Source organism: Streptomyces sp. NPDC048171, from assembly GCF_043202655.1.
Classification (GTDB): Bacteria; Actinomycetota; Actinomycetes; order Streptomycetales; family Streptomycetaceae; genus Streptomyces.
The window spans coordinates 1-54429 of the sequence record NZ_JBIDAU010000004.1; the positions used below are offsets into that span (position 1 = coordinate 1).

General features: G+C 71.9%; 57 protein-coding genes, 1 rRNA gene and 1 pseudogene (1 of these 59 only partly in view). 31 read left to right on the forward strand and 28 right to left on the reverse strand.

Features of this window, described 5'->3' with window-relative positions; translation table 11 throughout:
* Window positions 1–87: ribosomal RNA gene (gene rrf, locus ACGF3J_RS11725) — 5S ribosomal RNA — on the forward strand; the annotation flags it as partial.
* A 49-nt stretch (window positions 88–136) separates the two neighbouring features.
* On the opposite strand, the gene ACGF3J_RS11730 is transcribed toward rrf, so the two are convergent.
* Complete coding sequence (locus tag ACGF3J_RS11730; protein WP_161329931.1) at window positions 137–805, reverse strand: response regulator transcription factor; 669 nt, start codon at window positions 803–805, stop codon at window positions 137–139.
* On the reverse strand, window positions 802–2058 hold the full coding sequence (locus ACGF3J_RS11735; protein ID WP_393854041.1) for a sensor histidine kinase: 1257 nt from the start codon (window positions 2056–2058) through the stop codon (window positions 802–804). The genes ACGF3J_RS11730 and ACGF3J_RS11735 overlap by 4 nt, the downstream gene beginning before the upstream one ends.
* A 94-nt stretch (window positions 2059–2152) precedes the next feature.
* On the opposite strand from ACGF3J_RS11735, the gene ACGF3J_RS11740 reads away from it, so the two are divergent.
* Window positions 2153–2713: a GNAT family N-acetyltransferase gene (locus tag ACGF3J_RS11740; protein ID WP_202558416.1), complete on the forward strand. Its 561-nt coding sequence runs from the start codon at window positions 2153–2155 to the stop codon at window positions 2711–2713.
* A gap of 10 nt (window positions 2714–2723) precedes the next feature.
* Here the strand turns inward: ACGF3J_RS11740 and ACGF3J_RS11745 are convergent, their stop codons facing one another.
* The 6 genes from ACGF3J_RS11745 to ACGF3J_RS11770 all read right to left on the reverse strand — a co-directional run bounded on the left by ACGF3J_RS11745 (window position 2724) and on the right by ACGF3J_RS11770 (window position 9822).
* Window positions 2724–4208, reverse strand: a complete 1485-nt coding sequence (locus ACGF3J_RS11745) for a type IV secretory system conjugative DNA transfer family protein (protein WP_393854042.1) — start codon at window positions 4206–4208, stop codon at window positions 2724–2726.
* Between the two features lie 23 nt (window positions 4209–4231).
* Window positions 4232–5644, reverse strand: a complete 1413-nt coding sequence (locus tag ACGF3J_RS11750) for an ATP-binding protein (protein WP_161329928.1) — start codon at window positions 5642–5644, stop codon at window positions 4232–4234.
* Window positions 5645–5656: 12 nt separating this feature from the next.
* Complete coding sequence (locus ACGF3J_RS11755) at window positions 5657–7216, reverse strand: SCO6880 family protein (RefSeq protein WP_161329927.1); 1560 nt, start codon at window positions 7214–7216, stop codon at window positions 5657–5659.
* Entirely contained in the window at window positions 7213–8550 is a 1338-nt protein-coding gene (locus ACGF3J_RS11760; protein ID WP_393854043.1) for a hypothetical protein, read from the reverse strand. The genes ACGF3J_RS11755 and ACGF3J_RS11760 overlap by 4 nt, the downstream gene beginning before the upstream one ends.
* Window positions 8540–9346 carry a hypothetical protein gene (locus ACGF3J_RS11765; protein WP_393854044.1) on the reverse strand — a complete coding sequence of 269 codons (807 nt, stop codon included), beginning with the start codon at window positions 9344–9346 and terminating at the stop codon, window positions 8540–8542. The genes ACGF3J_RS11760 and ACGF3J_RS11765 overlap by 11 nt, the downstream gene beginning before the upstream one ends.
* A gap of 167 nt (window positions 9347–9513) precedes the next feature.
* A complete protein-coding gene (locus tag ACGF3J_RS11770) occupies window positions 9514–9822 on the reverse strand; it encodes a hypothetical protein (RefSeq protein ID WP_055417641.1) in 309 nt (102 codons plus the stop codon).
* 417 nt (window positions 9823–10239) lie between these two features.
* Here ACGF3J_RS11770 and ACGF3J_RS11775 point away from each other — a divergent pair, with 417 nt between their 5' ends.
* Entirely contained in the window at window positions 10240–11247 is a 1008-nt protein-coding gene (locus ACGF3J_RS11775; protein WP_393854045.1) for an NlpC/P60 family protein, read from the forward strand.
* 206 nt (window positions 11248–11453) lie between these two features.
* Window positions 11454–12164, forward strand: a complete 711-nt coding sequence (locus ACGF3J_RS11780; RefSeq protein WP_161329924.1) for a phosphatase PAP2 family protein — start codon at window positions 11454–11456, stop codon at window positions 12162–12164.
* Between the two features lie 21 nt (window positions 12165–12185).
* Here ACGF3J_RS11780 and ACGF3J_RS11785 read toward each other — a convergent pair whose 3' ends face one another.
* Both ACGF3J_RS11785 and ACGF3J_RS11790 read right to left on the reverse strand, forming a co-directional pair.
* Entirely contained in the window at window positions 12186–13787 is a 1602-nt protein-coding gene (locus tag ACGF3J_RS11785) for an FAD-binding oxidoreductase (protein WP_393854046.1), read from the reverse strand.
* 261 nt (window positions 13788–14048) lie between these two features.
* Window positions 14049–14219 (reverse strand): hypothetical protein, encoded by a 171-nt coding sequence (locus ACGF3J_RS11790; RefSeq protein WP_202558742.1) that lies wholly within the window; start codon window positions 14217–14219, stop codon window positions 14049–14051.
* Between the two features lie 88 nt (window positions 14220–14307).
* Between ACGF3J_RS11790 and ACGF3J_RS11795 the strand changes: the two genes are divergently transcribed.
* Together ACGF3J_RS11795 and ACGF3J_RS11800 are read left to right on the forward strand one after the other, a co-directional pair.
* Complete coding sequence (locus ACGF3J_RS11795) at window positions 14308–15213, forward strand: hypothetical protein (RefSeq protein WP_161331176.1); 906 nt, start codon at window positions 14308–14310, stop codon at window positions 15211–15213.
* Between the two features lie 77 nt (window positions 15214–15290).
* A complete protein-coding gene (locus tag ACGF3J_RS11800) occupies window positions 15291–15455 on the forward strand; it encodes a hypothetical protein (protein ID WP_007451049.1) in 165 nt (54 codons plus the stop codon).
* Here ACGF3J_RS11800 and ACGF3J_RS11805 read toward each other — a convergent pair.
* Window positions 15441–15818, reverse strand: coding sequence for a metal-sensitive transcriptional regulator (locus ACGF3J_RS11805; protein WP_161331177.1), 378 nt, complete (start codon window positions 15816–15818; stop codon window positions 15441–15443). The two genes, ACGF3J_RS11800 and ACGF3J_RS11805, sit on opposite strands and share 15 nt — an antisense overlap.
* 239 nt (window positions 15819–16057) lie before the next feature.
* On the opposite strand from ACGF3J_RS11805, the gene ACGF3J_RS11810 reads away from it, so the two are divergent.
* Both ACGF3J_RS11810 and pitH read left to right on the forward strand, forming a co-directional pair.
* Window positions 16058–16678 (forward strand): DUF47 domain-containing protein, encoded by a 621-nt coding sequence (locus ACGF3J_RS11810; RefSeq protein ID WP_122621147.1) that lies wholly within the window; start codon window positions 16058–16060, stop codon window positions 16676–16678.
* Window positions 16679–16685: 7 nt separating this feature from the next.
* Window positions 16686–17684 (forward strand): low-affinity phosphate transporter PitH, encoded by a 999-nt coding sequence (gene pitH, locus ACGF3J_RS11815; RefSeq protein WP_161331178.1) that lies wholly within the window; start codon window positions 16686–16688, stop codon window positions 17682–17684.
* 103 nt (window positions 17685–17787) lie between these two features.
* On the opposite strand, the gene pstB is transcribed toward pitH, so the two are convergent.
* The 7 genes from pstB to ACGF3J_RS11850 form a co-directional block, all read right to left on the reverse strand.
* Window positions 17788–18564: a phosphate ABC transporter ATP-binding protein PstB gene (gene pstB / locus ACGF3J_RS11820; protein WP_122621145.1), complete on the reverse strand. Its 777-nt coding sequence runs from the start codon at window positions 18562–18564 to the stop codon at window positions 17788–17790.
* A gap of 49 nt (window positions 18565–18613) precedes the next feature.
* The gene (gene pstA, locus ACGF3J_RS11825; RefSeq protein ID WP_161331179.1) at window positions 18614–19672 is read right to left on the reverse strand and encodes a phosphate ABC transporter permease PstA; all 1059 of its coding nucleotides are present in this window, start codon (window positions 19670–19672) and stop codon (window positions 18614–18616) included.
* Window positions 19669–20679 carry a phosphate ABC transporter permease subunit PstC gene (pstC, locus tag ACGF3J_RS11830; protein ID WP_393854047.1) on the reverse strand — a complete coding sequence of 337 codons (1011 nt, stop codon included), beginning with the start codon at window positions 20677–20679 and terminating at the stop codon, window positions 19669–19671. Before pstC ends, pstA begins: the two co-directional genes overlap by 4 nt.
* 124 nt (window positions 20680–20803) lie before the next feature.
* Window positions 20804–21934, reverse strand: a complete 1131-nt coding sequence (pstS, locus tag ACGF3J_RS11835) for a phosphate ABC transporter substrate-binding protein PstS (RefSeq protein ID WP_346346252.1) — start codon at window positions 21932–21934, stop codon at window positions 20804–20806.
* Window positions 21935–22137: 203 nt separating this feature from the next.
* Entirely contained in the window at window positions 22138–22572 is a 435-nt protein-coding gene (locus tag ACGF3J_RS11840) for an NUDIX hydrolase (RefSeq protein WP_161331181.1), read from the reverse strand.
* A 51-nt stretch (window positions 22573–22623) separates the two neighbouring features.
* Window positions 22624–23823, reverse strand: coding sequence for a CHAD domain-containing protein (locus ACGF3J_RS11845; protein WP_393854048.1), 1200 nt, complete (start codon window positions 23821–23823; stop codon window positions 22624–22626).
* Window positions 23804–26044 carry an RNA degradosome polyphosphate kinase gene (locus ACGF3J_RS11850; protein ID WP_202558734.1) on the reverse strand — a complete coding sequence of 747 codons (2241 nt, stop codon included), beginning with the start codon at window positions 26042–26044 and terminating at the stop codon, window positions 23804–23806. The genes ACGF3J_RS11845 and ACGF3J_RS11850 overlap by 20 nt, the downstream gene beginning before the upstream one ends.
* Window positions 26045–26530: 486 nt before the next feature.
* Between ACGF3J_RS11850 and ACGF3J_RS11855 the strand changes: the two genes are divergently transcribed.
* Genes ACGF3J_RS11855 through ACGF3J_RS11875 form a run of 5 tightly spaced genes read left to right on the forward strand, consistent with a single transcriptional unit; the run spans window position 26531 to window position 30989 of the window.
* The gene (locus ACGF3J_RS11855) at window positions 26531–27073 is read left to right on the forward strand and encodes an RNA polymerase sigma factor (RefSeq protein ID WP_161331184.1); all 543 of its coding nucleotides are present in this window, start codon (window positions 26531–26533) and stop codon (window positions 27071–27073) included.
* The gene (locus ACGF3J_RS11860; RefSeq protein WP_393854049.1) at window positions 27070–27927 is read left to right on the forward strand and encodes a zf-HC2 domain-containing protein; all 858 of its coding nucleotides are present in this window, start codon (window positions 27070–27072) and stop codon (window positions 27925–27927) included. Before ACGF3J_RS11855 ends, ACGF3J_RS11860 begins: the two co-directional genes overlap by 4 nt.
* 46 nt (window positions 27928–27973) lie before the next feature.
* The gene (locus ACGF3J_RS11865) at window positions 27974–28840 is read left to right on the forward strand and encodes an ABC transporter ATP-binding protein (RefSeq protein ID WP_393854050.1); all 867 of its coding nucleotides are present in this window, start codon (window positions 27974–27976) and stop codon (window positions 28838–28840) included.
* Window positions 28837–30357 (forward strand): ABC transporter permease, encoded by a 1521-nt coding sequence (locus ACGF3J_RS11870; RefSeq protein WP_393854051.1) that lies wholly within the window; start codon window positions 28837–28839, stop codon window positions 30355–30357. The genes ACGF3J_RS11865 and ACGF3J_RS11870 overlap by 4 nt, the downstream gene beginning before the upstream one ends.
* Window positions 30345–30989, forward strand: coding sequence for an ABC transporter (locus ACGF3J_RS11875; protein WP_393854052.1), 645 nt, complete (start codon window positions 30345–30347; stop codon window positions 30987–30989). The genes ACGF3J_RS11870 and ACGF3J_RS11875 overlap by 13 nt, the downstream gene beginning before the upstream one ends.
* Before the next feature lie 7 nt (window positions 30990–30996).
* Here the strand turns inward: ACGF3J_RS11875 and mshD are convergent, their stop codons facing one another.
* Window positions 30997–31923 carry a mycothiol synthase gene (mshD, locus tag ACGF3J_RS11880; RefSeq protein WP_393854053.1) on the reverse strand — a complete coding sequence of 309 codons (927 nt, stop codon included), beginning with the start codon at window positions 31921–31923 and terminating at the stop codon, window positions 30997–30999.
* Between the two features lie 296 nt (window positions 31924–32219).
* Here mshD and ACGF3J_RS11885 point away from each other — a divergent pair, with 296 nt between their 5' ends.
* Window positions 32220–34046, forward strand: a complete 1827-nt coding sequence (locus ACGF3J_RS11885) for a bifunctional metallophosphatase/5'-nucleotidase (protein WP_393854054.1) — start codon at window positions 32220–32222, stop codon at window positions 34044–34046.
* Between the two features lie 20 nt (window positions 34047–34066).
* On the opposite strand, the pseudogene ACGF3J_RS11890 reads toward ACGF3J_RS11885, so the two are convergent.
* Both ACGF3J_RS11890 and ACGF3J_RS11895 read right to left on the reverse strand, forming a co-directional pair.
* A pseudogene (locus tag ACGF3J_RS11890) lies at window positions 34067–34726 on the reverse strand (NUDIX domain-containing protein); the annotation flags it as partial.
* Complete coding sequence (locus tag ACGF3J_RS11895; RefSeq protein WP_161331191.1) at window positions 34723–35106, reverse strand: DUF4406 domain-containing protein; 384 nt, start codon at window positions 35104–35106, stop codon at window positions 34723–34725. The pseudogene ACGF3J_RS11890 and the gene ACGF3J_RS11895, both read right to left, overlap by 4 nt.
* A 49-nt stretch (window positions 35107–35155) precedes the next feature.
* On the opposite strand from ACGF3J_RS11895, the gene ACGF3J_RS11900 reads away from it, so the two are divergent.
* A complete protein-coding gene (locus ACGF3J_RS11900) occupies window positions 35156–35914 on the forward strand; it encodes a DeoR/GlpR family DNA-binding transcription regulator (protein WP_161331192.1) in 759 nt (252 codons plus the stop codon).
* A 19-nt stretch (window positions 35915–35933) separates the two neighbouring features.
* On the opposite strand, the gene ACGF3J_RS11905 is transcribed toward ACGF3J_RS11900, so the two are convergent.
* The 5 genes from ACGF3J_RS11905 to ACGF3J_RS11925 all read right to left on the reverse strand — a co-directional run bounded on the left by ACGF3J_RS11905 (window position 35934) and on the right by ACGF3J_RS11925 (window position 41171).
* Complete coding sequence (locus ACGF3J_RS11905) at window positions 35934–37355, reverse strand: HAMP domain-containing sensor histidine kinase (RefSeq protein WP_161331193.1); 1422 nt, start codon at window positions 37353–37355, stop codon at window positions 35934–35936.
* Window positions 37352–38092 carry a response regulator transcription factor gene (locus ACGF3J_RS11910; protein WP_161331194.1) on the reverse strand — a complete coding sequence of 247 codons (741 nt, stop codon included), beginning with the start codon at window positions 38090–38092 and terminating at the stop codon, window positions 37352–37354. The genes ACGF3J_RS11905 and ACGF3J_RS11910 overlap by 4 nt, the downstream gene beginning before the upstream one ends.
* A 41-nt stretch (window positions 38093–38133) precedes the next feature.
* Window positions 38134–39204 (reverse strand): S1C family serine protease, encoded by a 1071-nt coding sequence (locus ACGF3J_RS11915; RefSeq protein WP_393854055.1) that lies wholly within the window; start codon window positions 39202–39204, stop codon window positions 38134–38136.
* Between the two features lie 101 nt (window positions 39205–39305).
* On the reverse strand, window positions 39306–40328 hold the full coding sequence (locus ACGF3J_RS11920; protein ID WP_346346091.1) for a LacI family DNA-binding transcriptional regulator: 1023 nt from the start codon (window positions 40326–40328) through the stop codon (window positions 39306–39308).
* Between the two features lie 42 nt (window positions 40329–40370).
* Window positions 40371–41171, reverse strand: coding sequence for a response regulator transcription factor (locus tag ACGF3J_RS11925; RefSeq protein WP_161328500.1), 801 nt, complete (start codon window positions 41169–41171; stop codon window positions 40371–40373).
* A gap of 234 nt (window positions 41172–41405) precedes the next feature.
* On the opposite strand from ACGF3J_RS11925, the gene ACGF3J_RS11930 reads away from it, so the two are divergent.
* From ACGF3J_RS11930 to ACGF3J_RS11965, 8 genes are all read left to right on the forward strand, one after another.
* On the forward strand, window positions 41406–42266 hold the full coding sequence (locus ACGF3J_RS11930) for an alpha/beta hydrolase (RefSeq protein ID WP_393854056.1): 861 nt from the start codon (window positions 41406–41408) through the stop codon (window positions 42264–42266).
* Window positions 42267–42303: 37 nt separating this feature from the next.
* Complete coding sequence (locus ACGF3J_RS11935; RefSeq protein WP_161328499.1) at window positions 42304–42558, forward strand: MoaD/ThiS family protein; 255 nt, start codon at window positions 42304–42306, stop codon at window positions 42556–42558.
* 3 nt (window positions 42559–42561) lie between these two features.
* A complete protein-coding gene (locus ACGF3J_RS11940) occupies window positions 42562–43794 on the forward strand; it encodes a hypothetical protein (RefSeq protein ID WP_393854057.1) in 1233 nt (410 codons plus the stop codon).
* A 142-nt stretch (window positions 43795–43936) separates the two neighbouring features.
* Window positions 43937–44674: a DUF2993 domain-containing protein gene (locus tag ACGF3J_RS11945; RefSeq protein ID WP_161328497.1), complete on the forward strand. Its 738-nt coding sequence runs from the start codon at window positions 43937–43939 to the stop codon at window positions 44672–44674.
* A 403-nt stretch (window positions 44675–45077) separates the two neighbouring features.
* Window positions 45078–45923, forward strand: a complete 846-nt coding sequence (locus ACGF3J_RS11950; RefSeq protein WP_393854058.1) for a sulfurtransferase — start codon at window positions 45078–45080, stop codon at window positions 45921–45923.
* 29 nt (window positions 45924–45952) lie between these two features.
* Window positions 45953–46240: a DUF1416 domain-containing protein gene (locus ACGF3J_RS11955; protein ID WP_031047895.1), complete on the forward strand. Its 288-nt coding sequence runs from the start codon at window positions 45953–45955 to the stop codon at window positions 46238–46240.
* Between the two features lie 96 nt (window positions 46241–46336).
* Window positions 46337–46597: a DUF3099 domain-containing protein gene (locus tag ACGF3J_RS11960; protein ID WP_393854059.1), complete on the forward strand. Its 261-nt coding sequence runs from the start codon at window positions 46337–46339 to the stop codon at window positions 46595–46597.
* Between the two features lie 100 nt (window positions 46598–46697).
* Complete coding sequence (locus tag ACGF3J_RS11965; protein WP_393854060.1) at window positions 46698–47084, forward strand: VOC family protein; 387 nt, start codon at window positions 46698–46700, stop codon at window positions 47082–47084.
* On the opposite strand, the gene ACGF3J_RS11970 is transcribed toward ACGF3J_RS11965, so the two are convergent.
* Window positions 47078–47440: a DsrE family protein gene (locus ACGF3J_RS11970; protein WP_003974797.1), complete on the reverse strand. Its 363-nt coding sequence runs from the start codon at window positions 47438–47440 to the stop codon at window positions 47078–47080. The genes ACGF3J_RS11965 and ACGF3J_RS11970 overlap by 7 nt on opposite strands.
* Before the next feature lie 102 nt (window positions 47441–47542).
* Between ACGF3J_RS11970 and ACGF3J_RS11975 the strand changes: the two genes are divergently transcribed.
* From ACGF3J_RS11975 to ACGF3J_RS12000, 6 genes are all read left to right on the forward strand, one after another.
* Window positions 47543–48328, forward strand: coding sequence for a hypothetical protein (locus tag ACGF3J_RS11975; protein WP_393854061.1), 786 nt, complete (start codon window positions 47543–47545; stop codon window positions 48326–48328).
* Window positions 48325–49227, forward strand: coding sequence for a hypothetical protein (locus ACGF3J_RS11980; protein ID WP_393854062.1), 903 nt, complete (start codon window positions 48325–48327; stop codon window positions 49225–49227). The genes ACGF3J_RS11975 and ACGF3J_RS11980 overlap by 4 nt, the downstream gene beginning before the upstream one ends.
* Entirely contained in the window at window positions 49224–50081 is an 858-nt protein-coding gene (locus ACGF3J_RS11985; protein WP_393854063.1) for a hypothetical protein, read from the forward strand. The genes ACGF3J_RS11980 and ACGF3J_RS11985 overlap by 4 nt, the downstream gene beginning before the upstream one ends.
* Window positions 50082–50299: 218 nt before the next feature.
* A complete protein-coding gene (locus ACGF3J_RS11990) occupies window positions 50300–50875 on the forward strand; it encodes an FABP family protein (RefSeq protein ID WP_161328493.1) in 576 nt (191 codons plus the stop codon).
* A gap of 16 nt (window positions 50876–50891) precedes the next feature.
* A complete protein-coding gene (locus ACGF3J_RS11995; RefSeq protein ID WP_161328492.1) occupies window positions 50892–51329 on the forward strand; it encodes a transcriptional repressor in 438 nt (145 codons plus the stop codon).
* 9 nt (window positions 51330–51338) lie between these two features.
* On the forward strand, window positions 51339–52304 hold the full coding sequence (locus tag ACGF3J_RS12000; RefSeq protein ID WP_161328491.1) for a folate-binding protein YgfZ: 966 nt from the start codon (window positions 51339–51341) through the stop codon (window positions 52302–52304).
* Window positions 52305–52313: 9 nt separating this feature from the next.
* Here ACGF3J_RS12000 and dtd read toward each other — a convergent pair whose 3' ends face one another.
* Window positions 52314–52739 carry a D-aminoacyl-tRNA deacylase gene (gene dtd / locus ACGF3J_RS12005; protein ID WP_161328490.1) on the reverse strand — a complete coding sequence of 142 codons (426 nt, stop codon included), beginning with the start codon at window positions 52737–52739 and terminating at the stop codon, window positions 52314–52316.
* A gap of 168 nt (window positions 52740–52907) precedes the next feature.
* Here dtd and ACGF3J_RS12010 point away from each other — a divergent pair, with 168 nt between their 5' ends.
* Complete coding sequence (locus tag ACGF3J_RS12010) at window positions 52908–53528, forward strand: aerial mycelium formation protein (protein WP_161328489.1); 621 nt, start codon at window positions 52908–52910, stop codon at window positions 53526–53528.
* A gap of 90 nt (window positions 53529–53618) precedes the next feature.
* A protein-coding gene (locus tag ACGF3J_RS12015) for an asparaginase (protein ID WP_202558020.1) crosses the window boundary here: on the forward strand, window positions 53619–54429 show its 5' portion. The gene runs 209 nt beyond the window's last position; 811 of the gene's 1020 nt are visible here — the first part of the coding sequence; it begins with the start codon at window positions 53619–53621; the stop codon falls past the right edge of the window.

The window sequence follows — 54429 nt, forward strand, 5'->3', positions numbered from 1 at the left end:
GGTTACATTCCGAACCCGGAAGCTAAGCCTTACAGCGCCGATGGTACTGCAGGGGGGACCCTGTGGGAGAGTAGGACGCCGCCGAACAATCATTGTGGAAAGCCCCGCACCGGGAACGGTGCGGGGCTTTCTGCGTTTATGAGGGTCTCACCAGTTTCGTGTCATAGGCCAGGATCACCGCCTGGACGCGGTCGCGGGAACCAGTCTTGGACAGGATGCGGCCCACGTGGGTCTTCACCGTCGACTCGGCCAGGTGCAGGCGCTCCGCTATCTCCGTGTTGGTCCAGCCCTGGCCCATGACCCGCAGGATCTCGGTCTCGCGGTCGGTGAGGGAGGCCAGGCGGGAATCGAGGGTGTCGTCGGGCTCGGCGGAGGCGTCCGGCAGGTGCTGGACGTAGGCGTCGAGCAGGCGGCGGGTCAGGCTGGGGGCGACCACCGCGTCGCCCGTGGCCACCGACCGGATGCCGGCGAGGAGTTCCTCGGGCTGGGCGTCCTTGACCAGGAAGCCGGACGCGCCGGCGCGCAGGCCGGAGTAGGCGTACTCGTCGAGGTCGAAGGTCGTGAGGATGAGGACCCGGGTGCGGCCGCCGGTCGCGACGATGCGGCGGGTCGCCTCGATGCCGTCCAGGCCGGGCATGCGGACGTCCATGAGGACGACATCGGGGTGGAGTTCGGCCGTCAGGCGGACGGCCTCGGCGCCGCCCGGCGCCTCGCCCACGACGGTCATGTCGTCCTGGCTCTCCAGGAGCATGCGGAAGCCGAACCGCTGCAGGGGCTGGTCGTCGGCGATGAGGACGGTGGTCACTGCGGGATTTCCTCCGGTAGATGCAGGTGGACGCGCCAGCCGCGTTCGGGGTGCGGGCGTGGGCCCGCGTCAAGTGTGCCGCCGTACAGGGACGTTCGCTCGCGCATGCCGGGCAGGCCGCGGCCGCCGCGGCGGGCGGGAGACGGGGCGGTCCGGGCGGTGTCGGTGACCGTGAGGGTGACGGCGCCGCCGGCCTCGTAGGAGAGGGCGATGTGTGCGGTGGCGTCGGGGCCGGCGTGCTTGAGGGTGTTGGTGAGGGCTTCCTGGATGACGCGGTAGAGGGTGAGCTGGCGGCCCTCGGGGAGCGTGGCGCGGCCGTCGATGCTCGCACCGACGGGGAGGCCCGCGCGGCGGACGCCGTCCAGGAGTCGGTCGAGGTCGGTGAGGGCGGGCTGCGGGGCGAGCTCGGCGGGGCCGTCCTGATCGTCGTCGCGCAGGACGTCCAGCAGGCGGCGGAGTTCGGCGAGGGCCTGGCGGCTGGTGGTGCCGATGGCGTCCAGGGCCTGAGTGGCGCGCTCGGGGGACTTGGCGGCTGCGTACCGTCCGCCGTCGGCGAGGCCGGTGATCACGGAGAGGTTGTGGCCGATGATGTCGTGCATCTCCCGGGCTATGCGGGTGCGTTCGGCGGCCGCGGCGAGCCGGAGCTGCTGATCGCGTTCGGTCTCGAGACGGTGTGCGCGGTCCTCCAGGACCTCGGTGTGGTCGCGCCGGGCCCGGGTGGTGATCGCGATGAGGGCGACCACGCCGATGGACAGGAGCATCGCCCCGATCTGCTGGTGCCAGGAGCCGTCGTCGCCGTACCGGGCGGCGGTGACGAAGGCCGGGGCGGTCACCACGGGGGTCATCCACCACAGGGAGCGCAGGGGGCGGCGCAGGGTGATGTGGAAGACGAGGACGAGCTGGAGCAGGGCGGCCTGGAGGGCGGTGCCGGTCCAGGCGTTGACGAGGTCGACCGGGACCATGAGGAGGAGCACGGCCACGGGGTGGGTACGGCGCCAGAGGAGGGGGACCGAGAAGGCGAGGCTCATGGCGATGACGAGGCCGCCGGGCACGTCGAGGCTGTGGGCGTTGTGGCGCCAGCCGCCACCCGCGTAGTCGGTCAGCGCGGCGATGACCCAGAAGGCGGTGAAGTGCAGGTCCCACACGAGCGGACGGCGTCGGTCGAAGGCGCGCAGGCGCCGGGTGACGCGCTGGACGTACTCGGTGAGGGGTTCGGCCGCTCGGTCTTCCGGGACGGGCTTCACGGGCTCCATTCGACCATGGTCGGCGGCGAGGCGGGCGGGGGCGTCCGTCCGGGGGCCGTATATGAGGTGAGGGGTGTAGTACCCGGGTATTACGGTGGCCCGCATGAGTGCCTCGGTCCCCGGTGACTACGTGATCCGCTCCATACGCGCCGACGAGTGGCCCGCCGTGAAGGAGCTGCGTCTGCGCGCGCTGCGGGATCCGCTGGCGCACCTCGCCTATCTGGAGACGTACGACGACGCGGCGGCGCGGCCGGACTCCTACTGGCAGGAGCGGGCGGCCAAGGCCGCGGAGGGGCAGACCGAGGCGCAGCAGATCGTCGCGGTGGGGCCCGGAGGGCTGTGGCTCGGCACGCTGACCGTGCTGGTGGAGGAGGCGGGGACCTCGGACTGGGCCGGGTTCCCCGTGGAGCGGCGGCAGGGGCATGTCGTCGGTGTGTTCGTGCGGCCCGAGTGGCGGGGGAGCGGGCTGACCAAGGCGCTGTTCGACGTCGGCGTGGAGTGGGCGTGGGCGAACGGCGCGGAGCGGGCGCGGCTCATCGTGCATCCGGACAACGGGCGGGCGCAGGGCGCCTACCGGAACGCGGGGTTCGAGGCGAGCGGTCGGACGGTGCCGCTGGCGGGCGGGCCGGGGGACCACGAGCTGGAGTTCGTGCTGGAGCGCTGACGCGGGACCGCTACACGGGGAGTTCGTCGTGGGGCCAGCGGGCTCGGCCCTGTTCCCGGGAACGGAGCAGGGCCAGGGTCGGCATGCCGTGGTCCGCGCCGGTGGTCAGCAGTTCCGGGAGCTGGGGAAGCGGCGCCACGGCGGCGACGTCGTCCAGGACGAGGGTCATTGGTGGGTCGAGGCGACCGGAGGATGACCGTTCGGCCATGCGCCGGCCGCGCTCGACCACGCTGGAGACGAGCGCCGTCAGCAGCGGCATCGCGCCGGGGCTCGTGCGAGGGTCCTCGATGGATTCCCCCACCACGTAAAGGGTGCCCTGTTCGTGGACGAAGGAATCCAAGGCGAGGGCATCACTTCGGTTGGGAGTGCAGGCCTCGCGGATGTTGACCGTGGAGAGTGCCGCGAGAGCCCGGGCGGTCAACTGCTGGGCCATGTCCCGGCGTTCGGGGTGGGCGGTGAGGGCACCTTCGAGTTCGCCCGCGGCGCCGGGCGCGGCCTTGGGGTGGGTGCGCAGGACGCGTACGGCGTCCTGGATCTGGAGGCCCTGGGACCAGCGGTGGACGTGGCGGACGGTGCGGCCGTCGATGGCGGCCGCGTGGAGGTAGCTGCGCAGCAGGAGTTCGGCGGTGTCGCTGACGGCCTGGTCGAGGCGGGCGGTGGGGCGGATGGGGGCGAGGAGGGCGGCCGCTCTGGTCGTGGCCGTCCGTCCGTCCTCGCAGCCGGCGGTGGGGGACCAGTGGAGGCGGGCCGGGGTGTCGCAGCGGTGGGTGGGGTCGTACAGGTGGACCGGGCCGAGCTTGGCGCGGGCGTCCTTGGTGTCCTGCCAGAGGGCCGGGTTGGAGGTGACTACCAGGGCCGCGCCTTCCGCGTCACGAAGGGTCCGGGTCGCCGTTGAGTGGCGGGTGTCCGGGGGGCCGTAGTGCACCGCGCCTTCGGCGCGGTTTGTTTCCCATACGCCCACCCGTTCACCGTCGGCCACAGAAGTGACGGGCGGTACCTCCGGAACCGTCTGCTGCTCCGGTGCCCTGGGGACCGGTACTTCGTGCACCGGCTCCCGCGCAGGCGTAGGCTCCGGTTCCCGCGCAGGCTCAGGCTCCCGCACGGGCGCCGCCACCGCCTCCGCACGCCGTCGCTGTCGTACCGCCCGCCACCGGGCCACCGTGCCCATCACGAACACCGTCAGGACGACCAGCACCATCATCTGGCCGATGAACAGCCCCCAGAACAAGCCGTAACCGGAGAGCGCGCCCGCCGGGGTGTCGGGCCAGGCGCCGGGGATGTCGTGGGGCTCGGCGATCAGCTCGCGCATGGCCAGCGGGGTGCCGGCGAAGGTCACGCCCGGGGGCCAGGAGCCGTGGGTGAACAGGGCGGACAGCCCGGTCGCGGTCCACACCAGCAGGGTCATGCCGAGGAGGAAGGCGAGTATGCCGACCAGCAGGCCGTCCGGGATGCCACCCTGGGCCGGCCGCTGGTCGCGGTGGTCGTCCGGTCTCATGCGTCCGGTCCCTCCCCGTGTTCCTACGCCACCGTCGATTCGGACGAGTCGCCGATGTGCTGCTCCATGAAGGCCGCTGCCCGTTCCTCCGCCTCCAGTTCGGCGGCGCGCAGGGCGTCGTCGTTGAACTCGGCGGAGGACTGGGTCATCGCGCGGTCGGTGAAGACCAGGGGGCGTTCGGTCTCGGTGATCAGGTGTTTGACCACCTGGACGTTGCCGTTGACGTCCCACACCGCGATGCCCGGCGTGAGGGTGGGGATGATCTCCACGGCCCAGCGTGGCAGGCCGAGGACGCGTCCCGTGGCCCGCGCCTCGTCGGCCTTCTGGGCGTAGATGGTCCGGGTGGAGGCCATCTTGAGGATGGCCGCGGCCTCTCTGGCCGCCGCGCCGTCGACGACGTCGGACAGGTGGTGGACCACCGCCACGAAGGACAGGCCGAGCCGGCGTCCGAACTTCAGCAGCCGCTGGAACAGCTGCGCCACGAACGGGCTGTTGATGATGTGCCAGGCCTCCTCGACCAGGAAGATGCGCTTCTTCCGGTCGGGGCGGATCCAGGTGTGCTCCAGCCAGACGCCGACGATGGCCATGAGGATCGGCATGGCGATGGAGTTGCGGTCGATGTGGGAGAGGTCGAAGACGATCAGCGGGGCGTCGAGGTCGATGCCGACCGTCGTCGGGCCGTCGAACATGCCGCGCAGGTCACCGTCGACGAGGCGGTCGAGGACGAGGGCCACGTCCAGGCCCCAGGCCCGCACGTCGTCTATGGCGACGTTCATCGCCTCGGCGGACTCCGGCTCGGGGTGGCGGAGCCGCTCGACGATGTCGGTGAGGACGGGCTGGCGTTCGACGATGGTCTCGTTGACGTAGGCGTGCGCCACCTTGAGCGCGAAGCCGGAGCGCTCGTCGAGGCCGTGCCCCATGGCGACCTCGATGATCGTCCGGAGCAGCGCGAGCTGGCCGGTCGTCGTGATCGCCGGGTCGAGGGGGTTGAGGCGGATGCCGTGGTCCAGGGCGGCCATCGGGTCGAGGCGGATGGGAGTTATGCCCAGCTCCTCGGCGATGAGGTTCCACTCGCCGACGCCGTCCTCGCCCTGGGCGTCCAGGACCACGACCTGGCGGTCGCGGAAGCGGAGCTGGCGCAGGACGTACGTCTTCTCCAGCGCGGACTTGCCGTTGCCGGACTCCCCGAGCACCAGCCAGTGCGGGGCGGGGAGCTGCTGGCCGTAGAGCTGGAAGGGGTCGTAGATGTAGCCCTTGCCGGAGTAGACCTCGCGGCCGATGATCACGCCGGAGTCGCCGAGGCCGGGCGCGGCGGTGGGCAGGTAGACGGCCTGGGCCTGGCCCGTGGAGGTGCGGACGGGGAGGCGGGTCGTCTCCACCTTCCCGAAGAGGAAGGACGTGAAGGCCTCGGTGAGGACGGACAGCGGGTCCCGCATCTGGCTCAGCCCCTACCTTCGGATGCCGGTGGCGAACGGAAGTGTGTTCACGAAGGCGCGATGGTGCTCACGGTCGCACCACTCCAGTTTCAGGTACGACTTCCCGGCCGACGCCCTTATCGTCCGCTTGTCGCGGGCCAGGGCCTCGGGGGTACGGGAGGAGACGGTGATGTAGCCGACCAGGTTGACGCCGGCCGCGCCGCTGGCGAGGTCCTCGCCGCGCTGGTCGAGGCGGCCGTGGGCGGCGATGTCGCGGGGGTCCACGGTCCGGTTCATCTTGGCGGCGCGGGACGCCTCGGCGTCGTCGTTGGTCTTCTCGGTCAGCATGCGTTCGATGGCGACCTCGGTGGGTTCGAGGTCCATGGTCACGGCGACCGTGCGGATGACGTCCGGGGTGTGGACGAGGAGCGGCGCGAGGAAGTTCACGCCGACCGGGGTCATCGGCCACTCCTTGATCCAGGCGGTGGCGTGGCACCAGGGCGCGCGGGTGGAGGACTCGCGGGTCTTGGCCTGGAGGTAGGTGGGCTCCATGGCGTCCAGCTCGGCCGGCCAGGCGTTGCGCTTGGTCATCGCCTGGATGTGGTCGATGGGGTGGTCCGGGTCGTACATGGCGTGTACGAGGGAGGCGAGCCGGCCCTGGCCCAGCGGCTGGCGTACGCGGATGTCGGCTTCCTGGAGGCGGGAGCAGATGTCGGTCAGCTCGCGCGCCATGACGACGGCGAGGCCGGCGTCCCGGTCCAGCTTGCGCCCGTTCTGCGGGCGGGCGGCGCGGGCCATGGCGTTGGCCTCGGCGGCCAGGTCGCGGTTGTAGTGCATGCAGGCGATGAGGTACGCGCGGTGCTGCTCGCTGCTGGTCGACACCATCGACTGGAGCTGGTCGTACGACTGCTGGAGCCACGGCAGCGACTTGGCGTCGCCGCGCTGGGCGACGTCCTTGGCGTGCGCGTCGGGGTCGGCCGGGAGGGTGCGGGCCAGCATCTGGATGCGGGTGACGAAGCCGTCGCCGTTGGCCACGTGCTTGAGCAGGGTGCCGAAGCGGTCGACCAGGGCTTCCTGGTCCTCGGAGTCGCGCAGCCCGACGCCGGGGCCCTCGATCTCGATGGCGGCGGTGACCGTCTTGCGGTCGGCGTGCAGCAGAACGGCGATCTCGTCGGGGCCGAAGGGCGCCGCCAGCCAGCTGATGCGGCCGATGCCGGGCGGTGGGCCGACCTCGACCTCACGCCCGTCGGCCCGGGTGCCCGCCTCGATGGCGCCGGAGCGGTAGGTGGTGCCGTTGCGCAGCGTCCGCTTGAAGCTGCGGTTGATCTCGAACCACTTGTAGAACGTGCGGTGCTTGTACGGCACGTAGACGGCCGCCAGCGCGAGCATCGGGAAGCCGCAGAGCAGCACGATGCGCAGGGAGAGGACGGGGACGAGGAGCCCGCACATCATGCCGAGGAAGGCGCCCACGACGATCAGCGCGATCTCACCGGTCTCGCGGTTGCGGCCGACGATCGCGTTCGGCCGGGCGCGGCCGATCAGATACGTACGGCGGGGCGTGACCGGATGGGACACGTGGGACTCGGTCGTCAACGCCCGTCACCTCCTGTGCTCTTGCTGTTGCGGGTGTTGCTGGCGTGGGGCGTGTTCACCGGGCTGCCGGAGCGCGGTGCGGGTGCGGCGGAGGGGACATTTCCGCCGCCGCCGTTCGAGGGGCGCGAGCTGTGCGCGGCGACTCCGCCGGAGGCGGGGTTCGAGGGGCGGGCGGCCGCGGAGGACGAGGACTGGCCGCCGCCGTCGCCGTTGTTGCGGGCGCTGTGGGTTCTGATGCCCTGGGCGACGAGGTTCGCCGGGGAGCTGATCACCGCGGCGGCCTTGCCTTCGGCGCCCTGCATGATGCGGTTGTTGCGGCCGTTCGCGATCTCGTCGCCGAAGCCGGGGACGAAGCGGTAGATCATCGCCGAGGCGAAGATCGCGAGCAGGATGATGGCGAGGCCGGAGACGACGGCCGAGAAGGCGTCGGGTCCGTCGTCGGCCGACAGGGCGCCGGCCAGCCCGAGGACGATGACGATGACGGGCTTGACGAGGATCACGGCGATCATGATTCCGGCCCAGCGGCGGACGTGGCCCCACAGGTTCTTGTCGACCAGGCCGGCGTAGACGACGGTGCCGAGCAGGGCGCCGACGTAGAGCAGGGCGGCGCGGATGACGAGTTCCAGCCAGAGGACGCCGGCGGCGAGGATCGACACCAGGGAGACGACGATCAGCATGATCGGTCCGCCGCCGATGTCCTCGCCCTTCTCCAGGGCGCCGGAGAACGTGCCGAAGAAGGTGTCCGTCTGGTCGCCGGTGGCCTTGGCGAGGACGTCCGTGACGCCGTCGGTGGCGGAGACGACCGTGTACAGGATCAGCGGCGTGAACGCCGACGCGAGGACGGTGAGCCAGAGGAACCCGATCGCCTCGGAGAGCGCGGTGGTGAGCGGGACGCCGCGCACGGCCCGCTTGGCGACGGCCAGCAGCCACAGGAGGAGCGTGAGGATCGTCGACGCCGCGAAGACGACGGCGTACTGCTGGAGGAACGTCGGGTTCGTGAAGTCGACGTTGGCGGTGTCCTGCACGGCGGCGCTGAGCTTGTCGATGGTCCAGGCGGCGGCCTTGGCGCAGCCCTTGGCGAGGGAGGAGAGGGGGTCGAGGGTGGCGGTGGGGCTGTAGTCGCCCCCGCCGGTACCTCCGGTGGATCCGCCGCCTTCGCCTCGTTGGCAGTAGTCCTTGGCGGGGCCGCGGATGAGGTCGCACGGGTCGTCACTGGGCGCGGGAGTCGGCGTAGGGGTGGGTGCGGCGACGGCGCGGGTGGCCAGCAGCACGGCCGAGGCCTGCACGGCGGCGAGGGCGGCCGTGACCTTGAGGAAGCGGTGGTTAGCGCGCATACGTGAACCCTCCGTACTCCTCGACGGCCTTCGTCATGTCTTCGGCGGTGGAAGCCCGCTGATCGCGCCCGACCGGCACAGGCCCGTCCTTCTGCTGGAAGTCGGTGACCTTCCAGTCCTCGTTTGTCCAGGTCAGCTGGTACGTGGTGGTGTACCAGCTCTCGGTCACCGGGTTGGTCGACTTGCCGCCGGACAGTCCGAAGAGCGAGGTGTACCAGACCTCGACGGTCGCCTTGTCGGCACTTGACGCCGTGATCTTGGTGCCGACCGGGATCACCCGTGAGACGAACGTCTGCCCCGCCGGCGCTTTGCCGCTGTTGTCCAGGCCGATGTTGGCCAGGAACTTCGGGTTCGCGTACGCGCCGTCCAGATCCGCCTGCCGCGAGGCGGCGACATCGGGCGCGTAGACGGTGTCGACGATCCCGTGCCGTCTGGCCTTGTCGAACATGCCGTCAGATCCCAGTGCCACCGCGTAGTTCGCCGCCGCGCTCTGTGCGCCCTGGTCGTCGTGGGCGAAGCCCGACTGGACCGGCTGGGTGCCGGAGGGGGCCGTTGCCGAGGTTTTGGGGTTGCCGGCGGCCGCCTCGTCGTCCGGGGCTGCGGAATCGTCTCCTCCACGGTTCGCGAAGGCGATCGCCGCGATGAGGAGGACGACGACGCCGACCACCGTGACCAGGCTCCGTGAGGACGAGCGGCCGCCGCGCCGCGGACCCCCGTCCGCGTCGGGCAGTCTGGTCCGTGTCTGACCGGTGCCGCCGTAACCGCCGGAGGACTGGTGGTCGTCTCCGAGACTCATGCCGCGTACGCCCCCTCGACGTCGTGCCTGCCGTAGAAGTACGACGGTAGCCGTGCTGGTTCCCGCGCGGGCGCGGTGTGGTGACTCGACATCAGGGAAACGCAACCTCAGCCGGTTGGCACGACGGGCGGGTGGGATGGGGGAGACAGGGACCGTGGGGTGCCGGGCTACACGGCCATCCCGTACACGATGGTGAAGAGGGTGCCGAGCGAGCCGATGATGAACACGCCCGTCAGCCCGGCAATGATGAGGCCCTTGCCCTGCTCCGCGCTGAAGGTGTCGCGCAGCGCGGTGGCGCCGATGCGCTGTTTGGCGGCGCCCCAGATGGCGATGCCGAGGCAGAGCAGAATGGCGACGGCCATCACCACCTCGATCATGATCTTGGCCTCGTTGCCCAGGCTGCCGAAGGGGCCCCAGTCCGGAGCGATCCCCCCGATGATGGTGTTGATGTCTCCCTCGTCGGCCGCAAAGAGCATGTAAGTCACCGCCCCTGTTGGGTAGTTCCGCGCCCTCTGCGGACGTGCAGAGGTCAGGCCTCATTGTCGCTGACAATGCCGCCGTCGTATGTCGACTTGGCGTCATTGATTGGCGGGTTTCGTACGAATAGCTTGCCACCGCTTCACGCCGGGTGCTCAGGGAGGCGCGTGACGGGGTACGAAGTGTCGTATCGTCACTCTGTGTATCACGGCAGGTCACGAGGGGCAACGATGCGTGAGCGAAACCTGCCGGGCGGTTCGGTCGTTAGGCCCTTTCAGGCCGTCTTCGGGTCCTGGTGGCGGATTCTGACGGGTGGTCGGGTGAAGGACCGTTTCGGTGTTCGTCCGGTGACGGCCGCCGCACGGGTGTCGCCTCTACACTGAGCCGGGCGGCGACTCCTGGACGGCGAGGGGCGGTTGACGGTGCGTAAGGCATGGATCGCGGGGACCGTGGTCGTCGGGTCCGGTCTCTCCTTCGTGATGCTGCTGGTCGTGGGCGTCTACCTGGTCGCGGGAGGTCTCGCGGGAGGCGCCGGCGGAGGGACGAAGAAGCTCGCCAAGGGGTCGGTGCCCGCGGCCTACCAGCCGCTCGTGCAGAAGTGGGGAAATCTCTGCCCCGCCATCAACCCGGCGCTGCTCGCCGCCCAGCTCTACCAGGAGAGCGGCTTCAACCCGAAGGCGCAGAGCCACGCGGCGGCGCAGGGCATAGCGCAGTTCATCCCCGGGACGTGGGCGACCCACGGCATCGACGGGGACGGGGACGGCGACCGGGACGTGTGGGATCCCAACGACGCGATCCCGTCGGCCGCCTCGTACGACTGCTCCCTCGCGTCGTACGTGAAGGACGTGCCCGGGAATCCGACCGAGAACATGCTGGCCTCCTACAACGCGGGGGCCTACGCGGTGATCAAGTACCAGGGTGTCCCGCCGTACAAGGAGACCCGGAACTACGTGAAGGTGATCACCACCCTGGAGAAGAGCTTCGCGGCGCCCCAGACGCGGGTGGATCCGTCGGAGCAGGCCGCCGGGGCCATCGCGTACGCGCAGAAGAAGCTCGGCACGCTCTATCTCTGGGGCGGGAACGGCACGCCCGAGCAGGGCGGGCGGTTCGACTGCTCGGGGCTGACCAAGGCGGCGTACGAGAGCGTGGGGATCAAGCTGCCGCGCGTCGCGAACGACCAGTACAACGCGGGGCCGCATCCCTCGCGGGACGAACTGCTCCCCGGCGACCTGGTGTTCTTCTCGGACGATCTCACCAACTCCCGGGCCATCCGGCATGTGGGGATTTACGTGGGCGGCGGCTACATGATCGACGCGCCCCGCACGGGTGCTGTGATCCGGTTCGACCCGATCGACACCCCCGACTACTTCGGGGCCACGCGGGTGACCGAGGATGGCGCGAAAGCGCTGCCCACCACGGTGTGAATGCGAGGGTGTGAACTAAGCGTGAAACCCTGCCCTGAGCTGCGGCGACGTGTTTCTCTTCGATAACGTCTGCGTGATCATTCAGTGGAGTGTGGAACGTATCAACGGGGGTCGTGCGTTCCTGTGTGCGTGCAGGTGACCACGGGGGTGGCGGAAGAGGTGCGCGTTCGGCGCGCCGGAGGACATGACGAAGGGGCCGCAGCACCATGGCTGGACTCGCCGAATCCGGGTCGAACCCCGACGTCGAGCTGCTCTACGACATCAATGGCCTGGCCAAGGACGCGCCGCACTGGTTCGACCGGGTCATGGAGTTCGTCGGTGAGTACGGACTGCTGTTCGCGATCGTGCTGCTGGTGCTCTGCTGCTGGTGGGGTGTGCGGCGGCGCGGCGGCGAGGACGCGGCGTCGAACGTGGCGGCCCTCGTGTGGGCGCCGCTCGCGGCCGGCGTCGCGGTACTGATCAACGTCCCGATACGGGGTTTCGTGGAGCGTCCCCGGCCCTTCAAGACCCATGACGGGCTGGAGGTGCTGATCGAGGGCAAGAACGACTTCTCCTTCGTCAGCGATCACGCGACGCTCGTGATGGCGCTGGCCGTCGCCCTGTTCGTGGCCCACCGCAAGTTCGGGATCGCCGCGATCGTGCTCGCGCTGTTCGGCGGCTTCGCCCGGGTCTACATGGGTGTGCACTACCCGACGGACGTCGTGGGCGGCTTCGCCCTCGGCACGGCGGTCGCGCTGCTGCTGTCGCCGGTGGCCATGGCCCTGCTCACACCGCTGACCCGCGCGATCGAGCGGTCGCCCCGGGTGGGGTGGCTGGTCAGCGCGCGCGGCCCGGAGGGCACGGCCGGACGCGATGCCGTGATCCCCGGGGCGCGCAAGGAGAGCGCCGGGGCGGGCGAGCGGGATCTCGCCGCCTAGAGGACGTACGCGGGCGCCTTTCTAGAGCGCCTGGGGGTTGTCGAAGACGCGGTCCGGGTCGTACTGGTGCTTGAGTTTCGCCAGGCGCGGGGCCGCGTCGGCGTAGTAGGCCTTCCGCCAGTCCGTCAGGGTCGGGTCCGTGTAGTTCTGGTAGGCGGCGCCCGAGGCGTAGGGGCGCATCGACTTGTGGGCGGAGGCCAGCCAGGACTGGGCGTCCGCGCCGCTCGTGCCCGGCCGCCACGAGACGAGGTACTGGGCCAGCGTCCGGGAGCGGCGGTGCACGAACGCGGTCGCCGTCGGGGAGACGCGGTTCACCGCGCCGCCGAGCGCGGTGAACGCGATGCTGCCGGCGCCGCCGCGCACCGCGGTGAGGCGGGAGAGCAGGGCGCGGATGCCGTCCGCCGGGATCGAGCGGTCGAAGAAGTCCGAGCGGGCCGCGTACGTCTCGCGGCCGAGCCGGCCCTCGGGGGAGCGGCCCGGGGTGGAGCCCGGCAGGTGGCAGCGGGCGTCGGTGGAGAACGACGAGCAGCCCGCGTACATCTCCATCGACTCCGCGTACGAACGCCGCTTGAGGTACACCTTGCTCGCGGGCGAGCCGATGCGGCCGGCCAGGCGGTCCACGGCGTTCTGCAGTTCGCGGTAGCCGCCCAGGGAGAAGGCGGCGACCGAGACGGTGGGCGTGCGGCCGTGGGCGGCGGCCAGGTGGAGGGACGACCAGATCTCGTCGGGCTGGTCCGGTCCCCACTCCTGCCAGGCGCGGACGACCGCGGCGGCCCTGCGCCACGGCCAGGTCAGGTACGCCGTCACGGCCCGGGGGGCCGGGTGGGTGCGGAACTGGAACTCGGTGACGATGCCGAAGTTGGCGTTGCCCGCCCCGCGCAGGGCCCAGAACAGGTCCTTGTGGCCGTTCTTGGCGTCGGCGGTGATCTGCTTGCCGTCCGCCGTGATCAGGGTGGCCCGGGTGAGGCTGTCGCAGGTCAGGCCGTAGGCGCGGGAGACGACGCCGTGGCCGCCGCCGAGGGTGAGGCCGGAGATGCCGACGGTGGGGCAGGAGCCGGCGGGGATGGTGACGCCCTTCGCGGAGAGGGCGCGGTACACGTCGATGAGCTTGGCGCCGGCGCCGACGGTGGCCTCGTTGCCGCTCGCGCGGACGCGGTTGAGTTTCGAGACGTCGATGATCAGACGGCCGTCGCCGGAGGACCAGCCCGCGTAGGAGTGGCCGCCGTTGCGGATGGCCACGGGGACGTGGTGGGCGCGGGCGTAGGAGAGGGCCGTGCGGATGTCGTCGGGGTGGGCGGCGTAGGCGACGGCGGTCGGTTTGAGGGCGTCGAAGCGGGTGTTGTAGAGGCGGTGGGCGGATTGCCAGGCGCGGTCGCCGGGGCGGAGCAGGGGGCCGTCCAGGGATTTGGCCAGGGCCGTCCAGGAGGCGGGGGTGGGGGTGCGGGTGGGAGTGCGGGTGGAGGTTGCGGTGTTGGTGAGGCGGGGGGTGGTCTCGGGGTTCTTCGCCGGGCCAGGGCGGCCGGGGCCGGGGTCCGTGCCGGGGCTTGTGCCTGTGCAGGCCGAGGCCGTGGTTGCGGTGAGGGCGGCGGCTGCGGAGCCGCCTAGGAATGTGCGCCGGTGCATGTCGCCTCCGCGTCCCGTGGGGGGTCTTGGGAGGAGACGGGGGTGTGGGGGTGGGGGTTCCACGAGTGGGCCTGGTGGGTGGTCCGGCGTGGGTGCGGTGAGGTCGGCTGGGGGACCGGTGCTGCCGTGGGCCGGGGGTGGGTGTCGCGGCCCGGCGTGGCGGGGTGCCGCTGCGCCCACCCGTGCCGCCCCAGCGGCACGATTGCCCGCAGCTACGGCAGGGGCGGTTGTCCGCGGCTACGCGGGTGTGGCTGCCTGGGGCTACGCCTGGTCGTGGGTTTCCGCGTCCGTGCGGGCCTGGCTTCTGGCTCTTCGGGCCGGGCCTCGCCAGCCGCAGGTGCAGCGGGCCAGGCAGAACGGGCCCTGCTCGACCGTCGTCGTGAGGTGTTCCGGGGCGTCCCCGGGGGCTTCGATGCCGTCCTGTTGCGCCACGCCCGCAACGTTACCGGGGTCGCCTGCCCCTCGTTAACCGGGACGGCAGGGGGTCCGGAACGGGCGGGACGGCTTGGGGCAGGTGGCGATGGTCGGGCGGGAGAGGGAGCGGCGGGGCAGGACGAGGGCGGGCCGTGGGCTCGCCCTGGCCGGGGGTGTCGTCTGCGTGTGTCTGACCGGTGCCGCGTGCTCCGGTCCGGGGGCCACCGCGCAGGGGGCGGAGGGCGGTGATCCGGTCGCCGTGCTGCACCAGGCCGCCGACCGGCTGGTGGCCGCCGGGAGCGCCAAGGCGCGCACCGCGATGGAGATGGCCAGCGGCGGGACGCGGGTGACCATCCGCGGCGAGGGCGTGTACGACTTCGAGGCACGGCTCGGGCGGCTGAAGGTGCGGCTGCCGCAGGATCCGGCGGGGACGAATGGGCACCGGCCGATCACCGAGCTGCTCGCGCCGGGCGCGCTGTTCATGAAGAACCGGGGCGCCGGCGTGCCCGAGGACAAGTGGGTGCGCGTCGACACCGCCTCGCTGTCCGACGGCAACCTGGTGACCGGCGGGGCGACGGACCCCTTCGCCGCCGCAGAGGTGCTGCGCGGCACGCACCGGGCGACGTTCGTGGAGCGCACCGAGGTCGCGGGGACCGCGGTGCGGCACTACCGGGGGACCGCCGATCTCGCGCGGGCGGCCCGCGGTGCCTCGGACGGCAACAGGAAGGCGCTGGCCGCGGCGGCCGAGGGGTTCGCCACCGCCGAGGTGCCGTTCGACGCCTACCTGGACGACGAAGGGCGCATCCGCAAGCTCCGGCAGCGCTTCAGCTTCGTCAACGCAGGCGAGGAGGGCACCGTGGCCGTCGCCTCGACGACGCTGCTCTTCGGCTTCGGCACCGCCGTCCGCGTACGGCTGCCCGAGGAGCGGGACATCTACGCCGGCCGGATCGCGGCGGAGCCCGGTGGGGCTGCGGCCGGGGCCGCGGATGGGGCGGCAGACGGCAAGAACTAGCCCTTCCGTGCCATGCGCGGTGCGTAGGCCGCTCCCTACTCTAGGAAGTCGGTGACGGCAGAGACGAGGTGACGGGTGTGGCTCCGGTCGGCGGCACGGCGGTTCAGGACCACGTGGCCCTCGCCGAGATCGAGCTCTGCGGTGAGCTGATCATCGCGGCGTCGGCCGCCCGGGAGCGGCTCAGCCTCGAGAGCATCGACGAGGTGCTGCGCGTGGCCGAGGAGCGCTCACGTGCGCAGTAGCCGGCCGATGGCCTTCGTCGCCTCTTCCACCTTCGCGTCGATCTCGGCGCCGCCCTTGACGGCCGCGTCGGCGACGCAGTGGCGCAGGTGCTCCTCCAGGAGCTGCAGCGCGAAGGACTGGAGGGCCTTCGTCGAGGCCGAGACCTGGGTGAGTATGTCGATGCAGTAGACGTCCTCGTCGACCATGCGCTGCAGGCCGCGGATCTGGCCCTCGATGCGGCGCAGGCGCTTGAGGTGCTCGTCCTTCTGCTTGTGGTAGCCGTGGATGCCGCGGTCGTGGTCGGTCACGATCTCCGTGCCGTCCGTCTCCACCTGTTCCAGGGCGGCGGAGGACGCACCCGCGTCGGCCTCGGTGGTCGTCATCGCGTCCTCCTGCTGGGTTTCGTCGGATCCGGGGGATCCAGGGGATTGCGGACATATACCCCTGACGGGTATATGGTAACGAACTTTCCCGGGTAAGGGGCCCTTCGCAGAGCCCCGACGTCGCCCCCCTGCTCATCACTCTGCCTGATGGGCGACACTGGGGGACGGCCCGTTAGCCGTGGCCGGATGATGCGCCTAGCATCAGCCTGACCGAAACCCATGCACCCCGAGGACCCCACGTGCGCTTTCGTCTGACCCCCAGGGAGACGAGCTTCTACGACATGTTCGCCGCCTCCGCGGACAACATCGTCACGGGCTCGAAACTCCTGATGGAACTGCTCGGGGCGGACGCATCCGCCCGGGCCGAGATCGCAGAGCGTATGCGGGCCGCCGAACACGCGGGTGACGACGCCACGCACGCGATCTTCCACCAGCTGAACTCCTCGTTCATCACGCCCTTCGACCGCGAGGACATCTACAACCTCGCGTCGTCCCTCGACGACATCATGGACTTCATGGAGGAGGCCGTCGACCTGGTCGTCCTCTACAACGTCGAGGAACTGCCCAAGGGCGTCGAGCAGCAGATCGAGGTACTGGCGCGGGCCGCCGAGCTGACCGCCGAGGCCATGCCGAACCTGCGCACCATGGACAACCTCACCGAGTACTGGATCGAGGTCAACCGCCTGGAGAACCAGGCCGACCAGATCCACCGCAAGCTGCTCGCCCACCTCTTCAACGGCACCTACGAGGCAATAGAGGTGCTGAAGCTCAAGCAGATCGTGGATGTGCTGGAGGAAGCGGCCGACGCCTTCGAGCACGTGGCGAACACGGTGGAGACCATCGCCGTCAAGGAGTCCTGACCTCTTCATGGACACCTTCGCTCTGGTCGTGACCATCGGGGTCGCGCTCTTCTTCACGTACACCAACGGCTTCCACGACTCGGCGAACGCGATCGCGACGTCCGTGTCGACGCGTGCGCTGACGCCCCGGGCGGCGCTCGCGATGGCCGCCGTCATGAACCTCGCCGGCGCGTTCATGGGTTCCGGGGTCGCCAAGACCGTCAGCGAGGGGCTGATCGAGACGCCCGAGGGCTCGAAGGGGATGGGGATCCTCTTCGCCGCGCTCGTGGGCGCGATCGTCTGGAACCTCATCACCTGGTACTTCGGTCTGCCGTCCTCGTCCTCGCACGCGCTGTTCGGCGGCATGGTGGGGGCCGCGCTCGCCGGGAGCACGACCGTGTACTGGCACGGGGTCGTCGACAAGATCGTCATCCCCATGTTCCTGTCGCCGGTCATCGGCCTGGTCTCCGGTTATCTGGTGATGACCGCGATCATGTGGATGTTCCGGCGGGCCAACCCGCACAAGGCGAAGCGCGGTTTCCGTATCGCGCAGACGGTGTCGGCGGCGGGCATGGCGCTGGGACACGGTCTGCAGGACGCCCAGAAGACGATGGGCATCGTGGTCATGGCGCTGGTCATCGCCGATGTCGAGGACTACGGCGACCCGATCCCGGTGTGGGTGAAGATCGCCTGTGCGCTGATGCTGTCCGCGGGGACGTATGCCGGTGGCTGGCGGATCATGCGGACGCTGGGTCGCAAGATCATCGAGCTGGACCCGCCGCAGGGGTTCGCCGCGGAGACGACCGGTGCGTCGATCATGTTCGGGTCGGCGTTCCTGTTCCACGCGCCGATCTCCACGACGCACGTCATCACGTCGTCGATCATGGGTGTCGGCGCCACGAAGCGGGTGAACGCCGTGCGCTGGGGCGTCGCGCGCAACATCATCATGGGCTGGTTCATCACGATGCCGGCGGCCGCGGTGGTGGCCGCGGTGTCGTTCTGGCTGGTGAATCTGCTGTTCCTGTAGGGCGTGACAGCTAGGAGGGCCCGCCCCCGTTGTCGGGGGCGGGCCCTTGTGCTCCTCGCGGTGGCACCGCCATGCAGCACCGCGAGGGGATCGGGGGGCGGGTCTAGCCGAAGCGGCCGGAGATGTAGTCCTCCGTGGCCTGGACCGACGGGTTGGAGAAGATGCGCTCCGTGTCGTCGATCTCGATCAGCTTGCCGGGCTGGCCGACGGCCGCCAGGTTGAAGAACGCCGTGCGGTCGGAGACGCGCGCCGCCTGCTGCATGTTGTGCGTCACGATGACGATCGTGAAGCGCTCCTTCAGCTCGCCGATCAGGTCCTCGATCGCGAGGGTGGAGATCGGGTCGAGGGCGGAGCAGGGCTCGTCCATGAGCAGGACGTTCGGCTCGACCGCGATCGCCCGCGCGATGCACAGGCGCTGCTGCTGGCCGCCGGAGAGCCCGGAGCCCGGCTTGTTCAGGCGGTCCTTGACCTCGTTCCAGAGGTTCGCGCCCCGCAGGGACTTCTCGACGACGTCGTCCAGCTGGGACTTCTTGTACTTGCCGTTGAGGCGCAGGCCCGCCGCCACGTTGTCGTAGACCGACATCGTCGGGAACGGGTTCGGGCGCTGGAAGACCATGCCGACCTCGCGGCGCACGGCGACCGGGTCGATGCCGGTGCCGTAGAGGTTCTCGTCGTCCAGCATGACCTTGCCGTCCACCCGGCCGCCCGGGGTGACCTCGTGCATGCGGTTGAGCGTGCGCAGGAAGGTGGACTTGCCGCAGCCGGACGGGCCGATGAAGGCCGTCACGGAGCGGGGCTCGACGGTCATCGAGATGTCCTCGATGGCCAGGAAGGAGCTGTAGTAGGCGTTGAGGCCGCTGACATCAATGCGCTTGGCCATGGAAATCACTGCTTCTTTCGGGTCGCTGACTGTTGTCGCCTTGGCCGCGTCAGCGACCGGACTTCGGGGCCTTCCAGCGGGCGATGCCGCGGGCCGCCAGGTTCAGGATCATGATGAACGCGATGAGCGTCAGGGCCGCCGCCCAGGCACGGTCGTAGGCCGAGTCGGAGCCCGCGCTGTACTGGAGGTAGATGTACATCGGCAGCGACTCCTGCGGATCCTGGAACGGGTTCGCGTTGATGAAGTCGGTGCCCCAGACCAGCAGCAGCACGGGGGCCGTCTCGCCGGTGATGCGGGCGACGGCCAGCATGACACCGGTGACGATGCCGCCGATCGACGTCGGCAGGACCACCTTGAGGATGGTGCGCCACTTCGGCACGCCCAGGGCCAGCGACGCCTCGCGCAGCTCGTTCGGGACGAGCTTGAGCATCTCCTCGGTGGACCGGACGACCACCGGGATCATCAGGATGCACAGGGCGAAGGAGCCGGCGATGCCGGACGGGCCCATGTCGAGGATCAGGACCCACAGGCTGAGGACGAACAGACCCGCGACGATCGACGGGATGCCCGTCATGACGTCGACGAAGAAGGTGACGGCCTTGGCGAGCCGGCCGCGCCCGTACTCGACCAGGTAGATCGCGGTGAGCACGCCGATCGGCACGGAGAACAGGGTGGCGAGGCCGACCTGCTCCAGGGTGCCGAGGATGGCGTGGTAGATGCCGCCGCCGGGCTCGCTGTCGGCGACGACGCCCATCGAGTGGCTGAGGAAGTAGCCGTCGAGGACCTTCACGCCCTGCTTCACGGTCTCCCAGATCAGGGAGAGCAGCGGGATCAGCGCCATCAGGAAGGCGACCCAGACCATGCTGGTCGCCACCCGGTCCTTGGCCTGGCGCACGCCCTCGACGCGCGCCGAGATGCCGTACGAGCCGGCGACGAAGAGCACCGCGGCGATCAGCGCCCACTGGATGCTGCTGTTCAGCCCGGCCGCGGCGCTGATGCCCAGGCCGGTGAGGACCGAGCCGCCGGCGACCGCCCAGGGGAACCACTTGGGCAGGGTCGCGCCGCGCAGCGAACCGCGGCTCTTGGGGGTAAGGGTTGCGTGGCTCATGCGTTGGCCCCCGAGTACTCCTTGCGGCGGGCGATGATCATGCGGGCCGCGCCGTTGACGGCCAGGGTGATCACGAAGAGGACCAGGCCGGAGGCGATCAGCGTGTCCTGGCCCATCACGGTCGCCTCGTTGAACTTGCTGGCGATGTTCTGCGCGAAGGTGCCGCCGCCCGGGTCGAGCAGGCTGGGGCTGATGTCGAAGGTCGGCGAGAGGACCATCGCGACGGCCATCGTCTCGCCGAGGGCGCGGCCGAGGCCGAGCATCGAGGCGGAGATGACGCCGGAGCGGCCGAAGGGGATCACCGACATCCGGATGACCTCCCAGCGCGTGGCGCCGAGGGCCAGGGCGGCCTCCTCGTGCATGCGCGGGACCTGCCGGAAGACCTCGCGGCTGACGTTGGTGATGATCGGCAGGATCATGATCGCGAGCAGGATGCCCACGGTGAACAGCGAGCGCGGGGCGCCGCCGTTCCACTCCAGGATCCCGGTCCAGCCGAGGTACTGGTCCAGCCAGCCGTAGAGCCCGTTCAGGTGCGGCACGAGGACGAGCGCGCCCCACAGGCCGTAGACGATCGAGGGCACCGCGGCGAGCAGGTCGATCACGTAGGCGATCGGGCCGCCCAGCCTGCGCGGTGCGTAGTGCGTGATGAACAGGGCGATGCCGACGGCGATCGGGACCGCGATGACCATGGCGATGATCGACGACACGACGGTGCCGAAGGCCAGGACCGCGATGCCGAACTCGGCCGGGTCGCCGCTCGGGTTCCACTCGAAGGTGGTGAAGAAGTTGGCCTCGTCCTCGCTGATCGCGAGGGCGGCGCGGTAGGTGAGGAAGGCCGCGATGGCGGCCATGATGACCAGCACCAGGATGCCGGACCCGCGGGAGAGCCCGAGGAAGATCCGGTCGCCGGGGCGGGTGGCGCCGCGGGCGGCGCCCTTGTCCCCGGGGGTGGCGGGCGGGGGCGTGGGAGAGGGTGTCGGCTTCTGGGTGTCCGTAGTTATGTCCATCGGGTTCTCCGGTCTGCGGAGCCGTCGTACGCGGCGGCTCGGGCGGAGCCCGCGGGGGGCTCCTGGCGGCGGTGCACCGGACGGTGCGGCCCGGCCCCCGGGCGGGGACCGGACCGCACTCGGGTCAGCTCAGGCCCGAGATGGTCTCGCGGACCTTGGTGATGATCTCGGTGGGCATCGGGGCGTAGCCGGCGTCCGCCAGCAGGCCCTGGCCGTCCTCCGAGGCGATGTAGTTCAGGAAGGACTTGGCGGCGGGCAGGGTCTCCGCCTTGTTGCCCTTGTCGCAGGCGATCTCGTACGTCACCAGGACGATCGGGTAGGCGCCGGCGGCGTCCGGGGTGTAGTCCAGCTCCAGCGCGAGGTCCTTGCCGGTGCCGACGACCTTGGCCGCGCCGATGGCGGCGGTGGCGTTCTCGACGGTGGCCGGAACCGGCTCCGCGGCCGCGGTCTTGACGTCGACGGTCTTGATGCCCTCCTTCGCGTACGACAGCTCGAAGTACGAGATGGCACCGGCGGTCTGCTTCACCCCGCCGGCCAGGCCGGAGGAGCCCTGCGCGGACTGGCCGCCCTTGGCCTGCCAGGACTTGCCGCCCTCGTACTTCCAGTCGTCGGGCGCGGCGGCCTTCAGGTACTTGGTGAAGTTGTCCGTGGTGCCGGACTCGTCCGAGCGGTGGTAGGCCTGGATCTTCAGGTCGGGCAGCTTGGCCTCGGGGTTGAGCTTGGCGATCGCCGGGTCGTTCCAGTTGGTGATCTTGCTGTCGAAGATCTTGGCGAGCGTCGCGGCGTCCAGGTTGAGGGTGTCGACACCGGGGACGTTGAAGCCGACCGCGATCGGGCCGCCGACCATCGGCAGGTTGATGGCCTGGCCGTCCTTGCAGACCTTCTTGGAGGCCTCGACCTCGTCGGGCTTGAGCGCGGAGTCCGAACCGGCGAACGCGGTCTGGCCCTGCGTGAACGCGGTGATGCCCGCACCCGAACCGGTCGGGTTGTAGTTGATCTGCACGCCCTTGCAGGCGGCGACGTACTGCTTGACCCAGGCGTCGATCGCGTTCTTCTGGGCGGAGGAGCCGGACGCCTGGAGCTGGCCCTTGGCGTCCTCGCACTTGATGTTGCTGTTGGCGGCGGCGTTGCTGCTGTCGCCGCTACCGCTGTTGCCGCCGGTGTCGTCGGAGCCGCACGCCGTGAGGGCCAGGGCGCCGGAGACGGCGAGAGCACCGAGAGCGAGGGCCCGCCGGTTCATGCGCTGAAGCTTCACTTGAGGGAGTTCCTTCCAGGAGCCGCCGTCCTGAATCCGGCGGCGTGCGAGGACTGCGAGCTTTGGGATACGGACGCGCTTTCGGGTGCGACCCGTATCGGCTAAGGCCGAAATTAGGCAGAACAGGTGAAGCCGCCGATGGGCGTAAATGAACGCGGGGTGAACCCCTGTGGACGGTGCGGTGAGGTCACGGAACGCTTACGTCAAGGACACGGAGTGGTCCCGGGCGGGAGGGTCGCGAGGAGGGCGTCCACGAGGGTCCGGTCGCGGGGCTGGGTGAGCCGGGCGCGGGCAGCCGCGGGCTCCAGCCACAGGATGCGGTCGACCTCGTCGGACGGGGCGAAGGCGCCGGTGGTGGCGGCCGCCGCCCAGTACCGGACCTCTTTGGGGCGGCCGTTCGCCAGGTAGCGGACGGTGGGCAGCTCGACGCCCGGCCGGGCGGCGTACCCGGTCTCCTCCGCGACCTCGCGCAGGGCCGCGGCGAGGAAGTCCTCACCGGGCTTGAGCTTGCCCTTCGGGTGCGACCAGTCGTCGTACTTCGGGCGGTGGACGAGGCACAGCTCCAGGGCGGAGGGGTGCTCGGGGGCGGAGCGCCACAGGACGCAGCCGGCCGCCTGGACGGTGTCTGCGGGGGTCACCACTGTGTGCTCGCGCCTCCTGTCCCGGTTCCGAGGAGAGTCCTGCGGCGGCTACGGCAGCCTGATGGGGTCCTTGTGCCAGCTGTGCTGGAACGCGTACCTCGCCGCCTCCACCTCATGCCGCTGATCGGCGTGGAGCACGCCCAGCGCGTACGCCGTCGCCGGTGCGATACGCGGCGTACGGGCCGCCTGGGCCGCGGCCGCCGCGGCCTCGGAGGCGTCGCGGTGCCGGTCCAGGGCCTCGCCCGCGGCGAGCATGCGTACGTCCGCGCAGTCGTCGCCGGGGTCGGTGTCCGAGGTGCCCGCGGTGTGCCCGGTGGGCTCGCCGGCCAGCACCTCGAGGGCGTACCGGTGCAGGCGCAGGAGCAGGCGGACCTGGTGCCAGGGGGCGTCCTGCGGGTGCGGCGCCGGGTCGGGGGAGAGGCCGTGGACCAGCGCCTGGGCGTTGTACGGGCTGCCCGCGGTGACCAGCGGGAGGGCGGCCACGGCGTCGGTCAGGCGGTCCTCGGCCGCGGTGGCCAGGGGGCGGAGGTCGGTGGGGCCGGCGGTCGCGGGGGCGGTGAGGGGGCCGGTGGTCCGCAGGGGGACCTCGCTGGCCAGTAAGGCGACCTTGTCGGCGACCGCGTGGAAGCGGCTGCTGCCGAGGGCCTGGAGGGCGGTGGAGTGGGCCCGGGTGCGGGCCAGGGTCAGCTGACGGTCGAGCAGCGCGCCCGCCTTGGCGGCACCCACGGTGAGGTTGCCCCGGTCGGGGTGGGCGGTGGGCGGCGTGGCAGGTGGTGGCGCCGCCGCCCCGGCCCTGCCGCTCACCGGACGTGGGGACGGGAGCGGTGCGGAACCCGAGAGCCGGTGCAGGGCCTGGAGCAGGCGGTCCAGGCGGGCCGCGTACGCGTGTTCCATCGCCAGCGTGCCGGACAGCCAGGCCAGCTCGGGGCGCATGCCCTCCGCCCAGTCGGCGTCCAGCACGGGCTGGAACGTGTGGAGTGTGCCGCTGAGGCGGCGGGCGGCCCGGCGCAGGGCACGGGCCGTGTCCACGTGGGTCGTGGGCGGGGCGGGGGGCGCCGCCGACCTGGTCGCCGGTGACGCGCCGTTCGGGGACGCGCCCGACTCGCGGTGCCGGCGCAGGGCTCGGAGGAACTCCGTGGCCTGGGCTCGCAGATAGGACGCCAGGGCGTCGGTGTCCGAGGCCGGGTGCGGGTGCGCCGTCGCCTTCGCGGGGGCCCGGTCCGTCGGGTCAAGGTGTCGCTGTGCCACGCCGGCGCCTCCGGGCGTCTATGAGCATCTCCTGGATGTTGCGCAGGGGCTGGCCGTCCGCGTCGGTCGCGTGCCGGGTCCACTCGCCGTCCGGGCCGAGGTGCCAGGAGGCGGTGCCGTCGGACATGCCGGTCTCCAGCAGCCGGTTCAGGGCCGCCCGGTGCGCCGGGTCGGTGACCCGGACCAGGGCCTCTATCCGGCGGTCGAGGTTGCGGTGCATCATGTCGGCGCTGCCGAACCAGACCTCCGGCTCGCCGCCGTTGCCGAAGGCGAAGACCCGCGAGTGTTCGAGGAAGCGGCCGAGGACCGAGCGGACGCTGATGTTCTCCGACAGGCCCTCCACGCCCGGGCGCAGCGCGCAGATGCCCCGCACCCACACGTCGACCGGGACGCCGGCCTGGGACGCCCGGTAGCAGGCGTCGACCACGGCCTCGTCGACCATCGAGTTGACCTTGATGCGTATGTACGCGGGGCGGCCGGCGTGGTGGTGCTGGATCTCCTTGTGGATCCGGGAGACCAGGCCGTCGCGCAGGGACTTGGGCGCGACCAGGAGACGGCGGTAGGTCTCGCGGCGGGAGTAGCCGGAGAGGCGGTTGAACAGGTCGGAGAGGTCCGCGCCGACCTGCGGGTCCGCGGTGAGCAGGCCGAGGTCCTCGTAGAGGCGGGCCGTCTTCGGGTGGTAGTTGCCGGTGCCCACGTGGCTGTAGCGGCGGAGGGTCTCGCCCTCCTGGCGGACTACCAGGGACAGCTTGCAGTGGGTCTTCAGGCCGACCAGGCCGTAGACCACGTGGCAGCCGGCCTCCTCCAGCTTGCGGGCCCACTTGATGTTCGCGTGCTCGTCGAAGCGGGCCTTGATCTCGACCAGGACCAGGACCTGCTTGCCCGACTCGGCCGCGTCGATGAGTGCGTCGACTATCGGGGAGTCGCCCGAGGTGCGGTACAGCGTCTGCTTGATCGCCAGGACGTCCGGGTCGGCCGCCGCCTGCTCCAGGAAGGCCTGGACCGAGGTGGAGAAGGAGTCGTACGGGTGGTGCAGGAGGACGTCCCTGCTGCGCAGCGCGGCGAAGATGTCCGGCGCGGAGGCGGACTCCACCTCGGCCAGGTCGCGGTGGGTGCCGGCGACGAACTTCGGGTATTTCAGCTCGGGGCGGTCGAGGCTGTGGATGCGGAAGAGGCCGGTGAGGTCGAGGGGGCCGGGGAGGGGGTAGACCTCCGCCTCGCCGATCTTCAGCTCGCGGACGAGGAGGTCCAGGACCTCGCGGTCCACGCTCTCCTCGACCTCCAGGCGGACGGGCGGGCCGAAGCGGCGCCGCATCAGCTCCTTCTCGAGCGCCTGGAGGAGGTTCTCCGCGTCGTCCTCCTCCACCTCCAGGTCCTCGTTGCGGGTGAGGCGGAAGGCGTGGTGCTCCAGGACCTCCATGCCGGGGAACAGCTCTTCCAGGTGGGCGGCGATGACGTCCTCGATGGGGACGAAGCGGCCGGGGGAGGCTTCCAGGAAGCGGGAGAGCAGCGGCGGGACCTTGACGCGGGCGAAGTGGCGGTGGCCCGTGACGGGGTTGCGGACGACGACCGCGAGGTTGAGGGACAGGCCCGAGATGTAGGGGAAGGGGTGGGCCGGGTCGACGGCGAGGGGGGTGAGGACCGGGAAGATCTGGTGCCGGAAGAGGGTGAACAGGCGGGCCTGCTCTTTCTCGGCCAGTTCGCTCCAGCGGACGAGGTGGATGCCCTCCTCGGCGAGCGCGGGGGCGACGTCCTCGTGGAAGCAGGCGGCGTGGCGGGCCATGAGCTCGCGTGAGCGGGCCCAGATCATGTCCAGCACCTCGCGGGGCTGGAGGCCGGAGGCGGAGCGGGTGGCGACGCCGGTGGCGATGCGGCGCTTGAGGCCGGCGACGCGGACCATGAAGAACTCGTCCAGGTTGCTGGCGAAGATCGCGAGGAAGTTGGCACGCTCGAGGAGGGGGGTGGCGGGGTCCTCGGCGAGTTCGAGGACGCGTTCGTTGAACGCGAGCCAGCTGCGTTCGCGGTCCAGGAAGCGGCCCTGCGGGAGCTGGGCGCCGCCGGCCTGGGACTCCTCCGACTCCTCGTACGCGTCGAGGTCGGCGTCGATGTCCGGCTCCAGGTCGGAGACCGTGGCGGCCACGGTGTGCGAGCGGTGCGCGGCGATGGAGCCCACGGAGGGCTGCGTGTGCTGGACCTCTGCCTGGGTGTTCGGCTGCCTCATGAACCCATTCTTCCGCGCCACGCGCCGGACAGGCGCGTCGGAGGGCACGGAAGGCTCTGGCTCGGTGGGCTTCATTCGGTGAGGGTCGCAAGGCTGTCTGAATCGATGGTTACGGGGACATGACGTGTGGGATAGCGGGGGGTCACTGGGTGGGATGCCTGCGGCGGCCCGTGGCCGCTTCGGTGGGGGTGCGGGTAGCGCGGTGGGGTGCGTTGTGGGTCGGGGGCGCGCCGGGGGTGTCCGTCCTCGGAACGGCGCGGAATCGGTCGGCCACAGAAGTGGCCTGTGTCGACGCGCCAACCGCTGCGGGCGGACACCCCCCGACACGCCCCCTTCTCGCCGTACGCGGCTCTCCGCCGTCTCCCCGGCTGCGCGCGGCCGCTTCCGCTCCAGCTGCGGGCAGCCGTGCCGCTGGGCGGCACCCCGCACGGAAAGGCTCCCTGCGATCGTGTGAACCGATGCGTGTGGCTCGTGCGATGAGGAGACGTGAGCGAAACGAGAAGCGACGGAGAGCTGTTGCGGGCCGTCGCGGGGGACGGTGACCGGCGGGCCTTCGAGGAGCTGTACCGCCGGTACGCCCCCTGGCTGACGGCCCGCATGCGCAGCCGCTGCTCCGACGCCGGCGTCGTCGACGACGTCGTGCAGGAGACGTTCCTCGCGGTGTGGCGCGGCAGCGCGCGGTACCGGGAGGACGGGGATGTCGCGGGGTGGCTGTGGCGCATCGGCTCGCGGCGCCTGATCGACGTGCTGCGCGGCGACGGAGCCCGCGGCCGCCTGCGCCAGGCGCTGGCGCGGTTGCGGCACCGGGACGAGGTCTCGGCGGAGGAGCGGGTGCTCGCCGGGGTCGAGCACGGCGACCTCGCCGGCGCGCTCGTACGGCTGTCTCCGGAGCTGCGCGCGGTGCTCCAGGCCACCGTCGTCGACGGGCTGACCACCCGCGAGGCGGCCGTCCTGCTCGGCATCCCGCCGGGCACGGTCAAGACGCGGGCCATGCGTGCCCGCCGGCAGCTGCGGGAGGCGCTGGCATGAGTGACGAGGACAGCCGCCGGCAGGGGTGGCACGTGGACGAGGGTGATCTCGGGGCCTACGCCCGGGGGGAGCTGGCGGCACCCCTGCTGTGGTCCGCCGACGCCCATCTGAGCGCCTGCGCCCGGTGCCGGGGCGTGCTCGCCGAGGTGAGTGACCGCGCTGCCCTGGACCTGGGGTGGGAGCGGCTCGACGCCGAGCTGGACGCGCCCCGGACCGGGTGGTTCGAGGGGCTGCTGGTGCGGTGCGGCGTCGATGACGGCACCGCCCGGCTGCTCGCGGCCACGCCCGTACTGCGCCGCTCCTGGCTCGGTGCCGTCGCCGCCGTACTGGTCACGACCTTCTTCGTCGCCTTCTCGGCCGGTGCCGCCGAGCGGCCCGCACTCTTCCTCGCCCTCGCCCCGCTGCTGCCGCTGGCCGGAGTGGCCCTCGCCTACGGGCCCGTCATGGACCCGACCTACGAGATGGCCGTCGTCTCGCCCATGCACGGCTTCCGGCTGCTGATGATCCGCACGGTCGCCGTGCTGGTCGTGGCCCTCGGGGTGAACGGGCTGGCCTCCCTCGCCATGCCCGGGTACGGGCTGACCGCGCTGGCCTGGCTGCTGCCCGGGCTCGCGCTCACCACGGCCGGGCTCGCGCTGACGCCCCGGCTGGGTCCGGTGGCAGGGCCCGCGGCGGTGGCCGGGGCCTGGGTGGTGCTGCTGGTCGTGGCCAGTGCGGGGCGGGGCGAGGACGTTCCGCTCGCGCCGTTCACCGCGGCCGGGCAGGGCGTGTCCGCGGGGCTCGCGCTGCTGGGTGCCGGGCTTCTGTTCGTCTTCCGGGACCGGTTCGACGTGCTCGGCCGGGGGGCCCTGTGAGCCCGTCGGCCGGTTCCTTGATCTTTTACTTGTACGGGAGTGGCGTATGACCCCCACTGTTTCCGCGTCCGGGCTCAGCCTTCACTACGGGCGCACCCGGGCCCTCGACGACGTGTCGCTGCGGCTCACCCCGGGCGTCACCGGACTGCTCGGGCCCAACGGGGCCGGCAAGACCACCCTGCTGCGCGTCCTCGCCACCGCCGTGCCCGCCGACCGCGGGGCCTTCACCGTGCTCGGCCACGACCCGGGCACCTCGCGCGGGCGGCAGGAGGTGCGGCGGCGGCTCGGGTATCTGCCGCAGACACCCGGCTTCCACCAGGACTTCACCGCCTTCGAGTTCGTCGACTACGTCGCGATCCTGAAGGAGCTGGCGGGGCGGCGGGAACGCCATCACGAGGTGCGGCGGGTGCTGGAGGACGTCGGGCTCGGGGACGTACGCGGCCGGAAGATCAAGAAGTTGTCCGGGGGGATGCGGCAGCGGGTCGCCCTGGCCGCCGCCCTGGTGGGCGACCCGGGGTTCCTGGTGCTGGACGAGCCGACCGTGGGGCTCGATCCCGAGCAGCGGATGCGGTTCCGGGAGCTGATCGCCGGGGCGGGGGAGGGGCGGACCGTGCTGCTCTCCACCCACCAGACCGAGGACGTGGCGATGCTCTGCCACCGGGTCGTCGTGATGGCCGAGGGAAGGGTGCGGTTCGACGGGACGCCGGCCGAGCTGACCGCCCGTGCCGCGGGGCGGGTCTGGACCGGCGCGGAGCGGGATCCAGGGGCGAGGGCCGGGTGGCGCACCGGGACCGGCGCGTTCCGGAACGTCGGGGATCCGCCCCCGGGGGCGGATCCGGCCGAGCCCACGCTGGAGGACGGCTATCTCCTCGTCCTCGACGGTGACGGCAACGGTGCGGAGGTGGCCGCGTGAGTGCCGTGGTCGCCGATGCCCCGGCGGGTGAGGAGACGGGGGTGCGGGGCTCCTCGAACGGGGCTCTGCTCGCGCTGGCGTGGTTCGAGGCGCGGCGGCTGTTGACGAGTGCCCCCGTGGTCGTCGCCTTCGTGGCGTACCTCGCCTGGATCGTCTGGCGTACGCCCGACGCCTGGGACGGGTATCCCGCCCTCCAGGACGTCGACCGGAGCACCCAGACGATGCCGATGCTCGTCGGGGTGGCCGTCCTGGTGTGCGCCAACTTCGCCGTGCTGCGCTCCGGACGGCACGGTACCGAGCACCACTTCGGGGTGCTGGTGCTGCCGCTCTGGCGCCGTACGGCGGCCCACGCGCTGTCCGTCGTACCGGCCGCCCTGCTCACCGCGGTGTGCGTGGGCGGGCAGTTCACCTGGGAGGCGCTCAAGCCGGGTGCGGTCGGGCACGGTTCGCCGGCCGAGCTGGCCGCCGGTCCGCTGGTGGTGCTGGCGTTCGGGATGTTCGGGGTGCTGCTGGCCCGGGTGGTCCGGTCGGCGCTCGCGGGGCCGCTGGTCGTGGTGCTGCTGCTGTACACGTTCGCCTTCGGTGCGAGCGGCGACGGCGCGGACGGCATGTCCTGGCTGGCGCCCGTCGTCGTGCAGACCGGTGCCGACGCCCTGCCCTCCGAGCTGCTGGGGCGGCCCGCCGCCTGGCACGCCCTCTACCTGGCGGGCGTGGCCCTGTGCCTGGCCCTCCTCGCGGTGCTCCTCGCCGGCGGGCGGAGCATCGTCGTCCGGACGGGCGTCGTCCTGGGGCTGGTCGTGGCGGTCACCGGCGGCCTTCTGCAGGCCCGGGGGGCCGTGCCGTCGCCGGAGCTGACCGCGGCCCGTGAGCGTGCCGTGTCGGATCCGGGGCTGAGGTGCGCCGAGCGCGGCCGGTCGACGTACTGCGCCTTCCCCGAGTGGACGCCCCGCGTCGGCGCCTGGGCCGGGGTCCTGGACCGGATCCAGGCGCTGGCCGGGGGCTCCGCGCACGAACGGCGGCTCCACGTACGGCAGCGGGTCGTCGCCACGTACGGGCTGGTCAACGACGCCGCGATCCCTCCGCAGACCGAAGCCGGACAGGTGACGGTCGGTACCGCCTGGGGCGGCAACCGGGTGCCCGAGTTCTCCAGCGCCGTCGCCGCCGTCCTCGTCGCGGGCAGCGAGAAGGCGGGGAGCGAGGTCTGCGACGGACGGATGGTCACCCTCATGTGGCTCTCCCTGAGCTGGCAGGACGACCCGATGGACGCCCTGCGCCGGGTCCGGGTGGACGACAGTGTGCGGGGGTCCGCGATCGTGCTGTCGCCCACCGACCCGCTGTCCATGACGGCGGGCCAGACGGACGTCGTACGGCGGCTGCTGGAGAAGCCGCCCGCCGGGGTCGGCGAGCGGGTGAAGGCGCACTGGTCCGAGCTGACCGCGCCGGGCGTCACGACCGCCCGCGCCGCCGGACTACTCGGCGTGGCCGGGCCGGAGAAGGCGGACTCGTGCGAGGAGTGACGGCGGATCTCGTGGCCGCGGTGTGGCGCACACTGCCGTGGCGGGTACTGGCGGCCGCGGGGGCGCTCGGGCTGCTGATCGCCGCCGCGCCGGTCGTCACCGGAGCCGAGCCCGGACCCTGGGAGACGCTGGTGCTGCTGCGGGGCGTCGCCCTCACCGGCGCCCTCGGGCTGGCCTTCCTGCTGGACGACCCGGCCCGGCACCTCACCGCTCCCGTCCCCACCCGGCGGCCCGTCCGGCAGGCGCTGCGGGTCGCGCTGGTCGCACCGCTCGCCGCCCTGTGGTGGACGGCCGCGCTGCTGCTCACCCCGTCGGAGTCCCGGCCCCCGGCCGGTGACCTCACCCTGGAGGCGGCGGTGGCGGCCCTGCTGGCGCTCGCCGGTGCCGCCGCGGCGGTACGGCTGACGGACGAAGCCCGCCCGGGGCCCTTCGTCGCGGCGGCCCTGCTCCTGGCGGCCGTCCTCGCGCCGCTGTCGCTGCCCGAGGCTTGGGCGCTGTTCGTGACGCCCGACGATCCCCGGTGGGCGGCCGGTCACGACCGGTGGGCGGTGCTGCTGGCCGCGGTGGCCGTGGCGGGGGCGTGGTGCGGGCCGGAGCCGCTGGGGCGGCGGCGGGTGCGCCGGGCCGTGTGAGGGAGGCTCAGGACTCGGTGCGGTACATCAGGTCCGTCTCGTGGGTGACGAATCCCAGGCGCTCGTAGACGGACACCGCGGCCTTGTTGTCCGCGTCCACGTACAGCATCGCCGTGGGCAGCCCCTGTCCGGCCAGGTGCCGCAGGCCGATGGTGGTCAGGGCCTTGCCCAGGCCGCCGCCCTGGATGTCGGGGCGGATGCCGAGGACGTACACCTCGCCCAGGCGCTCCTGCGCGTGCACCTTGGTCCAGTGGAAGCCGATCAGCTCGCCCGCCCGCTCGGCCAGGAAGAATCCGGCCGGGTCGAACCACTCCTCGGCCTTGCGGTCGTCGAGGTCCCGCTGGGTGAGGGAGCCCTGCTCGGGGTGGTGGGCGAAGGCGGCGGCGTTCACCGCGAGCCAGGCAGCGTCGTCCTGCCCGGGTACGAAGGCGCGGACGGTGACCCCCTCGGGCAGCCGCGGGTCGGGCAGGTCGAGGCCGGCCAAGGGCCGTCGCATCTGCCGCAGTTCGCGGAACAGCGTCAGGCCGAGCACCTGCGCGAGGTGCCGGGCGGCGGAGTGGCCGCCGTGCGCCCAGATCCGCAGCCGCTTGCCGGAGGCGGCGAGCAGCGCGGAGCCCAGGGCGCGTCCGTGCCCCTGGCCCCGGTGCGAGGGGTGGACGACCAGTTCGGCGGCCGGCGGCTCGATCGGGTCGGTGCCCTCCAGTTGGGCGTAGCCGACGAGTTCGCCGTCGAGGGTGAGCAGCAGGTGTGCGATGCCCTCCCGCGCGGGGCCGCGCAGGTGCAGCCGGCCCTGCTCGGACACGGCGTGCTGCCCGTCGTTCCGGGCCGCCTCGTCGAGCAGGGCGAGGACCGCGCCGGTCTGCTCCGGGGTCAGTTCGGCGAGGGTCTCGATCGAGCGGGGGCGGCCGGGCCGCACGGTGTCGTCGCTGGTCATGCGTACGAGGGTAAGGGGCGGGTGGGGCAAAGCGGCGGCAGCCGCGGGAGCGGGCGGCGCGGACGCGCGGGCAGGGGTGCGGGCGCCGTTCCGGCGGGCTCGGCCGGGGGCGCGGGCGCCGCGCGTGCGGGACCCGGCCGGGGGCGCTCGGGCGCCGCGCGGGCGAGGTGCGGACGGCAAGGTAAACCAGGATGTAACCCGGAACCCCCTGTCGCGCTACGCGCGTTGACCCTAGGCTGCCGCTCCGACGAGCCGTCCCTCAGCGGCTCGCGCCACGCACACCCACAGGGGGGCGCATGCCAGCCACAGCACAGCCGCACCAGTCGCGCCGCAGACGCCGCACGGGCCGTCTCCTCGCCGCCGCCACGGTCGTCACCGCCGGGGCGCTCGCCGCCGCGGCCCTGCCGGCGTCGGCGAACGCGAACGCGGACGCGGACCGGCACGGCCACGGACACGGTCACGGGCAGGGCCGCTACCAGGACGTCCAGTTGCTCTCCTTCAACGACCTGCACGGCAACCTGGAGCCGCCCGCCGGTTCCTCCGGCCGGGTCACCGAGGTCCAGCCGGACGGCACGACGAAGACGGTCGACGCGGGCGGTGTGGAGTACCTGGCCACCCATCTGCGCGAGGCCCGCAAGGGCAACCGGTACTCCGTCACCGCGGCCGGCGGCGACATGGTCGGCGCGTCCCCGCTGCTGTCCGGTCTCTTCCACGACGAGCCGACCATCGAGGCGCTGAACAAGCTCGACCTGGACGTGACGTCGGTCGGCAACCACGAGTTCGACGAGGGCGCGAAGGAGCTGGCCCGCCTCCAGAAGGGCGGCTGCCACCCCACCGAGGGCTGCTACACGGACAAGAGGTTCAAGGGCGCCGACTTCCCGTACCTGGCCGCGAACGTCCTGGACGAGAAGACGCGCAAGCCCATTCTCGAGCCGTACTGGGTGTGGAAGAAGAACGGCGTCAAGGTCGGTTTCATCGGCGTGACCCTGGAGGGCACCCCGGACATCGTCTCGGCGGACGGCGTGAAGGGCCTCTCCTTCAAGGACGAGGCCGAGACGATCAACAAGTACGCCAAGGTGCTCCAGCGCCAGGGCGTGAAGTCGATCGTCGCGCTCATCCACGAGGGCGGCTTCCCGGCGTCGACCTCCTACAACTACGACTGCGACGCCCCGGGCGCCGGCGACGGCGTCTCCGGACCGATCGTCGACATCGCGAAGAACATCACGCCGCAGGTCGACGCGCTGGTCACCGGGCACACGCACAGCGCGTACGTCTGCACGATCCCGGACCCGGCGGGCAACCCCCGCATGGTCACCTCGGCCGCGTCCTTCGGCCGCCTCTACACGGACACCACGCTGACCTACGACCGGCGCACGGGCGACATCGCGCGTACGTCGGTGAAGTCGGCGAACCACGTGGTGACGCGGGACGTCCCGAAGGCGCCCGACATGACCCGGCTGATCGACAGGTGGGGCACGCTGGCCGCCCCGATCGGCAACCGCCCCGTCGGCCACATCTCCGCCGACATCTCCCGCGACGGCACCGAGTCCCCGCTGGGCGACCTGATCGCCGACGCGCAGCTCGCGTACGGGAGGACCCAGGACCCGGAGACCGACCTGGCCCTGATGAACCCGGGCGGTATCCGGGCCCCGCTGACCTACGCGGCCTCGGGCGCCGAGGGCGACGGCGTGGTCACCTACGCCGAGGGCTTCACCGTCCAGCCGTTCGCGAACACGGTGAACCTCAAGGACTACACGGGCGCCCAGCTGGTCCAGGTCCTCAAGGAGCAGGTCAGCGGCCCGAACGAGGCGGCACCGAAGATCCTCCAGGTCTCGTCCGGCCTCACCTACACGCTGGACCTGACGAAGTCCGGTGCGGACCGCGTGGTGACGGACTCGATCCGGCTGAACGGCGCCCCCGTCGACCCGGCGGCCACCTACCGCGTCGCGTCCAACAGCTTCCTCGCGGGCGGCGGCGACGGCTTCCCCACCCTCAACGAGGGCGCGAACGAACTGGTGGGCGCGGACGACCTGGCCGCCCTCGAGCAGTACCTGACGGCCAACTCGTCGGCGACCGACCCGATCGAACCGCCGGCGGCGGACCGGATCACGGTCGTGCAGTAGCGGGGTACGACGCCGCGAGGTGGGGCGAACGGGCCGTCCAGGGCCGCCCACTGCAAGAGCATGATCGTCTTGCCGTCGGTGATCCGGCCGTCCCGGGTCATGGCCAGGGCCTCGGTGAGGGGGATCTCCAGGACCTCGATGTCCTCGCCGTCCTCCTCCAGGCCGCCGCCCGTGCCGGTCCGGTCGGCCGGGGTGTAGGGGGCGGCGAAGAAGTGCAGGCGCTCGGTGACGGAGCCGGGGCTCATGTAGGCGTCCAGGACGTGGGTGAGCGGGCCGAGGGTGACGCCGAGTTCCTCGGCCGCCTCGCGGCGGATGGCGGTGACCGGGTCGTCCGCGTCGAGCAGGCCCGCGGCCGCCTCGATCAGCATGCCGTCGGGGTGGTCGTTCACGTAGGCGGGGTAGCGGAACTGACGGGTGAGCAGGACGTTGCCGCGTTCGGCGTCGTAGGGGAGGACGACGGCGCCGTTGCCCCGGTCGTAGGTCTCGCGCTGCTGGGTCTCCCAGCGTCCGTCGCGGCGCCGGTAGTCGAAGGTGGTGCGGCGCAGGACGTGCCAGCCCCGGGAGGTCAGCTCGACGTCGCGGACCACGACACCGGGGTTGCGGTCCAGGCCCCGTCCGGCGCGGTCCAGGCCGGTGCGGCCGCGGTGGTCCGGGACGTCCACGCCGGGGCGGCCGGTCACGCGGTCTCCTGCGGGACGCGGCGGGGGAGTTCGGCCACGTCGTGGTAGACGGGCAGGCCCCGGCGGCGGGCGGTGGCGACGTCCTGGTCGGCCCCGGCGGACTCCCCGGGCAGACGCAGTACGGCGTCGCAGTGGGCCAGGAGCCGGTCGGCGGCCGGATAGAGCACCTGGTCGGCGAGCGGGTCGGTGGGGCCCGCGCCGGCCGAGCGGAGCACCGGCAGGGCGATCCACTCGCCGATCACGGGCAGGTGCCCGGCGGCGAAGACGGGCCAGGCGGCCTCCTCCAGGCGGGCGAGGTTGGCGGCCATGGCGCGGGGGTCGCCGCCGGTGCCGGAGCGGTAGGGGCCGGCGATCAGGATCAGCAGGGGTTTGTCGGTCATGACGCGCTACGATACATGCAGGACCGTGCAAGAACAGGAGAGATCGTGCATGCTTGCTGCTGAACGGCGGGACCACCTGCTGGAACTGCTCGCCCGCGAGGGCAAGATCGTCGCCAAGGACGTCGCCGTGCGGCTGGGGATCTCCGAGGACAGCGTGCGCCGCGATCTGCGCGACCTCGCCGCCGAGGGACTGGTGCAGCGGGTCTACGGCGGCGCCCTGCCCGTCTCACCCGCGGTGGCGGACTACAGCGCCCGGCAGGCCATCGCCCCGGACGGCAAGCGCAGGGTCGCCGAGATGGCCGCCGGGCTGGTGCGGCCGGGCAGCGCGCTGATCCTCGACGGCGGGACCACCGCCCTCGCCGTCGCCCACGCCCTCCCGCACGACCTCGACTGCACGGTGATCACCCACAGTCCGACCATCGCCGCGGCCCTGCTCGGCCATCCGCGGGCGGAGCTGTTCCTGATCGGGGGCCGCGTCTTCAAGCACTCGGCGGTGGCCTGCGGAGCCGCCGCGATCGAGGCGGCGCGGAACGTCTCGGCCGACCTGTGCCTGCTGGGCGTCACCGGCGTCCACCCCGAGGCGGGGCTGACCACCGGCGACGCCGAGGAGGCGGCGATGAAGCGCGCCCTGTCCGCGCGGGCCGCGGAGACCTGGGTGCTGGCCTCGTCCGAGAAGATCGGCACCGCCTCGCGGTACCGTGTCCTGGACCTGGACCAGGTCGGTGCGCTGATCACCGACGCCGCCCCCGAGGACGCCGTGGTGGGTCGGCTCACCGACCTGGGCGTGAAGGTCCTCACGACCGGCTGACGGCTCGCGGCGACCGGGCCTACGGGACCTCGGGCGGGGGCTTCGGCGCCCCCGGCAGCCGGACGGTCGCCGTCGTGCCGCCGCCCTCCGCCGGAGTCAGGGTCACCTCGCCGCCCGCCTGCTGAACCGTGCGGGCCACGATCGACAGGCCCAGGCCGGATCCGGGCAGGGCGCGGGCCGACGGCGAGCGCCAGAAGCGGTCGAAGACGTGCGGGAGTTCGTCGACGGGGATGCCGGGGCCGTGGTCCCGGACGGTGAGGACGCCGTCGGCGAGGCGTACGTCGACGGTGCCGGACTCCGGGCTGAACTTCACCGCGTTGTCCAGGATGTTGACGACCGCGCGCTCCAGGGCCGCCGGTTCCGCCCGTACGTACCAGGGCCGTACGTCGGCCGTCACGGTCAGCTCCGGGCCGCGCAGGCGGGCGCGGCGCAGCGCGGACTCGACCACTTCGTGCCAGGGGAGGATCCGCGTGCGGCCCTCGTGCTGGCCGGTGTCCGGGCGGGACAGCTCCTGGAGGTCGCCGATCAGCGCGGCCAGTTCCGTCATCTGCGCCTTCACCGAGGCGAGCAGCGCCTTGCGGTCCGCCTCCGGGATCGGGCGGCCGGTCTCCTCGCTGCGGGTGAGGAGTTCGATGTTCGTACGGAGCGAGGTGAGAGGGGTGCGCAGTTCGTGGCCCGCGTCGGCGATGAGCTGCTGCTGGAGGTCGCGGGAGCTGGCCAGGGACGCCGTCATGCTGTTGAAGGAGCGGGAGAGGCGGGCGATCTCGTCGTCGCTGTCGTCCTCGACGGGGATGCGGACGGTCAGGTCCTCGGTGCGGGCCACGTGTTCGACGGTGCGGGTCAGTTCGTCGACGGGACGCAGGCCGGTGCGGGCGACCCAGAGGCCGGCCGCGCCGGCGCCGACGACGCCCGCGCCCGCCACGAAGAGCAGGACGAGCGCGAGGTTGTTGAGCGAGCTGTTGACCTCGCTCAGCGGGCGCGCGGCGGAGACGGCCACGTCGGACAGGCCCGGCACGGTGTAGGTGAAGACGCGGTACTGGGTCCCGTCCGAGCCGGTGGCGTCGTGCAGGGCGTTGGGGGACGAGCCCTCGGCCACGGCGCGGTCGGCGTCCGTGAGCGGGACCTCCTCGGTGCCGATGATGAGGCAGCTCGTGTTCTGCCGTGCCACCAGTTGCACGGACGAACCGTAGGGGTTCTGCTCGTGCGTGAGCGGGTCGTGGGAGCAGAGACCGGTGCGCAGGTCCACGTACCGGCTCACCTGCGCCCTGTCCATCCGGTTCGCCTTGAGAGCCTCGTCCAGCGAACTCACCAGCACGCTCTTCACCACGAACCAGCAAGCCACCGCCCCCGCCGCCACCGCGAACGCCACCGCCCCCGCCACCAGCAGCGCCAGGCGCGAACGCAACGGCAGCGTGCGATAGCGGCGTACCAGACCTGTCACTCCGCGCCGCCCTGCCGCAGCACATAGCCGACGCCCCGGACGGTGTGGACCAGGCGCGGCTCGCCGCCCGCCTCGGTCTTGCGGCGCAGGTACATGACGTACACGTCGAGGGAGTTGGACGACGGCTCGAAGTCGAAGCCCCAGACCGCCTTGAGGATCTGCTCCCGGGTGAGGACCTGGCGCGGGTGCGCCATGAACATCTCCAGCAGGGTGAACTCCGTGCGGGTCAGCTCCACCGGACGCCCGGCCCGGGCGACCTCCCGCGTCGCCAGGTCCATGGTCAGGTCGGCGAAGGTGAGGGTGTCGTCGTCCTCGGCGGCGGCCTCCACCGCCGCCGCGTAGGAGCTGCGGCGCAGCAGCGCGCGGATGCGGGCGAAGAGTTCGTCCAGCTCGAAGGGCTTGACCAGGTAGTCGTCGGCGCCGGCGTCCAGGCCGGTGACCCGGTCGCCGACGGTGTCACGCGCGGTCAGCATCAGGATGGGCGTCGTGTCGCCCCCGCCGCGGATCCGGCGGGCGGCGGTCAGGCCGTCCATGCGGGGCATCTGGATGTCGAGGACGACGAGGTCGGGCCGGTACGCCGCCGCCTTCTCCAGGGCGTCGGCGCCGTCGACGGCGACCTCGGTGCCGTAGCCCTCGAAGGCGAGGCTGCGCTGGAGGGCTTCGCGGACCGCCGGCTCGTCGTCGACGATCAGGATGCGCTGGAGGTCACGGTCGCGGTCGCCGTCTGCGGGGCTCATGGGTTCAGCGTCGCACGTTCGTCGCGGGTACTCGTGGCCGCTCAGTTGCTCGCACCCGCGCGCAGCTCGGGCAGGTCCGCCTTGACGGTGTTGATCGGGATGGCGAAGCCGAGGCCGACGCTGCCCGCGCTCGCGGACGCCTCGGTCGCCGAGTACATCGCGGAGTTGATGCCGATGATGTTGCCGTTCATGTCGATCAGCGCGCCGCCGGAGTTGCCCGGGTTGAGGGAGGCGTCGGTCTGGATCGCCTTGTACGTCGTCGTGGACGAGCCGGTGTCGCCGTTGAACTCCTGGCCGCCGAACTCGAACGGCCACTGGCCGCCGCCCTGCCCCTGTCCCTGCTGTTGCTGCTGCTGCCCCTCGTCGGTCGAGACGGTCACGTCGCGGTCTAGGGCCGAGACGATGCCGCTGGTCACGGTGCCGGTCAGGCCCTCGGGCGAGCCGATGGCGACGACCTGGTCGCCGACCCCGACGGCGTCCGAGTCGCCGAGGCTCGCGGCCTTCAGACCGGAGGCGTCCTCCAGCTTGATCAGCGCGAGGTCCTTCTTGCTGTCGGTGCCGACGACCTCGGCGGTGTACTGCTTGCCGTCGCTGGTCCTCACCTTGACCGACGAGGCGCCGGAGACGACGTGGTTGTTGGTGATGATCTCGCCGTCGTCGGTGATGATCACGCCGGAACCGGTGGACGAGCCGGCGTTCGAGGTGGCGCTGATCTCGACGATGCTGGGGCTGACCGCCTTCGCGACCCCGGAGACCGTGCCCTTCTGGCTGGAGGGCACCACGTTCGTGCTGGTGGCGGAGGCGACGGTGTCGCCGCCGGTCAGCTCCTGGATGCCGTACGCGGTGCCGCCGCCGATGGCCGCCGCGACGATCGCCACGGCCGCGAGCAGGGCCACGGGGCCGCGACGGGCCCGGCGCCTCTGCCGCGGCGGCTCGGGCTGCCCGTCGGCGGCGAACCCGGCGTAGGGCTGCGCGGGCGGCTGGGCCGGCGGGGGCGGCCACTCGGGGTTGACGGGAGAGGAGTCGTGCTGCCGGGCACCCTGGTACGGGTTCTCGTACGGGTTCTCTTGCGCGTGCTCGTACTCGCCGTTGCGGCGGAGGCTCTCGGTCATGTCCATGAGCTTCGCGCCCGAGGATGAGAGCGGCCTGAGTGCTGCCTGAGAAGCCCGGCAGAACCTCGTATGCCCGATATAAGGAGGGCTCCGGGCGGGTGCTACACGCAGCCGCAGGACTGCCGTACGACCAGCTGCGACGGGAACACCTTCAGCCGCTCGCGCCGGGATCCGGCGACCCGCAGGCCGTCGTCCAGGACGAGGTCGACGGCGGCCCGCGCCATCGCCGGCCGGTCCGAGGCGACCGTCGTCAGCGGCGGGTCGGCGAGGTCCGCCTCCTTGATGTCGTCGAAGCCCGCCACCGCCAGCTCGCCCGGCACGTCGATGCGCAGCTCGCGGGCGGCCCGCAGCAGGCCGATCGCCTGGTCGTCGGTGGAGCAGAAGATCGCCGGCGGGCGGAGCGGCCCGGCCAGAATCTCCAGGCCCACCTTGTACGCGTCGTAGCGGTTGTACGGCGCCTCGAAGAGCCGGCCCTCGGTGGACAGCCCGGCCTCCTTCATCGCGCGCTGCCAGCCCTCGACGTGGTCGGAGACGGGGTCGCCGACGGACGGGGTCTCGGCGGTGCCGCCCATACAGGCCACGTACTCGTAGCCGTGCTCCAGCAGGTGGCGCACGGCGAGCTGGGCGCCGCCGAGGTCGTCGGTGACCACGGCGACGTCGTCGATGGCCTCGGGCCGCTCGTGCAGCAGGACGACCCGGGCGTCCCAGGCGTCGATCTCGGCGGCGGCCAGGTCGTTCAGGGCGTGGCTGACCAGGATCAGACCGGAGACGCGCATCCCGAGGAAGGCCCGCAGGTAGTGGACCTCGCGCTCGCCCACGTAGTCCGTGTTGCCGACCAGGACCATTTTCCCGCGCTCGGAGGCGGCCTGCTCGACGGCGTGCGCCATCTCCCCGAAGAAGGGCTGGCGGGCGTCCGGGATGATCAGGCCTATGAGGTCCGTGCGCCGCGACGCCATGGCCTGGGCGACCCGGTCCGGGCGGTACCCCAGCTCCTTGATCGCGGCGAGGACACGCTCGCGCGTGGCCGGGGCGACCGGCCGGGGTCCGTTGTTGATGACATAACTGACGACGGCGGTGGAAGTCCCCGCCAGCCGCGCCACATCATCCCGAGTCACCTTGGCCACGCGCGGAGTCTACGCGGATGGATCCGCTCCGGGCAGGGCGTATCACACCTTGGATGACCTTGCCGCCGCCGTGTCAGGGGCCTCCGCCCCGGCGCGCGCCGACTTCTCGCGCTCAGTCTTCGCCCGCTCCGCGTTCTCCCGCTCCGTCTTCTCGGACTTCGCCTTCTCCGGCTTCTCCGGCGTGACGAAGCGGTAGCCGACGTTGCGGACGGTGCCGATCAGCGACTCGTGCTCGGGACCGAGCTTGGCGCGCAGCCGCCGTACGTGCACGTCGACCGTGCGGGTGCCGCCGAAGTAGTCGTAGCCCCACACCTCCTGGAGCAGCTGGGCCCGGGTGAAGACCCGGCCCGGGTGCTGGGCGAGGTACTTGAGCAGCTCGAACTCCTTGAAGGTCAGGTCCAGGACCCGGCCCTTGAGCTTGGCGGAGTACGTCGCCTCGTCCACCGAGAGGTCGCCGTTGCGGATCTCCATCGGGGAGTCGTCGCCGACGATCTGCTGGCGGCCCATGGCCAGCCGCAGCCGCGCCTCGACCTCCGCCGGTCCCGCGGTGTCCAGCAGTACGTCGTCGATGCCCCAGTCGGCGGTGACGGCGGCGAGGCCGCCCTCGGTGACCACGAGGACCAGCGGACAGCTGAGCCCCGTGGACCGCAGCAGCTGGCACAGGCTGCGGATCTGGGGAAGGTCGCGGCGCCCGTCGACGAGGATCACGTCGGCGCCGGGGGTGTCGACGAGGGCCGGGCCCTCCGCCGGAGCCACGCGGACGTTGTGCAGCAGCAGGCCGAGGGCGGGGAGCACCTCCGTCGACGGCTGAAGAGCGTTGGTGAGGAGCAGCAGAGAGCTCATCGCGCCCCACCTGCCTGGGTCGTCCTACGGTCGTGCACGCTTCGCTCGCCCATAACGTCTGGTTCCTCCTCGGTCCCTGCGAGGACGTTTACGGCACTGCTTCGTACGGTGCGGATCCCGTGCCCGTGGGGCCCGCCGCGCGTCCGGGAGGTGAACGATCGGCCACGCTCCTGGAAGCACAAAAGGACCCGGGGGCTACGTTGCCCGAGTCCTCTGCCCAGCAGAATAGCCGACATGAGCTACCGAGCGTCAGGTCATGTGGCGCGTTCCACCCCTCGTCCAGGGAATCGTCCGCATTCCGAGACGCCCGGGGGAGCGCCCCGCCGCACGCCCGCACGCACCTTCCTGCGCAGCGCCGACGGGGTCCGGATCGACGCCGTGTACAAGCCGGCGGCGACCGGCGGTGGCCCCTCCGACCTGGTGTTCGTCGTCGCGCACGGCTTCACCGGCGGCGCGGACGAGGCGCACGTGCTGCGCATCGCGCGGAGGTTCGCCCGGTACGGCGCCGTGGTCACCTTCTCCTTCCGGGGCCACGGTGCCTCCGGCGGACGGTCGACGGTCGGCGACCGCGAGGTCCTGGATCTGGCGGCGGCCGTGGCGTGGGCACGCGGCTTCGGGCACGCGCGCGTGGTGACCGTCGGTTTCTCCATGGGCGGCTCGGTGGTGCTGCGGCACGCGGCGCTGTACGGCCCGGACAGCGCGGCGCGGACGGACGCCGTGGTGTCGGTGAGCGCGCCCGCCCGCTGGTACTACCGGGGCACGGCGCCGATGCGCAGGCTGCACTGGATGGTGACGCGCCCCGAGGGCCGGTTCGTCGGCCGCTACGGCTTCCGCACCCGCATCCATCACCTGGCCTGGGACCCGGAGCCGCTGTCGCCGGTGGACGCGGTGCCGCGGATCGCCCCGACCCCGCTCCTCCTCGTGCACGGCGACCGGGACGGCTACTTCCCCCTCGACCACCCCCGGATGCTGGCCCGGGCCGCCGGTGACCACGGCGAACTCTGGCTGGAGCCCGGCATGGGCCACGCGGAGCACGCGTCGGACGAGGCCCTGCTGGACCGGATCGGCGCCTGGGCGGTCTCGCGGGCGGGCTAGCCTGACGGTGTTCACCGTCAACTGATTGAGGAACCAGATGGCAAAGGTCACGGTGCGCTACTGGGCCGCCGCGAAGGCCGCCGCGGGAGTGGCCGAGGAGCCGTACGACGCGGACACGCTCGCCGACGCGCTCGGCGCCGTGCGCGAGCGGCACCCCGGCGAGCTCACGCGCGTGCTGCTGCGCTGCTCGTTCCTCGTCGACGGCGACCCGGTGGGCACCCGCGGGCATGAGACGGTACGGCTGGCCGACGGCGGCACGGTCGAGGTGCTCCCGCCGTTCGCAGGAGGGTGAGCGATGACCGACCAGCCTTATCAGCCGCATCAGCCGCATCAGCGGTACGAGGGGTACGACGAGTACGGGAGATGGGTCGGGCAGGGCGGGTACGACGCCCAGTGGCCCGATCAGCAGGGCCACCAGGCCCCCCAGGCACACCAGGCTCCTCAGGGGTACGAGGATCCGAACGCCGGCCAGTACACCCAGCAGTGGCAGGGGCAGACCTGGGAGACGCAGGTGCACCAGACCCAGCCGCCGGTCGCGGCGGACGAGACGGCGTACCTGCCGCCGTACGGGTCCGAGCCGCAGCAGCGGTACCAGCAGCCTCCGGCACAGACGTACGCACCTCAGTACCAGCCGCAGCCCCAGCCCGAGCCGCAGCCGTACGCTCACCCGGCCCCGGCCCCGGCCCCGGCTCCCTCTGCCTCGCCCGCCCCACCCGCTTCGCCCGCCTCTCCCGGCGACGCCGGCTACGGTCCGGCCACCCTCGCCGGGAACACGCGGGTGACCGACGCGCAGCGGGCCCGTGCCGAAGGGCGTTCGCCGATCATCGACCCGGGGATGCAGCCGGCCGGGCTCACCGCGCTGCTCGGGCTGCTGCTGGCCGGCGCGGCGGCGCTCGGCACGTACGCCCTCCTCGTCCCGCTCGTCGCCCTTCAGGCCGTCACCGCGGCGGGCTGGTTCCGGCTGAACGGCATGTGGCCGGCCCGGCAGGGCATCGCGCTGGGCTTCGCGGCCGCGCTGGCCGCCGACGCGGCGATGCTGGTGTCGGACCGCTCCCCGGCGGCGATCCTCGGCACCCTCGGGGTGTGGGTGCTGCTCTCCCTCGTCCTGCAACTGCGCTCGCACGCCGACCCCGACGAGCGGATGTACGGCCTGATGGCGACCGTCGCCGCGGCGGCCCTGGCCGTGATCGCGGGCGGGTTCCTCGCCGCCGACGCGGACGCGGTGACGGTCGGCGCGGTCGCGGTGGCCGTGGCGGTCGTGGCCCGCGCCCTGCCGCTGCCGACGGCGGCTTCCGTGGTCGTCGCGCTGCTCGCGGCGGCCGGAGCGGGGATCGCGGTCGGCTCGGCGACGGACTTCGGGGCGTCGGGCGCGCTGCTCGGCGCGGGCGCGGCGGTGTGCGCGCTGGTCGGCCTCCGGGTGGCGGCGTACGACTACCCGTCCCGTTTCGTCCACTTCACGGCGGGCGTGGCCCTGCCGCTGGCCGCCGCCGCACCGGCCGTGTACCTGCTGGGCCGGGCGCTGGCCTGACCGCCGGGCGCCCGGCGCCGGGTGTCACAGGTGGTCTACAGAACCCGGGCGGCGCCATCCGCCCGGGTTACGCTCGCGCCTGGACGGCCACCGGCCGTCGGGGGACCGCTGTCGTCGACCGTCCAGGGTTGGGGAACTCCGCATGCGCGCACTGCGAATACTGTTGGTCGTCGTCGTGATCCTGGGCGGCCTCTTCGTGATCGCCGACCGTGTGGCCGTCAACTTCGCCGAGGACGAGGTCGCGGACAAGGTGCGCAGCACCGAGAACCTGCCGTCGACGCCGGACGTGTCCATCAACGGCTTCCCCTTCCTCACCCAGGTCGCGGGCGGTGAGCTGGACGACGTCCAGGTGGGCATCGACGGCTACGAGGCGTCCACCGGCAAGGGCGGCGAGAAGATCCGCATCGCCGAGCTGCGCGCGGACATGAAGGGCGTCGCGTTCTCCGGCGACTACAGCTCCGCCACCGCGGCCACCGCCACGGGCACCGCGACCGTCGCCTACGACGAGCTGATGAAGGCCGCCAAGTCCGAGCCCACGGACATCGCTCCCGGCATCACCGCCAAGGTCATCGGCCTCTCCGACGGCGGCAACGGCAAGATCAAGGTGTCGCTGCAGGCCACGGTCCTGGGCGTGGACCTGCCCGAGCCGGTCCAGGTGCTCAGCTCGGTCAAGGTCAAGGACAACGACGTCGAGGTCGTCGCCGACGGCCTGCCGGAGATCGGCGGCCGGCAGCTCGCCGAGTCCCGGATCCGGGCCATCACCGACTTCCAGCAGACCATCGACGAACTGCCGGGCGGCATCGAGCTGGACAAGGTCGAGGCGGCGAAGGACGGCGTCGAGATCACGGTGAAGGGTTCGAACGTCAAACTGGCCGGGTAGGGACCCAGGGGGCGGGAAGTCCGACAGGCGAGACGACGCCGTCCGTACCGCAGATGCGAAGGCGGGCCACCCGCCCGCCGGGTGTCGCGCGGCGCCCGGGGCCCCGCATTGATCCCACATTGCGGACGATCCCGTCTCAAGATGCGACACGCCGGTGACATGCCCCGGTATCCGTCCCTACGATCGGTACCCATGAAGCGACAGGCGGATCTCACGAAGCGGCGGGCAGTGGACCTGTGCCGCGTTGCCGCCATGCTCTGTCGCACCCTCTGACGCGACGGCGCCGTCGCCGTCCGCTCCCCTCACCCGCCCTGCCCAGGGCACCCGCGCGCCGCCGCACGGCCCGAGCGCGCGCACCCCCTGTCACCGCTCGCCCCGCCGCAACTGCCCCGGAGGAGAAAACATGAGCCGCAGCGACGTCCTGGTCGACGCCGACTGGGTCCAGGAGAACCTGGACGACCCCGGCATCGCGATCGTCGAGGTGGACGAGGACACGTCCGCCTACGAGAAGAACCACATCAAGAACGCGATCCGGATCGACTGGACCCAGGACCTCCAGGACCCGGTCCGCCGCGACTTCGTCGACCAGGAGGGCTTCGAGAAGCTCCTGTCGAAGAAGGGCATCGCCAACGACACGCTGGTGGTCCTCTACGGCGGCAACAACAACTGGTTCGCGTCGTACGCCTACTGGTACTTCAAGCTCTACGGCCACGAGAACGTCAAGCTCCTCGACGGCGGCCGCAAGAAGTGGGAGCTGGACGCCCGCGAGCTGGTCCCCGGCGACGAGGTCCCGCAGCGCCCGGCCGCCGACTACAAGGCCAAGCCGCAGAACACCGCGATCCGCGCCTTCCGCGACGACGTGGTCGCCGCCATCGGCGCGCAGAACCTGGTCGACGTCCGCTCGCCCGACGAGTTCTCCGGCAAGCTGCTCGCCCCGGCCCACCTCCCGCAGGAGCAGTCGCAGCGTCCGGGCCACGTCCCGTCCGCGCGCAACATCCCGTGGTCGAAGAACGCCAACGACGACGGCACCTTCAAGTCGGACGACGAGCTGAAGCAGCTCTACACCGACGAGCAGGTCGACCTGGCGAAGGACACCATCGCCTACTGCCGCATCGGTGAGCGCTCGGCCCTGACCTGGTTCGTCCTGCACGAGCTGCTCGGCGTGGAGAACGTCAAGAACTACGACGGCTCCTGGACCGAGTACGGCTCCCTCGTCGGCGTGCCGATCGAGCTCGGCGCCAACAAGTAAGTCCGCCCCCCAACCCTCAGGAGTACGACATGTGCGGAGCGAAGGCCGGCGGCCCCGACGCCTCGACGATCAAGCCCGGTGAGACCACCATCCAGGGTCACGTGACCCGTGACGGCGAGCCGGTGACGGGCTACGTCCGTCTGCTGGACGCCACCGGCGAGTTCACGGCGGAGGTCCCGACGTCCGCGACGGGCCAGTTCCGCTTCTACGCGGCCGAGGGCACCTGGACCGTACGGGCGCTGGTCCCCGGCGGCACCGCCGACCGCACGGTCGTCGCCCAGCAGGGCGGTCTCGCGGAGGTCGCGATCGCCGTCTGACGGCACCCCGCGCCACGCCACGGCCGAGGGGCCGCACCCACCGGGTTGGACGCCTGGGGTGCGGCCCCTTCGGCATGACGGGCCTACGCTGGAAGCATGTACGCGCGGCGGCGGCACGTCTACTTCGCCCTGATGGGGACCTGCATCGCGCTCTTCGTCCTGGCGTGGGGAGTCGTGCGTCTGTGGTCCGTCCCGGTGGCGGTGGGCATGTGCGTGGTCGCCATGGTCATCCCGCCGCTGGCCGCGATGGTCGCCAACCGCAGGGGCCCGGGCGACCGCTGGTGGGACGACCCGTCGGGCGACGCGAAGTCCGACGAGTGGTGGGACGAGCTGGACGGGAAGAAGCGGCCGCGCTAGATCCGTGGGCCCGGAAATGACGGCTGACCCGGAAATGGGGGCTGACCCGGGAATGACGGCGGGCCCGGAAATGGCGGCGGGCCCGGGAATGATGGCGGGCATGTCTCCGACGAAGCTGTCCACCGTCGTGCTGGACGCGCACGACGCCCACGAACTCGCCGGCTTCTACCTGCGGCTGCTGGGCTACGAGGTACGTGCCGAGGAACCGCACTGGGTGCTCATCGGCCCGCCGCCCGGCACCGAGGGCCTGTCGCTGGCCTTCGAGACGGAACCCGCGTACGTGCCGCCCGTCTGGCCGGGCCGGAACCCGGGCGACCAGCAGATGATGCTGCACCTCGACATCGAGGTCGACGACCTGGCGGCGGAGACCGAGCGGGCCGTGGCCGAGGGCGCCCGGCTCGCCGAGTACCAGCCCCAGGACGACGTACGGGTGCTGCTCGACCCGTCGGGGCACCCCTTCTGCCTGTGGACGCAGGCCGGTCAGTAGACGAGCGCCTGCGTGTCGTCGGCGAGGGCCTCCTGCACGAAGACCTGCGCGCCCGCGATCCGCACGCCCTCGATGACGTCCTTCTCCGTGAGGTCGCGGCGGGCCGCGCACTGGGTGCACAGCGTCACCCGGCCGCCCGCCAGGAGCGAGTCGAGCAGGTCGGGGAGCGGCGCGGCGTGCGGCAGTTCGAACTCCGCCGCCCGGCCCGGCACCGCGAACCACGCGGACTCGCCGGTCAGCCACAGCGAGACGTCGACCCCGCTGGCCACGGCCACCGCCGCCACCGTGAACGCCTGAGAACACCGCTCGGGCGCGTCCGCCCCCGCCGTCACCTTGATCACGAGCTTCTTCGCCATGGCCGAATCGTAATCAACGCCGCCACAACTCCGGGCCGGGGTCGTGGGTCTCCTGTGCGCACGTTGATCGATTGTGTACTACACGTTCTGTGGGGGGACGTCATGGAACCGGAACTGGAACCGGAAGAAGCGGAAGAGGAAGCCGGAAGACCGGCCGTGGCCGAAGAGGCCGCACCCCGGCGGCGCCGGCGCGGGCGCCGCACCGTGCTGCTCATCTGCGCCGCCGCCGTCCTGGGGCTGGTCGCCGGCACCTGCACGGGCTACCTCGTGCAGGCCGACCGTGAGCCGACGAAGCTTCCGTCGCTCGCGCAGCCCGTGCTCGCGCCGGCCGGAGGCGCGGCCCCGAAGCGCCTGCCGGCTTCCCGGGACCGCAGGGTGCGGACCGACGGCGACCTGCGGGAACTGCTGCTGAAGAAGCCGCGCGGGACGAAGGACGCCGAGTGGCTGGAGGGCACCGACGGCTGGATGGACCTCGCGGCGTACGCCGAGACCTTCGATCGGCCGGCCGGGAGTTTCGAGGGACAGCTGGAGCACGAGTTCCGGCGGGCAGCCGTCACCGCCTGGGACGGCGACTCGTACTCCGTGGAGATCCGGCTGGTCCAGTTCAGGCAGGAGGAGGTCCTTGCGGCCGCCGACTCCAGTGAACAGGCGCAGTACTGGGTGATGCAGGGACCGGAGTCCGACGGCTGGGCGATTCCCGGGACCGGGGACGGGATGGCGTACGTCTTCGAGGAGCCGGAGACCGAACCCGGCTACGAGCCGGTGTACACCGCGGAGGCGCACGCCCGGCGGGGCGACGTCGTGATGGAGATCTGGATCAACGGTGAGAAGCGGGTCGACAAGAAGATGATCATGGATCTGGCGAAGCGGCAGATGGAGCGGCTGTGAACGAGAACCCGCAGGAGCCGGAACAGCCGACTCTCGAAGCGGCGGACGCACCGGCCACCGACGAGGCCCCGGCCACCGGTGAGGCTCCGGCCGCCGGTGAGGCTCCGGCCGCCGGCGAGACTCCCGTCCCCGGCTCCGTCGCGAAGCGGCCCGGGCGCGGGCGCCGGGCCGTCGTCATCGGCTGCGGTGCTCTGCTGGCCGCCGCCGTCGTCGCGGGCGGCGGATACACCGTGGTGACGGTGAACGGTGCCGACCGGGACCCGGGCGCGCCCGTCTGGACGCTTCCCGACGCCGCGCCCACGAAGAAGGCACCGGCGGCGAAGGCCACCGGCCTGGCCCAGGCGCTGGTGCCGTTCCGGAGTGACGGCTGGTCGCGCGGTCCCGACATCGGGGAGTTCGGCTCGGACGCCGCGCTGAGCGGCGCCGAGGCCACCGCCCTGCGCAAGGAGTCGCTGGCCGGCCTGCCCCGTTCGGAGCGCAAGCAGCTGGAGAAGGAGATCGACCGCCGCCGCATCACCGGCGTCGCGATGCGCAACTACGCCGGTACCGGGACGTTCACCTCCGACGGGATGACGGGATCCGCCACGGTGACCATCGTACTGTCACGCATGGAGAACCGGTCGGCCGTCCGGTCCATGGCGGACGGCCAGAACAAGTTCTTCGAAGCGCTGGACGTCTTCCGTGAGGGCCCGCGGATCAAGGGTCACAAGGACGCTCGCTGCTTCCGCCTGCCCGGCGAGACCGACGAAGACCTCGACATGATGTTCTGCGCCGCCCACGAGGGAGACGTGCTGGTCACCGCCACGGCCGACGGTGTGCGGCCGTTCGACACCAAGGGCGTCAGCGCCCTGCTGACCGAGCAGCTGAACCGTATCGCCGAGCCCGGGAGGTCCGTGTGACCGAGCAGACCACTTCGCCGGCACCCGTGCTGCCGCCCATGCCGGACACCCCGCCGCCGGTCCCGGACCCGCTTCCGGCACCCCTGAAGCGGGACCGCCGCGTCCTGCGGGCCGTGCTGCGCTGGACCGCGGCCGTCGCCGTCTTCGCGGCCGTGGGATCGGCGACGGCGTACGGCGTCACCCGCGTGGAGCGGACGGACATACCGGGTCTGGCGACCGAGACGGACGGGCGGTGGGACTACCCGGCGCTCACCGCGGCCCCCCTGCCGTCCGGCAGCCCGGGACCGTTTGCCGAGGAGAACAAGGCGGGCGCCCACTACGCCGACCCGCGCGACCTCCTGCTGCCGGCCCCCGAGGGAGCGAAGGCCGACAAGGCGCTGCGCGGGAAGGACGGCTGGCTGGCGACGGACGTCTACCTCAAGGAGTACCGGGAGCAGTTCGACCGCGACGAGCTGCGGCAGATGCTCGTCAACGAGGGCCTGCGGCACATCGCCGCCCGCGGCTGGACCACCCCGGACGGCACGCACACGCGGATCTACCTGCTGCACTTCGACACGGCGGCCGTGGTGGACGAACTCCAGTCCCTCCACATCGCGCCGTTCATCAAGTCGGCCTACCCGGTGCGCGGTACGGACGAGTCCGTCCCCGACGAGGACTTTCCGGTGAAGGCCCAGCACGACGACCTCACGTACTCCCTCTACACCGAACCCGAGCCCTACGGTGCCGAGCAGGTCCGGCAGGCCTACCTCGGGGCCGGTGACGTCCTGGCCGTCGTGCTGCAGAGCCGGAAGGGCGGCGCCCCGGCCGTGCCCTTCCAGCAGACCGTCGCGCTGCAGAGCCGGCTGCTCGCCTGACCGCGACGGAGTACCTCGCAGGGAAGGCCGGGGCCCGGCCGCGTAAGCTGGGCCCCGGCCCTGTCGTATGCCCCCCCCGCTCAAGGAGCACCCCGTGGAGATCTTCTTCGAAGCCCTGCTGGTCCTGGTCTGCGTCGGCGTTCTCGCCTTCGCCGGTCTGACCGTGAAGAAGCTGTACCAGGGCCAGCGCTGATCACCGACGCCAGGAAGTACCGCTCATGATCGAGATCCCGTCCGACCTCCACAAGGACCTCGTCCCGCTCGTCTTCCTGATCGGCGACTGGGCCGGCGCGGGTGTGCACGACTTCCCGGGCGACGAGAAGTGCAACTTCGGGCAGGAGGTCTCCTTCACCCACGACGGCCGGGACTTCCTGGAGTACCGCTCGCACACCTGGGTGCTCGACAAGGACGGCAACAAGGTCCGCCCGCTGGAGTCCGAGTACGGCTTCTGGCGCATCGACGCGAACCGCAGGGTCGAGGCCACGATGACCCGCGACGACGGCGTCATCGAGATCTGGTACGGCGAGCTGGCCGACCAGAAGCCGCAGATCGACCTGGTCACCGACGCCGTGGCCCGCACCGCCGCCTCCCGGCCCTACACCGGCGGCAAGCGGCTGTACGGCTACGTCAAGAGCGACCTGATGTGGGTCGGCGAGAAGCAGACCCCCGAGGTCGAGCTGCGCCCCTACATGTCGGCGCACCTGAAGAAGGTCGTCACCCCGGAGGACGTCGAGCGCTGGGCCAAGGCCCTGCCGGACGACATGCCGGACGACGGGATCGCTTTCTTCAAGTAGTCCTAGACTCATGGGTGTGGTGAGCACCGACTGGAAGAGCGACCTCAGACAGCGCGGCTACCGGCTGACCCCGCAGCGGCAGCTGGTGCTCGAAGCCGTCGACACCCTCGAACACGCGACACCCGACGACATCCTCGGCCAGGTGCGGAAGACGGCGTCGGGTATCAACATCTCCACCGTCTACCGCACGCTGGAGCTGCTGGAGGAGCTGGGCCTGGTCAGCCACGCCCACCTGGGGCACGGGGCGCCCACCTACCACCTGGCCGACCGGCACCACCACCTCCACCTGGTCTGCCGGGACTGCGCCGAGGTGATCGAGGCCGACGTCTCGGTGGCCGCCGACTTCACCGCGAAGCTCCGCGAGGAGTTCGGCTTCGACACCGACATGAAGCACTTCGCGATCTTCGGCCGGTGCGGCGACTGCACCCTGAAGGGTTCAACTACCGAGTCGTAGGCTAGGCGTATGAAGAGCCCCCTGCTGTCCCTGCCCGGCGCGGTCCCCGCCGAGGGCGTGGACGAAGGCGTCGCCGCCCATTACGGCGACCTGTTCCGCGAGCAGCGTGCCCTCGCCGACGGCACCGGCTTCGTCGACCTGTCCCACCGCGGTGTCCTCACCGTCACGGGCGACGACCGGCTGGCCTGGCTGCACCTGCTGCTCACCCAGCACGTCAGCGACCTGCCGGCCGGTGAGGCCACCGAGGCGCTGATCCTCTCCGCGAACGGCCACATCGAGCACGCCCTGTACCTGGTCGACGACGGCGCCACCACCTGGGCCCACGTGGAGCCCGGCAGCCAGGAGGCGCTGATCGCCTACCTGGAGTCGATGAAGTTCTTCTACCGGGTCGAGGTCGCCGACCGCACCGCCGACACCGCGGTCGTGCACCTGCCCGCCGGCTCCATCGCCGAGGTCCCCGAGGGCGTCGCCGTCCGCGAGACGCCGTACGGCCGTGATCTCTTCCTGCCCCGGGAGCGACTGGAGGCGTTCGCCGACGGGGCCGGTCCCGCCGCCGGGATCCTCGCCCACGAGGCGCTGCGGGTCGAGCAGCACCGGCCGCGGCTGGGTTTCGAGACCGACCACCGGACCATCCCGCACGAGCTGGGCTGGATCGGCACGGCCGTGCATCTCCAGAAGGGCTGCTACCGGGGCCAGGAGACCGTCGCCCGGGTGCAGAACCTCGGCAAGCCGCCGCGCCGCCTGGTCTTCCTGCACCTGGACGGCAGCGAGGTGCACCTGCCGCCGGCCGGCGCGGAGATCCGGCTCGCGGACGACGGGCCCGAGGGCCGCAAGATCGGCTTCGTCACGACGTCCGTACGCCACCACGAACTGGGCCCGGTCGCCCTCGCCCTGGTGAAGCGGAACGTGCCGGTGGACGCCCGGCTGACGGCCGAGGACACGGCCGCCGCCCAGGAGACGGTCGTGGAACCCTGAGCCTCGCGCTCAGACCTCCACCAGGACCGTGAACGGGCCGTCGTTCGTCAGCGAGACCCGCATCTGCGCGCCGAACCGGCCCGTCGCCACGGTCGCGCCCAGCGAGCGCAGCTGGGCGACGACCTCGTCGACGAGCGGTTCGGCGACGTCGCCGGGCGCCGCCGCGTTCCAGGTGGGGCGGCGTCCCTTGCGCGCGTCGCCGTACAGGGTGAACTGGCTGATCACCAGGAGCGGTGCGCCGAGGTCGCTGCACGACTTCTCGTCGTGCAGGATCCGCACCGACCAGAGCTTGCGGGCCAGCTGGGCCGCCTTCTCCTTGGTGTCCTCGTGGGTGACGCCGACCAGGACGCACAGCCCCGCGCCGTCGATCGCCCCCACGGTCTCGCCGTCCACGACGACACTCGCGCCGTCCACCCTCTGCACCACTGCACGCATCCCGCCATGATGCCGTGCGCCCCCAGGGCCGGGGCGGGCGGGCCCGTACGGGGCTTTTTTTGCCACCTAACCCCCCATCTGGGGCCGATCGGGGGCACTCGGTCACATAGCGGCCATGCGGAATGGCACGATGCTTCCCAGACGCCGGGCGAGGGGACGGTAGGGCACATGAGCACACCGAGTACGGGACAGTCCCTCGGGACAGTCGCGTTCACATGTCCGGGTGGCCTGGAGGCGCCCCGGCCGCCCGTGCAGCGCACGGGCAGCCCGGAGCTGCCGGCCGAGCCCCCGGAGCACGACCTGACCGCGCTGAGCCTGCCGGAGCTGCGCACGCTCCGCCGGGACGCGCAGCGCGAGGAGGCCGACCTCAGTTATGTACGGCGGCTGCTGCAGGGGCGTATCGACATCCTCCGCGCCGAGCTGGCGGGGAGGGTACCGACGGCCGTGGTGACCACCGCGGTCACCGGGTCCGTGGTCGAGCGGCTGTCGGAGATCCTTGCCGACGCCCCGGCGCGGCAGCGCTCCTCGGCCCGGCACGTGACGCTGGGCACCCCGCGGAGCGAGGAGTGCAGGAGGCTGGCGGCGGAGATGCTGGGCGAGGTGGAGCTGTCTGACCTGACGGCCCGCACCGACACCGAGCTGAGCAACGGGATGGGCCGGCTCCTGCGCTACGAGCAGCAGGTCTCCCGGGACCGGCAGCGGCTGCAGCGCACGGCGGACGGCTGCAGCGCGGAGATCGCACGCCGGTACCGTGAGGGGGAAGCACAAGTCGACGACCTGCTCGTGTGACACGGGGGGCGGCCCGCAGCGGCGCCCTCCGGGGCCCGGTGATCCCGGGCCGTCGCGGCGGCGGGTCACCCGTCCGGAAGGCCACCGCCGATGCCCGCGCCCCAGCCGTCGCAACCGTCCCAGCCGTCTCGGACGGAGCAGCCCGCCCCCACGTCCGCCCTCTCGCCCGTCGTGCCGCCCGTCCTCGCCGAGGTGGTCCGGTCCGGCTTCGTCGAGGGGCGGCACCGGGGCAGTCTGGTCGTCCTGGGCTCGGACGGGGCCGTGGAGCTGGCACTCGGCGAGGTGACGGCGCCGGTCTTCCCGCGCTCCGCCAACAAGCCGATGCAGGCGGCGGGCGTGCTGCGGGCCGGTCTCGACCTCGCGGAGGAGCGGCTGGCGCTGGCCTCCGCGAGCCACTCCGGAGAACCGTTTCACCGCGACCTGGTCCGCAAGATGCTCGCCGAGTACGGCCTCGACCCGGCCCAGCTCCAGTGCCCGCCCGACCTGCCGCTGGACGCCGAGGAGCGGGACACGTACCTCGCGTCGGGCGCGGTGCCCGACCGGGTCACCATGAACTGCTCCGGCAAGCACACCGCGATGCTCGCGGTCTGCGCGCAGCGCGGCTGGCCGCTGGAGACGTACCTCGACCCCGAGCACCCGCTCCAGCGCACCATCCACAGGGTTGTGGAGGACGCGGCGGGCGAGCCGGTCGCCGCCGTCGGCACGGACGGGTGCGGGGCGCCGCTGATGGCGATCAGCCTCGTGGGTCTAGCCCGCGCCTTCCGCTCCTTCGTGGGCGCCGAGCCCGGCACGGCGGAGCGCCGGGTCGCCGACGCGATGCGCGCCCACCCCGAGTACGTCGCCGGCACCCGCCGCGCCGACACCTGGCTGATGCGGGAGGTGCCCGGCAGCCTCTCCAAGA

Coding starts and splice junctions, on each gene's coding strand:
- ACGF3J_RS11785 (WP_393854046.1), bottom strand. CDS start 13,787: ATGCACCGGCGCACATTCCTAGGCGGCTCCGCAGCCGCCGCCCTCACC.
- ACGF3J_RS11925 (WP_161328500.1), bottom strand. CDS start 41,171: ATGAGCTCTCTGCTGCTCCTCACCAACGCTCTTCAGCCGTCGACGGAG.
- pitH (WP_161331178.1), top strand. CDS start 16,686: ATGGACACCTTCGCTCTGGTCGTGACCATCGGGGTCGCGCTCTTCTTC.
- ACGF3J_RS11885 (WP_393854054.1), top strand. CDS start 32,220: ATGCCAGCCACAGCACAGCCGCACCAGTCGCGCCGCAGACGCCGCACG.
- ACGF3J_RS11745 (WP_393854042.1), bottom strand. CDS start 4,208: ATGAGACCGGACGACCACCGCGACCAGCGGCCGGCCCAGGGTGGCATC.
- mshD (WP_393854053.1), bottom strand. CDS start 31,923: ATGACCAGCGACGACACCGTGCGGCCCGGCCGCCCCCGCTCGATCGAG.
- ACGF3J_RS11765 (WP_393854044.1), bottom strand. CDS start 9,346: ATGAGTCTCGGAGACGACCACCAGTCCTCCGGCGGTTACGGCGGCACC.
- ACGF3J_RS11895 (WP_161331191.1), bottom strand. CDS start 35,106: ATGACCGACAAACCCCTGCTGATCCTGATCGCCGGCCCCTACCGCTCC.
- ACGF3J_RS11970 (WP_003974797.1), bottom strand. CDS start 47,440: ATGGCGAAGAAGCTCGTGATCAAGGTGACGGCGGGGGCGGACGCGCCC.
- ACGF3J_RS11990 (WP_161328493.1), top strand. CDS start 50,300: ATGATCGAGATCCCGTCCGACCTCCACAAGGACCTCGTCCCGCTCGTC.
- ACGF3J_RS11770 (WP_055417641.1), bottom strand. CDS start 9,822: ATGCTCTTTGCGGCCGACGAGGGAGACATCAACACCATCATCGGGGGG.
- ACGF3J_RS11860 (WP_393854049.1), top strand. CDS start 27,070: ATGAGTGACGAGGACAGCCGCCGGCAGGGGTGGCACGTGGACGAGGGT.
- pstB (WP_122621145.1), bottom strand. CDS start 18,564: ATGGCCAAGCGCATTGATGTCAGCGGCCTCAACGCCTACTACAGCTCC.
- ACGF3J_RS11935 (WP_161328499.1), top strand. CDS start 42,304: ATGGCAAAGGTCACGGTGCGCTACTGGGCCGCCGCGAAGGCCGCCGCG.
- ACGF3J_RS11940 (WP_393854057.1), top strand. CDS start 42,562: ATGACCGACCAGCCTTATCAGCCGCATCAGCCGCATCAGCGGTACGAG.
- ACGF3J_RS11950 (WP_393854058.1), top strand. CDS start 45,078: ATGAGCCGCAGCGACGTCCTGGTCGACGCCGACTGGGTCCAGGAGAAC.
- ACGF3J_RS11805 (WP_161331177.1), bottom strand. CDS start 15,818: ATGACGACCACCGAGGCCGACGCGGGTGCGTCCTCCGCCGCCCTGGAA.
- ACGF3J_RS11795 (WP_161331176.1), top strand. CDS start 14,308: ATGGTCGGGCGGGAGAGGGAGCGGCGGGGCAGGACGAGGGCGGGCCGT.
- ACGF3J_RS11975 (WP_393854061.1), top strand. CDS start 47,543: ATGGAACCGGAACTGGAACCGGAAGAAGCGGAAGAGGAAGCCGGAAGA.
- ACGF3J_RS11965 (WP_393854060.1), top strand. CDS start 46,698: ATGTCTCCGACGAAGCTGTCCACCGTCGTGCTGGACGCGCACGACGCC.
- ACGF3J_RS12010 (WP_161328489.1), top strand. CDS start 52,908: ATGAGCACACCGAGTACGGGACAGTCCCTCGGGACAGTCGCGTTCACA.
- ACGF3J_RS11955 (WP_031047895.1), top strand. CDS start 45,953: ATGTGCGGAGCGAAGGCCGGCGGCCCCGACGCCTCGACGATCAAGCCC.
- pstA (WP_161331179.1), bottom strand. CDS start 19,672: ATGAGCCACGCAACCCTTACCCCCAAGAGCCGCGGTTCGCTGCGCGGC.
- ACGF3J_RS11760 (WP_393854043.1), bottom strand. CDS start 8,550: ATGCGCGCTAACCACCGCTTCCTCAAGGTCACGGCCGCCCTCGCCGCC.
- ACGF3J_RS11735 (WP_393854041.1), bottom strand. CDS start 2,058: ATGGAGCCCGTGAAGCCCGTCCCGGAAGACCGAGCGGCCGAACCCCTC.
- dtd (WP_161328490.1), bottom strand. CDS start 52,739: ATGCGTGCAGTGGTGCAGAGGGTGGACGGCGCGAGTGTCGTCGTGGAC.
- ACGF3J_RS11740 (WP_202558416.1), top strand. CDS start 2,153: ATGAGTGCCTCGGTCCCCGGTGACTACGTGATCCGCTCCATACGCGCC.
- pstC (WP_393854047.1), bottom strand. CDS start 20,679: ATGGACATAACTACGGACACCCAGAAGCCGACACCCTCTCCCACGCCC.
- ACGF3J_RS11960 (WP_393854059.1), top strand. CDS start 46,337: ATGTACGCGCGGCGGCGGCACGTCTACTTCGCCCTGATGGGGACCTGC.
- ACGF3J_RS11750 (WP_161329928.1), bottom strand. CDS start 5,644: ATGCGGGACCCGCTGTCCGTCCTCACCGAGGCCTTCACGTCCTTCCTC.
- ACGF3J_RS11910 (WP_161331194.1), bottom strand. CDS start 38,092: ATGAGCCCCGCAGACGGCGACCGCGACCGTGACCTCCAGCGCATCCTG.
- ACGF3J_RS11945 (WP_161328497.1), top strand. CDS start 43,937: ATGCGCGCACTGCGAATACTGTTGGTCGTCGTCGTGATCCTGGGCGGC.
- ACGF3J_RS11850 (WP_202558734.1), bottom strand. CDS start 26,044: ATGAGGCAGCCGAACACCCAGGCAGAGGTCCAGCACACGCAGCCCTCC.
- ACGF3J_RS11865 (WP_393854050.1), top strand. CDS start 27,974: ATGACCCCCACTGTTTCCGCGTCCGGGCTCAGCCTTCACTACGGGCGC.
- ACGF3J_RS11900 (WP_161331192.1), top strand. CDS start 35,156: ATGCTTGCTGCTGAACGGCGGGACCACCTGCTGGAACTGCTCGCCCGC.
- ACGF3J_RS11780 (WP_161329924.1), top strand. CDS start 11,454: ATGGCTGGACTCGCCGAATCCGGGTCGAACCCCGACGTCGAGCTGCTC.
- ACGF3J_RS11930 (WP_393854056.1), top strand. CDS start 41,406: ATGAGCTACCGAGCGTCAGGTCATGTGGCGCGTTCCACCCCTCGTCCA.
- ACGF3J_RS12000 (WP_161328491.1), top strand. CDS start 51,339: ATGAAGAGCCCCCTGCTGTCCCTGCCCGGCGCGGTCCCCGCCGAGGGC.
- ACGF3J_RS11915 (WP_393854055.1), bottom strand. CDS start 39,204: ATGACCGAGAGCCTCCGCCGCAACGGCGAGTACGAGCACGCGCAAGAG.